Raw genomic sequence first — 57,671 nt, 5'->3', positions numbered from 1 at the left:
TTATACCCAATACAAAATTGTTCCTGATGGTCAACTCCATCATTTTGAAAATATTGATTTAGCTGATGAAGCAGCAGCCAGTATTGAAAACTCTTCTACCCTTTTATTTAAGTTTTACAAGCAACAGCAGATCATTTTGGAGGTCAAGCATGAGATCATGCCAAATGGCTATTTGAAATTAACGCAGCAAGGATATGATAAGGATCATAAACCTTTTGTGAATATTGAAATGTATCACAAACAGTTAAGCGTTTTACCCTACGCTTCTTCTGTAGCCGGCGTGGCCATTAGACCCACCAAAGAAGGCGTGATCAAACACAAAGCCCTTTCTGCGATGGAAGATCAAACCAATATGCAGCTGGATCAGATCCGTCAGCAAATTGAGTTACTTGCCCGACAAGCTCAAGAGATCCGAAAAAGAAAAGAGCTCAGCATGATGATCTATGAAGCAAAACTGAGTTTCAAACCACAGATCGGACATATCTATCATCTCTATGAAAAAAATGATGGACAACATATTCTGTCATTGGTAGCACCTCAAGAATGGGGCGGATCAGGTCCTTTTAAACAGTTTGTTTCATCGGTTCGTTTACTGGCAGATCATACATGGGTTGAGGTGAATTGATGATGATCCTTCATTTTTATGAGCGCTACTTGAAATGATTATATTTGAATCATGGTAATAGATCATATCAGTCGTGCAGCACTTTACTTTCATCTTCATCCAGGAATAGAAACTGCACTGCGTTATATTCAAACAACAGATTTCACACAACTGGAAAATGGTAAATATGAACTAGATGGAGAACAACTATTTGCCATTGTACAAGCATATGACACCAAAGATCCTGATACTGAAAAGCTAGAAGCGCATAAAAAATTTATCGATGTACAATATGTCGTGAGTGGACAAGAAAAAATGGGACATGCGTTACTCAGCACACAAGTCCCATCTCGCGAATATCAATCTGATGATGATTTCATGTTATTCGATGAAACACCAGACTTCTTTACGGTTGTTACAGCTGGTATGTTTACGATCTTTTATCCATCAGACCTTCATATGCCTTGCATCATTCATGAAAGATCCACACCAGTGAAAAAAGTCGTAGTAAAAGTAAGCGTTGACTATGTTAGAGATAAGCGGCAATCTCTTTAACTGATGCTCTTTTTCGATAATCAGGATTGAAGAATACATACTTGATCGTACCATCTGTACCGATCACATAAGTAGCAGGTACCGGTAAATTAGCGCCATTTTCTCCATTAGCTATACTGAAATCAATACCAAAATTTTTATACCGATCCTGCGTGGCTTGAGGCACAGAGAAATTCACTTTATAATCCTTCATGATCTGCATCTTCACATCACTGATGACTGGAAAAGATGCTTTTGTTTTTTCAATGGTCTTCTTCACATTGTCCTGTACTTCCGGTGAAACAGCTATCACCCTTGCTCCTTTATCTGTGATGGATGATAAAGAATCATTCATTTGACTCATTTGCTTATTACAATAGGGGCACCATTGTCCGCGATAAAACATCAACACAACATTTCCCTTTTTCAAAGCTTCCTGCAAAGAGAACTGCTGACCATTTTGATCTGTACCTATAAACATAGGCGCCTTATCCCCTACTTTCAGGCCTGTAGGTTCTGTTTGGGCAATGGCGGAACTTGCAATAAATAATAAAAGGATGCTGATCAGTTGTTTCATGATGGTTATTTTCCAGAAAAGACGAAGAGTCAAAGGATTACTTACAAGAAAAATCATCCACATTATCAGGATATCCCGTAAAGACTCCCACCCTTTGCAAACAAGCGATCGATTTTTTGCTCTGTCGCCGGATCTTTCACCACAGCAGGTGCATGGTGCGGCTTGATACGGGCATCCACTACCATCGGACCATCACATCCCCAATGTTTGTTGCGGATGAATGAAGCAATACCATGGATATCGTGTGATGGATTACTTCTTGTATAAGTAACCCACAGATAATTTCCTAAAGTAGCAGCAGTAAATGAAGTATCATCACAAAGTACGATCTGCACAATACCCGCTAACTCTGGAAGTTGATGCTGTAACTGTGCATTTAATTGTTCTATTTGCTTTACTGTATGATCTGCATCTATGTAAGAATCTGCTTGCAGACAAACCACTCCCGGCATCGCCAAACACGCCTGGCCAAAACCGCTCAAAGATGTAATAGCAGAGGGCAGTTCCTTCGCAAGTGTTCTTTGAATATCGCCATAGGCAGCAAATACAACTTTACTACCCGTGTTCAACCCTGTACCGGAATAATCAAGTGTATCAATGGTAGTATTTGTGTAGAAATGAATGTCACGGGTCAGATTGATCCTCTCAAAAATATATTCAAAGAATTCACGGACATGATGTGTTGTCAATTGTTGGGTATCATCTGCCGTAATGAATAAGAATTTCGCAAGACTCAACTGCCCTGTACCTAAAATATGATTAGCAATGGTCAATAATTCTGCGGGCTGTTTAGTGGGCAGATAAGGGGTATACCGTTCACTACCAATTGCCAACAATAATGGGTGCACGCCTGCCGCATCTACAGCATGTACTTCTTTTACACCAGGTATCTCCTGGGGTATGGCATCTCCCGTAATTTCATGGATCAACTGCCCAAAACTGGTATCTTCCTGAGGGGGTCTGCCTACAACAGTGAAAGGCCAGATCGCATTCTTCTTCGCATATACTTTGTGTACACGCATCAATGGAAAAGGATGTTGCAAACTATAATAGCCAAGATGATCTCCAAATGGACCTTCCGGCTTGTTTTCACTGGGGTAAACTTCTCCTGTGATCACAAAATCGGCGTCGGTGCTCAAACAAAATCCATCCTGGTAAGTATACCGAAAACGTCTTCCTCCCAATACCCCTGCAAATGTCATTTCGCTAATACCTTCCGGCAAAGGCATAACAGCAGCTACGGTATGCGAAGGAGGTCCACCTATGAAACAACTAACTTTTAGCGGTAGCCCTTTTTTATTTGCCTTTGTTTGATGCACCCCAATTCCTCTGTGTAATTGGTAATGTAATCCGATCTCTTTGTCTTTCTGATAATCATTCCCATTCAACTGGATACGATACATACCCAGATTGGCTTTCATGATACCTGGCTGATCAATATCTTCTGTATATACCTGAGGCAAGGTAACAAATGCTCCCCCATCCATTGGCCAATGATGAATCAAAGGAAGATCGCTGATCTTTATTTCCCGATACAAGACCGGCTTATTCCATGGATCTTTTAATGGCAATGCTTTGAGTGCGGCAAAACCTGTACGGATATTCTGCAAAGGCTGTTTGACGGCTTTGATCGGATCTCCCTTTAATTCGATCAGCTTCTGTACCTGCGCCAGTGTTTCGCGAAAAATGAATTTGCTTCTGTCCAGTGTTCCGAAAATATTTGAAGCCGCACGATACTGACTCCCTTTTACATTCTCAAATAGTAAGGCAGGTCCCCCCATTTCATATACTCGCAGGTGAATTGCCGCCATTTCCAGATAGGGATCCACTTCTTCTTTGACGCGCACCAGCTGACCATTCTTTTCCAGATCAACAAGGCATGATTCGAGTGATGAGTAAGACATAGCTTTAAAACATTGTTAGCTGCAAATGGTTGAGCAGAAGCAATACATCTGCAAAATAAGTCATTACCCATAAGTGTGTTGCAGAACTGCGTTTTATTTCCGACCTTAATACCATTCAAAACCCTAAACAACCAAACTATGTTACATCATTTTGCTGACCACGTCAACTGGGTATCTTTCTTTCTAAGTGCACTTGTTTATTTCCTGATCGGTGCTATTTGGTACAGTTTTCTATTTTCAAAGGCATGGATTCGTTTAAACAATATAGATGTGAATACCCCCGATGCCAAAAAAGGAGCCGGCGCCATTATGGGTATCAGCTTTATTTTTATGGCGATCTCATGTTTGGGTCTTACCATTTTCAGACAAATGATTCCGATGAATAATTATACAGATGCTTTTCATCTTGGAGTATTACTATCTGTAGGATTCAGTACACCAGCCATTAGTATTGGGTATTTGTATACTAAAAAACCATTTGCGTTATACCTGATTGATTGTGGATACCACATTGTAGGTCTTACCTCCGCCAGTATAGTAATGCATTACTTAGGTTAGTCTCAGTTACTCATGTTCTCTGCGGTTCAGGTTTGTTTTACCACAGAGAACATGAGCAACTGAGATAGCGCAGAGAATCAGATACAATTATCTTCAGTTCTGAGTACCTTTGCATCATGACAAAACTCAGTGTAAACATCAACAAATTTGCCACATTAAGGAATAGTCGCGGTGGTAATAATCCTGATGTGATCAAAGCTGCCATGGATGCAGAACGTTTCGGAGCAGATGGTGTAACTGTACATCCTCGTCCGGATGAAAGACATATCCGCTATGATGATACAAGAGCGATTCGAAAGATCATCACCACTGAATTTAATATTGAGGGCAATCCAACAGAACAAAAATTTGTTGATCTGGTATTAGAAACGAAACCGCATCAGGTCACTTTGGTACCGGATGCACTCGGACAACTTACCAGCGATCATGGATGGGATACGATTAAACATCGATCTTATTTGATGGATATCATCAGTGTATTTAAGAAAGCTAATATTCGTGTTTCCATTTTTGTAGATCCTGTGATCGATATGGTAGAGGGTGCAGCTCAAACAGGTACTGATCGCATTGAGCTGTATACAGAAGGTTACGCCAAAACTTTTGCCAGTGGCAATCATGAAGCAGCTGTTGCTCCTTATGTTGCTGCCGCAGAGCGAGCCAAGGCACTGGGATTGGGTATCAATGCCGGACATGATCTTGACCTCTCCAATCTCAAATATCTGAAACAACATATCCCTTACCTAGATGAAGTGAGCATTGGTCATGCATTGGTTTGTGATGCGATCTATCTAGGATATGAAAATACTGTACAGATGTATAAACGTCAGTTACGCTGATGATTCAGCACTTGATGAGTATAGATTTGTGGTTAAATTTCATCTTCAAACCCCATCATTTTGAAAAAACTAATCCTGCTCTTCACGACGATCATTTCACTGCAATGTGCTGCACAAAAAGTACAACCGCTTTATCCGATTCCGACAAAAGAGCAATTAGCCTGGCACGAAAAAGAGTTTTATCTGTTCATTCACTTTGGCCCCAACACTTTCACAGATAAAGAATGGGGAGAAGGGAATGAAGATCCTAATATTTTCAATCCAACTCAATTAGATTGCAGACAGTGGGCTCGTATTGCCAAAAAAGCGGGCGCAAAAGGGATCATACTCACCGCAAAACATCATGATGGCTTCTCATTATGGCCCAGTAAACAAAGCACACATACCGTTCGGGAAAGTAAATGGATGCAAGGCAAAGGAGACGTTGTAAAAGCATTATCAGCAGCTTGTAAGCAAGAAGGGATCGAAATGGGTGTGTATTTATCGCCATGGGACAGAAATCATCCTAAATATGGGACTCCTGAATACAATGATGTGTACATCGCTACGATGAAAGAGTTGTTCACGAATTATGGCCCCTTCTTTGAGTTATGGTGGGATGGCGCAAATGGTGAGGGACCTAATGGCAAAAAACAGATTTATGATTTTAAGCGATTTGAAAAAGCAGCTTTTTCTTTTCAACAACCTTTGATCATCTTTAGTGATATCGGTCCGAGTATACGCTGGTGTGGTAATGAAAAAGGATTTATCGGAAATACAAATTGGAATTTATTGGATACTGCAGGTTTTGCAAGAGGATTAGGTGCTCCGCATGTCGACACACTCAATCAGGGTAACTTCAATGGCAAACATTGGATACCTGCTGAAGCAGACGTGTCTATTCGCCCGGGTTGGTTTTATCATGCCAGTGAAGATGATAAAGTAAAATCTCCTGATGTACTTTTTGACCTGTATTTAAAATCAGTGGGTAATGGAGGGAACTTATTATTGAACGTTCCCCCTGATAGAAGAGGATTATTCCATCCCAATGATTCAGCAGCACTGATGGGTTTTGCAAAAAAAAGAGTTGATGCTTTCAGCAATAATCTTTTCAAAAAAGCATCGGTTTCAACCAACAATCAAAAAGAAACAGCGCTCAGACACTTGTTAGATGAAAATACTAATACGTATTGGTCAGCTGACAAAAATGATCAGGTCGTGATTCAGGTAAAGCTTCCGTATCAAGAAACATTGAATGCGATTGTATTGGAAGAAATGATCGCATACGGACAAAGGGTGATCCGTTTTTCCATTGAAGCAAAACAAGGGAAGCAATTTGTAAAAGTTTTTGATGGAACAACGATCGGCAGAAAAAAGATCACCACATTTCCAAAGCTGACAACTACTGAAATAAGAATCGTTATTCAAGAATCAAAAGCAGCACCGGTATTACGAGGATTATCTGCTTACTTGATCCAATAAAACGATTGACGATCACTCATCGGCAATAAGCCAAACCCTAACAATATAAATTAATTATCTTTACACCATGACAAGTTCCATCCCTGTAGTTGGCATTATCATGGGCAGTGACAGTGATTTAAAGATCATGCAAGCCGCTGCTGATATGCTCAGACATTTTGATATCCCATTTGAGTTAACCGTAGTTTCAGCACATCGTACACCTGAAAGAATGGTCACTTATGCTGAGACAGCGAGAACAAGAGGTTTACAAGTCATCATTGCCGGCGCCGGTGGCGCTGCACATTTACCGGGTATGGTTGCGGCTATTACCACATTGCCTGTGATTGGTGTCCCTATCAAATCATCCAATTCAATTGATGGATGGGATTCAGTATTATCGATCCTGCAGATGCCCAATGGCGTTCCTGTTGCTACAGTAGCCCTGAATGCTGCGAAAAATGCTGGTATACTGGCAGCTCAGATCATTGGAAGCCATCATCAAAAAACAGCGGAAAAATTAGCTGCTTACAAAAAGCAAATGAAAGATGAAGTAGGTGAGAAAATTGATGGTCTGAAAAATGAGTGGCCGAATCAATTTGACTGATTCTGTTATTTAAAATATAAACCCTTTCTTTTCTTAGACCTGATCAACAAAGCTTCAGGTCATAGTAGAAAAGAAAGGGTTTTTAGTTACCTAGAAAGGTTTGTTACATTTAATTTCCTCCGGGCATTTCCATTTTACAACCTTTTTTTTCCATCAATAAAAAGATCGTATCCATAAAAATACTTTCAATACCGCCATCTCTGTTTGATAGAAAGTAAACAAAAACATCCTCATCCGGCATGTAACGAAATGCGGCTTGAAAACCTTTCACACCCCCATTATGTCCACGCAGTTGAATACAATTAGGATCTTCCAGCATCCAACCTAAACCATAATGAACAAATGGTGGCTCTTGCTCAGGTCTGGATTCTTTTGTCCAGAGTCTTTGCAAACTTTGTTTTGCAATGAATTTTCCTGTAACAATTCCTTTGATCAATTGATGTAATTCCTGTACAGTAAGAAACAATCCTCCTGCTGAACTCCACTTCGAAGGATCATTGCCTTCGCCAACTTTCAGACTGCCATTTTCCAAATAATAACCGGTAGCCAATGTTTTTTTTGCATCATAATTGATTCCGACAGGCTTCAGTAAACGCTCTTTTACAATTTCCTGATAGGACTTACGATAATGCAATTCCAGTAATTTGCCTAATACAATGAATCCGGAATTTGAATAGTGCAACGTTTTTCCGGGTTCATCAGATACTGTTTTCATAGCATTCAACAGCTTCATGTGATCATCAATGGTCACTGTTTTTGTTTCACTGTAATCAGGACTTTCGAAAAAATCTCCCAGTCCGGATGTATTATTCAATAAATGTCGGATCGTAATTGCATCCGATCCTGCTGTCAATGTTCCGGCCGGTAAATACTTTCTGACGGGTTGATCTAAAAGAATTTTCTTTTGCTCAACCAGTTGCATGATCAAAACTGCTGTTAAGGATTTACCGATAGAACCCAAATTATAACGAACACCATCTCCATTTGCGATCTTTAGCTTTTCCTGAGCCTGGCCATTAGACCAGGACCATCCATTTTCCTTCCCCTGCACTATGAGGATTGTTCCGGAAAACTGATTGGCCTTTGCTTTGCTCGCTAAGACAGAGAGGTCGGTTGAAGTCAGGAGCTTTTTTGTGGTCTCAGTTTGTGCTTGCAACTGAAGAGAAATCAGTAAACAAGCGATCCATAAATGTTTCATATTGTTCGATTTTAGATAACGAAAATGAAACATAGATGTAGTTAGTCCAATCACATAGTCATGTGGTTAAGGACTAATGTATGCTATTAAACAAGGGCGGTAAAGAGCAAAAAAAGAGATGTCCGAAATATACATCAACGATCAATTGTCAAGACCGTGAATGCTGATGTCATGGATAATGATTGTTGTTTCAGCATATCGATCCAATCTGTTCCATAGCGTGCATACCAACCGGAGATATTATCAACACGCTCTTGTAAACTATCTTTTGGAAATAACTGATCCTTGATCTGTGTTAGTTGGCGTTGCTCTGTTTCAAATTTTCGTTTCTCGGCACGCAACATTTTTTTCTCTAACTCATGAATACGTTTCAATGCATTTGTTTGCAACGCTTGTACATGAGGAGATAATGTTTGATCGATCTCCGCAGCCATAGTTTCGATCTGAAGATAAAGTGCTTGTAACTTTTGTACTTCTTCGGTCAATACAATTTGTTTGTCCGTTCTGATTTTCACCATGTCATTGAACAACCGGTCGGTTTTCTGAAATATCCTGACCAGATCCAGACCTAGTTGGTGAATCTTTTTTTCTTGTTCTTCTGTAAGTATCAAAAAAGAGTTTCGTAACAATAACACAGGATAAGGTACTTCTATTGCGGCAAATACATCTTTTAGTTCCAGCCAATAAGCCAGCTCACCTCCGCCACCAATAAAAGCAATATTCGGCAGGATCGTTTCCTGAAATGCCCCACGCAGAATCACATTCGGACTAAAACGCTCAGGGTGTTGTGCTAATTCTTCGAGGATTTGATCTTGCGTGAATTGAAGTCCAAGAGCCGGCACAGTAAAATGCTCTTCATTTTTTTCAATTCGCTCTCTTTGATTATCGATCAGATAAAACAAATTGATCTCCCTCCCTCCTGCCTGAACTTTATAATTTTTTTCCAGCTCAGTGATGGTCCTACTTACAATTTTATGAGAGAAACCTTCCCACAATTCTTTTTTTATGACAGATGCAAAACATTGTTTTAGTTGAGGCTGATCAGGGATCAATACCACCAAACCAAATCTTCCGAATAACTGATTGACCAAATGTAAAGTTGCATCTTGTATCGATCTTCCTTCGGTATAGGCGCTTCTAAAAAGTTCAGAAAGCTCTTTTCCAAAAGGAAGCACACCTGTTTGACCTTCGATCGTACTCATCAACTTGATCAGCTCCTTATCAACCTTCATACGACCCACTGCACCGGTCTGGTTGGTTTTCCAGCTCAACGGGTGCCCATCAATATTGATATGACCCAATTCATCCAGATCTGCATCTTCACTGCCCATATAGTAAACAGGAACAAAATGAAGATCAGGCATTTCTTTTTTCAGTGTATCTGCCAACTCGATGGCATGTAATATCTTATAAATAAAATATAAGGGGCCGGTAAAAATATTGGGTTGATGAGCCGTTACAACGGTGAAGGTCTTTTCAGATTTTAAAGATTGGATTTGCTCTTGTACCAGCAACGAACTCTCGACCCCCGCATATTGTGCTTCTAAAGCTTTGACCAATTCAGCTCTGGGCGTATTAAATGATTTTCTGGAAATGATAGCATCTTTGATCCCCTGACGGTCTGGTGTGCGCGCGAAAAAAGGCCTTACAGAATCAGTTTGGGCTAAATAATCGGTCACGATCTTAGAAAAATATCCAGTGCTCTCGTATGGTATTCGACTACAATGATGCTTCATAATGGATCATAAAAGTACAACTTACCTGTTATTGCGTATGCCGCTGGTCAATTTTAGGATAGTTTATGGACCATACTACATGGCCTATGGTGATTTAAGGTTCATCACTCAAACCTTTCGGGCTTAAATGCAGTGATATCCATACTTAATGGAGACTCATTAATGATTTCACTGACCAGCTTACCTGTACCGGCTCCCAGGCTCAACCCAACCATAGCATGTCCTGTTGCCATCACTACATTATTCCATCGTTGCGTTCTGCCGATATAGGGCAGTCCGTCAGCAGAGCAAGGTCTGTATCCATACCATATCTGTTCGGGTGCAGGCATTGAAACATCAAACTTAGGATAGTAACGTTTTACAGCATCTAAAATCCCCTGTACACGCTGGTAACGTGGAGGTGTTTGTGTGGTTGTTATTTCCATAGTACCCCCAAAGCGAATCTTATTCCCATCCATTGGAGTTAATGCTACCCTGCCTTCAATCAGCACTGAAGGATAATTAAGTCGATGAGGCGAGTCTTCTAATGTTACAGAATAACCTCTACCCGGCATCAATGGGATCTTGAGTTGTAATAAAGCGGATAATTCCCGGCTCCATGATCCGGCTGCAACCACAATGGCATCCGCTTCAATAACCTGAGACTTTGTTTTCACTTGGGTCACTTGACGTTGGTGTTTTTCAAAGCCGATCACTTCTTCATTCAAGACAAAATGAACCCCTTTATTTTTTAAATCTGCAATGAGTTGCGACATTAGTTTATTGGGATATAAATGCGCATCACACTTGAACCAGACTGCGCCTTTGGCTTCTATTGCCGTTTGTGGTTCCAACGCCTGTAGTTCAGACGCATCCAGTAATACTGTATCGGTCAAACCCAGTTCATGCGCACGATGCATCACATGTTTTGCATGATCACCACCTTTATCTATCTGAAAAATTTCCAATAGCCCTTTGTGTTCATAGGCGAATTTGAATTGAGGAAGTCGGGTCCAGTCTTCATACATTTTCTGACTGAGTATAGCGATATCTCTTAAAGGTATTGCGGAACGTTCTACATGCTCAGGAGTAGCACTGCGCATAAATTTTAATCCCCAATCAATAAGGCTCAGGCTCAATCTGGGTTGAACATAAAACGGACTTTTACTGTTCCACATCCATTTGAGTCCTTGTTTTACAATGCCGGGTGTAGCCAAAGGCACAAAGTGGCTGGGACAAACATATCCGGCATTACCGTAGGAACAGTTTCCTGAAATATCTGTTTTATCGATCACGGTAACGTCATGCCCTGATTCAGACAGGTAATAGGCGCTACTTAATCCAACGATACCTCCGCCAATGATGACAACCTTCATAACTGAATTTTGAGTCACAAATGTCGTTCAAAACCCGTTCCTTTTTCATCTTTTTTTAAGGCTGTTCGTTTATGAGAAAGGAGTTTTAAATTTACAGATACGATTGCCATATGGAAACTTACGGAAAGATATTACTCATTGCAATGCCAGCCTTTTTACTACTTGTATTACTGGAAAAATGGTATGGTGTATACAAAGGAAAAGAAACCGTTCGCACTTTGGATATGGTGTCCAGTTTAAGTTCCGGCGTCACGAATGTGACCAAAGATGTATTGGGCTTAAGTTTAATTGTGATCAGCTATGAATGGATGGTCGACAAAATGGCAATCACAGCAGTATCATCAGGTTTTCTTACCTATCTGATCGCTTTTATTGCACTGGATTTTGCCGGGTATTGGATCCATCGCATTGCTCACGAATACAATGTTTTCTGGAATAACCATATCATACATCATAGTAGTGAAGATTTTAACCTGGCTTGCGCATTAAGACAAAGTATCTCTTCTATCATCAAGATCTTTACGGTATTTCTATTACCTGCAGCTGTACTGGGTGTACCTCCACAAGTAGTGGCGATCGTTGCACCCTTACATTTATTTGCTCAATTCTGGTACCATACCCAGCATATTGGCAGAATGGGTTTTCTGGAAAAGATCATAGTAACCCCTTCGCATCATCGCGTACACCATGCGATCAATAAGGAATACATGGATAAGAACTACGGACAGATATTCATCATTTGGGATAAACTGTTTGGTACTTATCAGGAAGAATTAGCGGATGTACCTGCTGTGTATGGCATCACAAGACCTGTTAGAACATGGAATCCGATCAAGATCAATTTTATGCATTTATGGCTATTGATCAAAGATGCCTGGAGAGCAAAAAACTGGAATGATAAGATCCGCATTTGGCTCATGCCTACCGGATGGAGACCTGCAGATGTAGCAGAAAAATACCCGGTCTATAAAATTGAAGATGTATATCACTTCAACAAGTATGATACCGGACATACAAAACCTATGGTGATCTGGTCTTGTATCCAACTAATGGTCACTCTCCTACTGATCAGTTATCTATTTGGAAATATTGCAGCCATTGGCAATCCTGACATGTTTGTGTATGGCGGTTTTATCTTCTTACATGTTTATGCATTCACAGAGTTGATGGATAGAAGCAAATACGCCTGGATCTGGGAAGGGCTTAAAACTGCGTTAGGACTATATATCATGGTCCCTAACAATGATTGGTTTGGATTGAGTCAGTATATGCCTTTCGCTGTTACAATCCTTTACGGGTACTTTATTGTTTCTTTTGCAGTGTGTTTATACTTTATCAAGGTAGAGAATCCTCGGTATCATGTACAAATGCAGCAAGCCTGATCATTGCTCTTATTCATCACTTAAGAAACATAGCACAACAAAAATTTTCATCTTAAGTACTTAGCGGAATCGGGATGGGATCTTTTTTCCGAGATAAGTTCCGGCAACTGCGGGTAATGAATATGCAAAATAAAACAGCAGCTCAAAGGGAATAAGATTATGACTGCCTTTGTATATGGTTGCTTCATACAAGGCTATCAATGGCAAGCATAGTATCGAAGAGATACCCGCCATCCAAATATTTGCATTGGAAAAATAGCCTACAATGATCCCTATTAAAAAGAACAATACACCGGTATAGATATTGAATCCATCATTAAGTGTTCCTGAATAATAGTACTCGGTACCAGGGACACGATCATTAGCAGTGAATAAAATCGCATAGAGCCATAAGACCAGTACACCTGAAATACTTAATGACAAATACAATATCCAGTGTGTCTTTTTTTGCATATCTCAATTTGAGAATAAGATCACTATTACTAATCGTTGATCACTTCTCCTTCAAGATCATAATCATAAGCCTTGGTGATCTTTACTTGTACAAAAGTACCCGGCAGTAATTTTTTTGAAGAATGCACCACTACTTCATTATCTACTTCAACACTATCAAATTCAGTACGACCTAAGTAACGTCCGGCTTCTTTTTTATCGATCAGTACTTTAAATATCTTTCCGATCTTCTCCTGGTTCTTTTCATAACTGATCTCTTGCTGTACTTCCATCACTTCCTGTGCTCGTTCAGCTTTTTCTTCTTCGGAGATATTATCTTCCAGATCATAGGCACTGGTATTCTCTTCATGGCTATAACTGAAGATCCCTACGCGATCAAAGCGATGTTCACGAAGAAAGTCTTTTAATTCTTCCACATCCTCTTCCGTTTCGCCCGGGAAACCGGCGATCAGTGTGGTTCTCAAACAGATGCCCGGCACTCTTTCTCTGATCTGCTGTATCAGCTCACTCATTTCTTCTCGGGTGATGTTTCTTCGCATGGCTTTCAGCATATTATTGCTTGCATGCTGCAAGGGCATATCCAGATACTTACAGATATTATCGCGCTCACGCATCACATCCAATACCTCCAAAGGAAATTTACTGGGGTATGCGTAGTGCAGACGAATCCATTCCAATCCTTTTACGTCAGCTAAGGCATTCAACAAACGAGGTAATTCTCTCTTCTTATAAATATCCAATCCATAATAGGTCAGTTCCTGCGCAATCAGCATGATCTCTTTCACTCCTTTCTTAACCAAACTCTCTGCTTCTGCCACCAACTCTTCAATGGGTTTGCTGACATGCTGTCCACGCATCAAAGGGATCGCACAAAAAGAACAAGTACGATTACAACCTTCACTGATCTTCATGTATGCATAATGCTGAGGGGTACTGAGCAATCTTTCGCCTAATAATTCAGATTTATAATCTGCTTCAAACTTTTTCAGGATCAAGGGCAACTCCATCGTACCAAACCAAGCATCTACTTCCGGCATTTCGGCTTCCAGATCACCACGGTATCGTTCACTCAAACATCCTGTAACATACACTTTATCGAGTTTCCCTCTGCGTTTGAGTTCTACCTGATCTAATATGGTATTGATGCTCTCCTCTTTGGCTTTATCGATAAAACCGCAGGTATTCACTACTACAATATTGTGATCCAGTTTTGTATTCTCATGCACCACATCAATATCATTGGCGCTTAATTGTCCACTAAGTACTTCACTATCCACCAGATTTTTGCTGCAACCGAGTGTAATGATATTAACCTTGTCCTTTTTAAGTGTTTTTGACTTCATAGCTGGCTGCAAAGGTAGGGATTAGAAAATGAAGCCATCAAGCATTACAAATTCCTGTGGATGCAATACACATCTAATAATGTACCCCTTTGTTCGATGGATTCCTGAATCGTAAAGCCCGTCTTTTGTAAAACAATTGCTGAAGCTATATTTTCAGGCTCTGTGATGGCAAAAAGCTGGTGTTGATCCGTTTGCTCAAAAAACCATTGAATGCCTTTGATTACCAGCTCTTTTGCCCAACCCCGTCCCTGTGCCCAAGGCATAAGTGCATAACCGATATGATAAGCATCCCGATCGGGCATCATCAGGATTGAGAATGTACCAACAAAAGAAGCGGTATTTTTTTCAGCTACATGATAGCGCCCAATGACAGAACCATCGCGATATAGTCGAATATTCTCGATAAGAAAGGCCCTGCATTCCTCTTCTGATTTAACCGGACGGATATACCGCATCACTTCTGGATGACTATTTAACGCAAAAAAATCAGCCTGATGGGCTTCCTCAAATCGACTGACTACCAATTGATTAGTATCGAACACATGCATTTTTTAATCTTTTTTTAAGTTTTAGCCCATTATCCGATGTAAAGGAAGCATTTTTGTAGGGCAATCTTTCTACGATATGAAGAATGTTTACCGGTTTTTCTCCAGACCCGGATTCCTATCCACCAATTATACCATGAAGTTTTTATTCATTGCATTTATTGGTGTGCACATTCCATTGATCGTACTGATCATGGCAATCACTTTTGATTGGACACCTTTAGAAGGGTGGAATATTATCATTGTTGCTTTATTGGCCACTTTGGTTGCTACCGGAGGTACATTGTATTTATTACGTGGATTGCTATGGCCTTTACATGAAGCCAAAAAAGCATTATCAGATTATACCGGAAAGAAAATAATCCCTTCTCTCCCTTTACATTATTCAGATGAGGCAGGACAATTACTGCAACAAGTACAGTTGACCATTGACTCAATGGATGGTTTATTAAAAGAAAGAAAAGATCTGCTGGCTTTATTATCGCATGATCTACGAACGCCATTTGCACAGATCAGCCAGATCGGGTCATTGATACAATCAGAAAAAAATCAGGATCACATTCAACAGTATGGAATGCTGATTCATAAAACAGCAACTGAACAACTACGTTTTATCCAAGATATGGTCATGATCCTCGAGGGAGGAAATGGTGAGCATCAATCGCATGTATATGAAAGTTTGAAGATCGATCAGGTGATTGGGATGGCCATCGATTCTCAACATGTATCGGCACTGTCGAAACAAATACAAATCGTTAAACATGAGATTGCGGATGTGGCTGTAAAATGTAATCGTCGGTTATTATCACAAGCGATTTCAAATATTATTGGAAACGCCATCAAATTTTCACACAGAGGCGGAGAAATCATTATAAAAGTCCATTTATTCAGCGGACATATTCATATCCTGATCGCTGATAAAGGCGTAGGATTTGAGTCTGGTAAGGCAGAACTCATTTTTCAAAAATTCACACCCGAAGGTCAGTCAGGTACAGAGGGTGAGATCTCAGCGGGAATAGGCCTCTATCTGACACGTAAGATCATACAAAACCATGGCGGAATGATCGCAGCATTTAGCGAAGGAAAAAATAAGGGCGCCGTATTCACCATCCAGCTACCAATTGCCAGTTGACCTTTATTTATGGATCTCGCTAGAGAAATGAAAACTGATATCAGGATTATTCGTGATCTCTGTATTCAAGAACCATTCACTTTGTGCCAGGTATACGGGATGTCCGTCTTTATCTTCAGCTGAATTTTGTTGTTTGAATCGCAGAAAATCTTCCAGCTTTTTCGCATCATTACTGGTCAGCCAGCAAGCTTTATAAAAAGGCAAGGTTCTGAACTCACAAGCAGCTCCGTACTCTTGTAACAAACGATACTGTATCACTTCAAACTGAAGCTCTCCTACGCAACCAATGATTTTTTTCGTACCACCATATTGTGTAAATAATTGCGCAACCCCTTCATCTGTCAACTGACTAATACCCTTTTCCAATTGCTTGGTCTTCATCGGGTCTTTATTCACCAATTCCTTAAATATCTCAGGAGAAAAAGTTGGAATACCGGTGAAATAGAAACTTTCGCCTTCAGTCAGTGTATCACCGATCTTGAAATTACCGGTATCGAATAAACCCACTACATCACCAGCATAAGCATCCTCGATCACATCTTTACTGCGAGCCATGAATGTATATGGATTGCTGAAACGCATGTCTTTGTCCAGACGAACATGATGATAGTATTTATTACGCTCAAATTTTCCGCTACATACACGCATAAAAGCAATACGGTCGCGGTGTTTAGGATCTAGGTTGGCATGTATCTTGAAGATAAAACCACTGAATTTATCTTCTCCCACTTCGATGGTACGTGAAGAAGTATTTCTGCTGCGTGGAACAGGTGCTATTCGGATAAATGTATCCAGCATTTCTTTGACACCGAAATTATTCACTGCACTACCAAAAAATACAGGGGCGATTTTAGCGGTCAGATAATCATCCACTTTTAGTTCTCCATAAACACCATCGATCAACTCCACATCTTCTCTTAATTGTGCAGCATCTTTTTCTCCTACTTTTTCATCCAATAAAGAAGAGGACAGATCATCGATCGCGATGGTATCATCATCATCCGCTTTTGTGCTGGCCGTAAATAAGCGCAGGTTTTTATCGTGCAGATTATACACGCCTTTGAACTCCTTACCACTATTGATCGGCCAGGTCATAGGATGAAGAGAGATGTGTAATTCTTTTTCAATTTCTTCCAGTAGATCAAAGCGGTTCTTACCATCGCGATCCATTTTATTGATAAAAACGATCACGGGTGTATCACGCATTCTACAAACTTCCATCAGTCTTCGGGTCTGGTCTTCCACCCCATTCACACTGTCTACTACCAGAATAACGCTATCTACCGCCGTCAGCGTTCGATAGGTATCTTCTGCGAAATCTTTGTGTCCAGGCGTATCCAGAAGATTGATCAATATGTCCTTATACTCAAATGACATCACAGAAGTAGCTACAGAGATACCTCTTTGTCGCTCGATCTCCATGAAATCAGAAGTCGCATGCTTCTTGATCTTATTGCTCTTAACAGCTCCTGCTGTTTGGATAGCGCCACCAAATAACAGTAATTTCTCTGTAAGCGTGGTCTTACCCGCATCGGGGTGGGAAATAATAGCGAAGGTCTTACGACGGTTGATCTCTTTTTCGTACTTCATGTTCTGTAGGTCCGCAAAAAAGGGATTTTCCCTTTCTTTCAGGGCGCAAAGGTACAATTTGTTAGATTATTACAAATTACAAGGTTCTCTTCCTTACTTCAGAAATCTTTAGTCCATAACGATCTAAGGGGATTTCAGAGGCAAAAAAGAGAACCTGATGCTTTGTTGTGTCTTTATAAAAGGGTACAGATCAACAGTTAATATTTCATGATTTTTGCTTCAGCCTTACCATCGGTAACTGTAACGATCCAATAGGTATCATAAACAGACTCATCCAGGTTGGGGTATTTATTTTCTTTTAGCAATAGGTTGACCAACATAGGCGTAGAATTGGAATGACCAGCTACCACAACAGTCTTGCCTTGCATTTTCAATAACTCCTCTGCAAAACCTCTTAAATTCCTGTGATCATAGATCTGGATTTCTTTACCACTTTTGGATGCTAAAGGCGTAACGGTAGATTTTGTACGTGTAAAATTGGTAGAATAAATAGCATCCGGTTGAAATGCTTTTAACACGTCTGGTATCCTTGCTGCACGCTTTACACCATCCGCACTCAAAGGTGGATCAGCCTGCATCATCGTAGAGCCTTGAGCAGTGGTATCTTTTTCAGCATGACGCATTAAAATAAAAGTACTGGTTTGTGCATCTGTTTCTACAGCTGTCAGTAATAGCAACGCTACCAGAAAACGGGTAATGATTTGTTTCATTTTGACGATTTTTCAAGACCAAGATAAGTGTATACCCTGTTTTGTCCATACCGTTAATCCATTTTATAAGGTATTCTTCACATCTTTTTCGATGACCGACCGTTAATTTTGATCGGATCTGATTGGTATCATTTTTGAAGTATTTATACAGAATTCAAAAAACAAGTGATTATGAAAAGAGTCTTTACACTGGCATTCCTGATTATCAGCTTTCAGGCTTTACAAGCACAAGGGTTAGGTGGATTACTAAACAAAGCCAAATCTGTTGTTGGTGGTAACCAAACGGGTTTGAGCAATGATGATATCGTATCCGGACTTAAAGAGGCACTGGTGACAGGCTCCACAAAAGGTGCAAGTCTTTTATCACAGACAGATGGTTTTTTTGCGAATGCCGCACTCAAAATATTATTACCACCGGAAGCGCAGAAAATTGAGAGAACACTTAGAAGTGTGGGCTTAGGCAAACAAGTAGATGATGCCATACTGAGTATGAACCGCGCCGCAGAGGATGCGTGTAAGAGTGCAGCACCTATTTTTTCAAATGCGATTAAACAAATGAGTTTTCAGGATGCAGTTGGTATTTTAAAAGGATCTGATACTGCTGCCACAGCATATTTAAAGGCTAAAACCACTTCACCGCTTACTGAAGCATTTCGTCCGGTGATAGAAAGCTCTTTACAAAAAGTAGACGCTACCAAACACTGGAATACATTGATCACAAGCTATAATAAACTACCACTGGTAAAAGACAAACTCAATCCCGATCTATCTGCTTACGTTACTGAACGTGCGCTGAGTGGTATTTTTTATCAGGTAGCTGTTGAAGAAAAAGAAATCAGAAAAAATCCGCTGGCAAGAACGAGTGATATTTTGAAGAAAGTATTTGGCGCTAAGTAGAATATTGATGTCAGATGTCAGATCTCAGATGCAAAGGGATGTATAAAAAAAACTCTGTGGCAAAACCACAGAGTTTTTTATTTCTGACTTTTTATTTTTGATTTACCACCTGCTTCTCTCTCATCAGGCAAACTGAATCTCATCCACAAATGGCATCTTTCTGAATCGCTTTCCGGTTGCAGCAAACAGGGCATTTGCTAATGCAGGTGCTACGGGAGGTAATCCTGGCTCACCCAATCCGGTTGGATTTTCTTCTGATGGCACAAATTGTACTACTACATCTAATGGCGTATTACGCATCCTTACAAAATTGTATGGACCAAAATTGGTTTGTACAGCAGCACCATTATTGAAAGTTAATTTGGTATACACCGCATGCCCCAATCCATCCACTACTGCGCCCTGTACCTGATTTTCGGCACCACTGACATTGACAACTTTACCACAATGTACCGCACAATATACTTTTGTGATACGAGGTTTACCCTTCAGCATTTGTATCTCCACCACTTGTGCAACATAACTGTTGAACGAAAACCAAGTAGAGAATCCTCTGTAAGTATTAGCAGGCGTTATACCCCAGTTACACATTTTAGCAACCAGTTCTATCACACTGATAAATTTATCAGGATCATACGCCAGTTTACCAACCGGTTGTTCTTTGGCTTTCTTCAACAATTCCAATCGAAATGCTACCGGATCTTTTTTCAGTTCTGTAGCTACTTCATCCATAAAACATTCATTGGCAAATGCCTGAACATTGTGCGTCGGTGCACGCCATGGACCTGTAGGAATATTTGTTGGTAAACTATGACTTTCGATCTTCAAATTTTTCACGGCACCGGCAGGATATGTATCCGGACTTCTGCCATTGCTCAGAGATGCGAATGATTGATGCCATGCTTCCAGATTACCATCTTTGATAGCAGCTTTAAAACGAAACATGCCACTTGGACGATAAAAATCATTCTGCATATCATCCTCACGTGTCCATTGTACTTGAACCGGACATTGCGCCGCCTGAGAGATCAATGCAGCTTCAACACCATTATCCGGACGCAGCTTTCTTCCGAAACCTCCGCCTTGTCTGGGTAAGCCTAATGACACATTTGCAACGGGGATATTCAATTCTTTGGCTACAGTGGTAACCAGGTTTTGTGGTACTTGTGTTGGGCCATACAATTCTGCTTTCCCGTCTCTTACATCTGCATAGAAATTCAACGGCTCCATTTGTGCGTGTGATAATACTGGTACTTCATACATCACATCCAACACTTTTGTAGCAGATGTCATAGCTGCTTCAACATCCCCATCATTTCGATTGGGTGTTGCCGCTGACTTGCTCAAAAGTTCGCGGAATGCTTTATCATGATCTGTTGTGCTTTCTAATTTGGAAGCATCTTCCCAAGTGATCTTTAAAGCTGTTCTCCCCTTCATGGCAGCCCATGTTGAAGTTGCTAAAACAGCGACACTATTTTTCACTTGAACAACTTTCTTGACACCATTTACTTTCAATGCAGCACTATCATCAAAGGATTGCAATTTCTTTCCGTGAGCCGGTGGTCTTGCCACCACTGCGAATAACATTCCTTCACGTCTTGTATCAATACCAAATAATGGTTTACCGGTAACGATCGCTTTTGCATCAACATCTTTGATCCTTGTTCCAATGATCTTGAAATCTTTTGGATCTTTTAAAGGAACATTGCTTGGTACCGGCATTCCTGCAGCTTTGGTAGCAAGCCCTCCATAAGAAAGTTTTTTACCGGTTGCTTTATGGATCACAAAACCATTTTCTGCAGAACAATCTGCTACTGCAACACCCCATGTATCTGCTGCTGCAGCAACCAACATCGCTTTTGCGGTAGCACCTGCTTGCCTGAGTGGCATGTATCTGCTTCTGATAGCACCACTGCCTCCTGTGGTTTGACTACCATACTTGGCATCTAATGGTGCGATCTCTACTTCAATTGTTTGCCAATCCACATTCATCTCTTCCGCGATCAACATGACCAATGATGTTTTCACACCCTGGCCAATTTCAGGATTGGGAGACATCAATGTGATCTTTCCGTCGGGAGAGATTTTGATATAGGCATTGGGAGAAAACGGAGTAGCCTCTGCATCTGCAGTCTCTGAATTACTCAAAGCAGAAAAACCAACCAGCATACCACCACCGGCGATCATGCTGACCCTTAAAAAATTTCTTCTGGATACTGATGGAATACTCATGACTTACCTCCTTTTGATGCAGCCAGGTGAATGGCTTTACGTATACGAACATTGGTACCACATCGACAGATATTGGTGATCGTTGTATCGATCTCTTCGTCTGATGGATGGGGATTTTTTTTCAGCAATGCTGCAGCGGCCATGATTTGTCCAGCCTGGCAATATCCACATTGCGCTACATCCATTTCGATCCAAGCTTTTTGTAAAGGATGATCTCCATTTTCACTCAATCCCTCAATGGTCACCACTTTACCTGGACCAACGGCAGAAATGGGTAACTGACAAGAACGAACAGGACTGCCATTGTAATGAATGGTACAGGCTCCACATTGTGCAACCCCACATCCATACTTGGTTCCAACCAGATTCAAATGATCTCGCAGCACCCATAAGAGCGGGGTATCTGCATCGACTTCAACAGACAATTGTTTGTTGTTGACGGAGAGCGTATACTTTGGCATTTCAAAAAATTTATTGCTTAAAACAATTGGTAAGCTAAGTATTATCTTAGAAATCCCGAAAAACAGGGAATTAAAATCGGTCAATCGCTTTTGTCAGCAACTGATTTTAATCTCGTATGAAAAATCAGGTATGGCGACTACCATCCACCACTTTGAATACATGTAAAATTTGTGGAAACAATGCATCCATTGTTTCGGCTACTCCTTTAACAGAACCGGGTAACGTGATCACAAGGCTGTCTTTCACAAACCCTGCCACGCCTCTTGATAACATTGCAAAAGGTGTTCGTTGCTGACCGTACTGCCTGGCCGTTTCCATGATTCCGGGAATAGGGCGATCAATCAAAGGTTCAATAGCTTCAGGTGTAACATCTCTGGGTGACAAACCAGTTCCTCCACTAAATAAGATCAACTGATATCTTTCGTCTGATAAGTCTTTGACCATTTGTTGTATACGATCATACTCATCCGGAATGATTTCATAGCGTGAAACATGAATACCCCATGACGCTAACTTCTGGATTGCTGTTTTTCCGGAAACATCTTCTTGCTTTCCTGCCGAAACAGTATCAGAACAAACAATAACAGCCGTGCGAATAGACGAACCATCAACAATAGATTTATCTGATTTGCCTCCTGTTTTTTGTTGAAGGCGAATATTGGATATCTCTACTCCTTTATCCAATGGTTTTAACATATCATACATGGTCAGCGCCGTTACGGATGCACCATGCATAGCCTCTACTTCTACCCCGGTTTTATAAATGGTATGCACTTCTACAGAGATCAGAATACTCATACCATTGACTTCATGACGAATCGCTGCAAACTCTATGGGAAGCGGATGACAATCCGGAATAACATCACTGGTTTTTTTAATTGCCAATAAACCTGCTGCACGTGAGAATTCAAATACATCTCCCTTGGGTACCTTTTTTTGAAGGATCGCATCAATGGTCTCTTGCTTTGATACTGTTACAGTAGCAGTTGCAATGGCTTGTCGCAGTGTATTTGATTTTGATGTGATATCTACCATAATTATTGATTCACTTTCCATTGATGTGTTTCATCTTCCAGTATTTCCGCGCCCCAAACCGGTAGCTCAGCTTTGATTCTTTCTACCAATACTGAACAGGCTTCTGTTGCTGCCTTTCGGTGAGCTGACGAAGTAAATACAAATAAACAGATCTCTCCCGCTAACACTTTGCCTAAGCTGTGATATACATGCATACAGGTAAGCGGGTATTCTGCAAAAACGGCTTCCCGGATCTCATGCATCTTTTGCAAAGCCATTTCTTCATACGCAGTATATTCGATCGCAACAACTTTCTTTCCGTTTATTTCATCTGCTCGTACTTGGCCCATAAAAATGCTATGCCCACCGATCTCCTTTTTGGTGCTATGCTTCTGAATACTATCCGCGATGAATCCGCTACTGATAGCACCCTGAACGAAAATATTTTTAGGTGTACGTTCTTTCATACTATTTCTTTTGAACAAATGTGATCCATGAGAGGATCCCACCCTGTAAACTATATACTTTTTTGGCATCCCCCCATAAAGTAGTCAACTCTTGTGCCGCCTGAAGGCTTCGTTTACCGGACTGACAAAATACAACAACTGTATCACTTTTAAGTTGCCCGATTGCGTCTTTCATAGTGGCAAGAGGAATGCGTAAATGACTAAATTCCTGCACGATGGGTAGTTCATGTAACTCTCGCACATCAACAATGTCAATATTACCCTGCCTTGTTAACTGATCAAATTCGGCTGCATCAATTTCCAAAGACTGTTTTGGAGATGAACAAAGCCATACATAATCCATTGCTTTGAAAGCTTTTTGATTCGCAGGTATCCATGAAGCTGTTTGCTCTTGTTTCGATATTTTGACTGTGAATGCTTGATGATCATTAAACTGATAAGTCAATAGCCGATTGACCAATAGCTCTCCAATACCTGTGATGAGTTTGATCACTTCAGCGGCCTGCATTGTACCGATGATACCAGGCAATACACCTAATACGCCTGCATCCGCACAATTTAAAACAGAACCGTCTTTTGGAGGTTCCGGGAAGATATCTCTGTAATTGGCAGAACGCTCCCCGCTTGATAAGAGATGATTAAATACAGCTACCTGACCTTCATATCGAGACACAGCTCCATACACCAATGTCTTTTGCAACAACACACAAGCATCATTGATCATGTACCTTGTAGCAAAATTATCGGTGCCATCCACGATGATATCAAAACGATCCATGATATCAAACGCATTTTGATTGGTCAAAGTAGTGGGAATAGATTCAATAGATATTTCCGGATTCAATTGACGTAATCGCGTTACAGCCACATCCGCTTTGTTCAAACCAATATCATCGACAGTAAATAGAATTTGTCGATGCAGATTACTCAATGATACCTGATCTCCATCTACAACCCCAATACAACCCACCCCTGCACCGGTAAGATATTGCAAAATTGGGCATCCAAGTCCACCTGCACCAATCACCAATACCCTTGATTCCTGCAAAAGTTTTTGCGCTCTTGTCCCAAAATCGGGTAAGATCATTTGTCTGTGATAGCGTTCATATGATGATCCTTTGTTCATATTATCCTCCGGAAAAAGGTGGCATAAATGCTACAACACTATTTTCTTCCAATTTTCGGTTGTGTGAAATAACTTCCTGATTGATCGCAATCACATATTTTGATTGTTTCAATAAAGGATATTGCTGATGAAGCATTGTTATCAAAGACTGAATATCCGTATGCCCTTCCAGCTCCAACTGCTTGGCTCCTATTATTTCAATCAATTGCCCAAAAAATAACACACTCGTTTTCATCTTTATGTATTTGATTACTCAACCCTACCAACAATGATTTTCGATAGTCCATGTACATATCTTCTACCGGTAGCGATGTCTACAGGAGATATGATGGCAATTCGTTGCGAAGCAGCGGACGCATTAATTCCATCTGCTTCTGTTATTACAATGAGTTGTTTTCCAACAGGACCATTGAATATTTCATTCCAGGAAAAAACAACTTTATATCCATCGGATGCGATACAAGTAAAATAATATTCACTCAAGGGCTTGGGATCATTGATGTCAAAAGATGATTTAGCTAGAATATCTTTCAATAAAACACCTTTTACATTTTTCAATACTGATTTTTTTACAACCAAATGGTTATACACAACCACACTATCCAATGAAATACTAGGATAAGCAACTGCATCATTCAAGGTGAATTTCAGTTTTGTCTTGACTTTGCCCTCAACTACAAAATAATCAGTAGGCTTAGCTTGATGCTGAGCCACTAAAAATTTTCCACTAAACAAGAGCATAAAGAGAATAGAATATTTCATACCTAAATTTAAGCTGCTGTAAATAATAATTTATACGATGCCACTGCTAATACGACCGCTAATATTTTCTGCATCATCGATTGTTTAAATTTCATCGCTCCGAAATAAGCGCCACCTAATCCACCTGCGAATGCAACGGCAACATATCCATACATATCAGCACTGAACTGAATACCATTGGTGAGTTGTCCCATCAATCCGGACGCGGAATTCACAAAAATAAATAAGGCGCTGATTGCTGCTGTTTGTTTTTGATCGGTCCATTTAAACAATAACAATAATGGAGAAAGAATAATCCCGCCTCCGATTCCGATCATACCGGATAAAAGTCCGATCACACCCCCCATAATGAGCGCTCCGCCAAAATGAAAAGGTCTTAACTCAACAGATGCAGATTTTGATGGAAGTAAAAATTTGATCACAGAAAAAAGCAACAGCACCCCCAGTATTTTTTTATATATCAATGCATCAATGGTTATCAATCCACCCAAGAATGCCATAGGAACGGAAGCCAATGCTAGCGGGAAAAAAACTTTCCATACAAAATGTTTACCCCGATAGAATTGCAGAAAAGCAGTCAATGAAACGAAAAGATTCAACAATAAAGCCGTTGGTTTCATGACTTCAGGTGTTACACTGAATAAAACCATCAATGCGAGGTATCCACTGGCGCCTCCATGTCCAACAGAAGCATAGAGAAATGCAACTATGAATAACAGTATAAAAAAAATATATCCTATATCCATTCAATCGATTTTAATTAGACAACAAATGAATTGTAACCAGATCACCTTCATTCAATTTTGTCACTTGCTCATCTATTTCAATCAAACAGTTGGCTTCCGCGAATGAACGCATACGATAGGATTCCTGTGCACCCAATGGGGTTGCATTGTTTCCATCATACCAGCCCTTTAAAAAATGGGTGAGCTGTGTGTTTTTCTGATACGTTTGGGCTATTGGTACTTGTTGTTTTTTCAAAACATGAGGCTTCCCTTTCAATCCGTGAATCACTGGTAAAACATACATATAAAAACAAGTAAGTACCGAAGAAGGATTTCCGGGCAACCCGAAAATCAGTTGATGCTCCTTCGTTCCAAAGAATAAAGGCTTACCGGGTCTTTGCTTGAGTTTATGAAATCTTGTTGTGATACCACAGTGTTGTGCAGATTGCAGTACAAAATCATAATCCCCTACACTTACCCCTCCTGTTAATAATACCAAATCACTTTGTTGTAATGCATCTGATAAAGCTTCATTGAGACGCTCGATCACATCCGGCACTTGAATGATCCGAATTTGATCAACTCCGCATTGACGCAAAGCCGCTGATAGAGAAAAGGAGTTGGCATCGTATACTTGTCCATATTTCAATGAATGTCCGGGTTTTTGCAATTCATTGCCGGTAATGATGATACTAACCGATGGTGATGGGTATACCATCACTTCCGTAATTCCGATACCTGCTAAAAAACCTATGGCTGCGGGTGTAAGTAATGTGCCAGCAGGCAAAGCCAGTTCTCCGGCTTTTATTTCAGAACCTTTCAATCGCACATTAGCTCCTTGTTGTAATTGCTCATCTGTGATATTCAACTGCCCATTCTCTACTTTTGTTTTTTCCTGCATCACAACAGTATCCGCACCTTCAGGCACTGCCGCTCCAGTAAAGATGCGCACAGCCGTTTCAGCAATCAATGATTGAGCATTCTGACTACCCGCTGCCATTTCTCCATGCACAGAGAGCGCTGTCAGTCTCTTCCAATCTTCAAAAGAAAATGCATAACCATCCATAGAAGATTGGGGATAGGCAGGGATATCAACCGTTGAAAAAATATCCGCAGCAATGAAAAACCCCAATGCCTCATGTAGCATCATGGGCTTAGCCGGTAAGGCGCTTATGTATTTTTGAATGATGCTCCGGGCTTCTGAAACACTGATCATAAACGTTCTGATATGAATGAATCATTTATCCACCAATAGTGATCATACTTCTATTTTGTATGTTCTCTGCTTGTAAATGCTGATAGTCTTGTGTGAATTGACCTCCCAACTGCGCCGCTTTTGCAGCTATGGATTGATGGATCAAAGGCAATACTTCTTCCCCATTTCTCAAAGCTGTCAAAAGATCTACTTCATCTTTTGAAAACAAACAATTTTTCATTTTACCATCTGCTGTCAATCGCATCCGATTACAATCGCCACAGAAATGTGCACTCATCGTACTGATCACCGCGAATGTACCTTGGTGACCCGGAATCATGAACTTTTTGGCTGTATCATGCTTCTCCGCTTGTAAGGGCTCTATTGTGTACTTCTCTGCAATCTTAGACAGTATTTCATCCAAAGTAAACACCTTATTACTTGTCCATCGATTGCCTTCAAAAGGCATGAACTCAATAAAGCGCACATGTACGGGCTGGTATTTTGTCCATTCAATAAAATCATGGATCTCATCATCATTCATTCCACGCAGTACCACCATGTTGACTTTTGTATGAAAGCCTTGATCGATCATCAACTGAATATTCTTCTGAACAATCTCAAATTGATCTCGTTTAGTAAGTAATTGGAATTTATCAGATTGTAGTGTATCCAGACTGATATTCACCGACCGAACATTACTTTCTTTTAACAACGTTGCGAATTCGTGTAATCGGGTACCATTTGTTGTAAGGGTCAGTGTTACCGGCAATTTCGCGAGTCTTGTAATGATCTCTTTTGCATCTTTTCTCACCAATGGTTCTCCACCTGTAAGCCTGATCTTATTAACACCTTGTGATACGAATATTTTTGCCAGTTGTTCTATTTCATCTGCCTGCATCAACTGAGCTGCAGAAGCAAAATCATATTCATCTTCCGGCATGCAATAAAAGCAGCGGAGATTGCAGTTATCAGTCAATGATATCCTTAAATAATTATGTACTCTTTGATGGCTGTCTACGATCATTTTTTATGATTTAATCAATCGCTCATAGTCTTCTTCTGTATCTACATCTATGTTTCCAAGTGGAAAGTTAATCAATCCAACCTGTTGGGGCTGTTGATTTATTAGTTGTCTTGCCCCTTTATCTCCGTTTAAGCCCAGCAAGGAATCAAACATGATTTTGTGAAACAAAACAGGTGTTCCGATGGTTTCCCCATATTGACAAGCAATGATGGGAAGTGCCGTCTCCAGCTGTTTTTCAATCATTTGCCGGAGCAAATCACTCGTGATAAATGGCTGATCACAAACTGTAATGATGACTTTTTCAATATCAGGATATCGATCTTTCAAATACTCAATACCAGTCTGTATAGAAGTGGCCATCCCAAGTTGTGCATTCAGGTTTTTGATAACCTCTACTTTTTCCGGAACATCAAAATAATCTTCTTTTTTTATCACAAGCAGTACAGGTCCCGACCCTAATTCAAGCGCTGTTGCAACGATCTTTTGTAGTAATGTTTGTCCATTAAAGATCAGTGCCTGCTTAGGCCTACCCAACCTTGCAGAAGCTCCCGCAGCCAAGATCAATACCGCTGTTGATGGATTTGCCATGGCTGGTTTTAAATAACAGTTGAGGAAGAAGATTCAATGATAAGATCAGCTCTACGATGGATCGCGTCTTGCTTCTCTTTTAATGAACGCGTATCGGATGCTGTTATTTTTGCTTGTATCTCTGCAATGATAGATACAGCTATCTCTTCGGCTGTTTCTGCTCCGATATGTAAACCGACAGGACCATGGATGGCATCTTTTTGTGCATCTGTTAATTGGATACCATTCGCTGCCAGGTCATCCATCATCATTTTCATTTTTTTTTGGGGCCCAAGTACACCGATATAGGTCAAGGGATGTTGTAACAACACTTTTAAAACCGACAGGTCATAATTATAATTGTGAGACATCAATACAAAAACAGTTCGGGGATCGATTTGTACACGATCCAATATTTGTTCTGCTTTGCTATGATAGACCTGACAAGTGGGCATTGGAAAACGCTCTCGGCTTGCATACATAGGTCTGCCGTCTAACACCACTGATTGCCAGCCTAACATCTCAGCCATTTTCACAACCGGAATCACGTCATTACCCGCGCCTATTACAACCAAAGAAACAGGAGGTTGTATCAGTTCTGTGAATACAATACACTCTTGCTCATCGATTTGATATTTTTTGAAGGAAGATCTGCGTTGTTGTATCACTTGCTTTGCTTCTTCATCGATCATTTCTTTCGATAATAATGGAAGCATTCCAAAGCTTTCATTTTTTTCGGAGAGCAAGTAGACAGAACCATATTGAGGGGCTTTCTTATCATTCATGGAGAAGAAAGTTACCAAGGAAGCATATTGTCTGGAAGCGGTTGCTTGTTGTAAGAGTTCGATGATAGCAGTACCGCGCTCACCTTGTAATGGTTCTATCAATACCTGGATCACACCCTGACATCCCAGCCCCATACCGAATTTAGCATCATCTTCGTCAGCAGTGTCATAAGTTACGAGCATGGCTTTGTCAGACAGAATCACATGCAGTGCTTTGCGAAAAGCATCTCCTTCCAGACATCCACCACTGATTGATCCGGTGATCGCTGCATCTTCTGTGATCAGCATACGAGCGCCCGGTCTTCTGTAAGATGAGCCTTCCACATGCACAACTGTTGCCAAAGCAGTTTTTTTTCCTGCAGCAGCAGCTTGTTGATATGCTTGTATGATTGCAATGATTTCGTGCATGTCCCTACTCCCTCAAAAACGACACTGCCAGATTATTTGCGTTGTGCTTTTACTATAGCGGGCGTAATAGTACCCGGTATTTTATGACCCCAACTGTTTTTTACAAAATTCAATACATCAGCGATCTGTTCATCACTGAGGTATTCCTGAGCCGGCATAGCTCCTACATATTTTTTTCCATTGACCGTTAGACTTCCGGTAGATCCTTTCAATATCACGTTGATCAGATCTTTAGCAGGTCTTTTCATATAATCTGCTTTAGCCAATGGTGGATTTACTTCAGGCATTCCATTTCCATCTTCCATGTGACAATTCTGACAGTAAAGTGTATAAACTTCTTTACCTCTCGTAATACTTTTTTGTACATCACTCTGAATAAAACTACTCGTACCAATAACGACTGCTACAATAGCAGTGGTAATCCATAACTTTTTCCTCATACCTGCAAATTATCAAAATAATACGGATCAAACTTTACTTAAGTCAAATGGTAATTTCCTGATACGCTTTCCTGTAAGATCATAAATCGCATTGGTCAAAGCAGGAGTAAATGGCGGAAGTCCTGGTTCTCCTACTCCACCTGCATCTTCATTATTATCCATGATATGTACTTCTATCGCAGGGATCTCATTGATCCTTGGCATACGATAAGTATTAAAATTTTTCTCAACGGTTAAACCATCTTTGAAATGTATTTCATGGATCGTAGCTGCACCCAATGCCATAATGATGGAACCTTCTACCTGTGCCCGAACTGTATCGGGATTCACATACCATCCGCAATCAATCACAGCCCAAACTTTATCGATCTTGATCTTTCCGGTTGCATCTTTAGATACTTTCACCACCTGTGCAACACTACTATTGAAACATTCAGTAATGGCTACGCCATAACCTTGTTTAGGTTTTTTGGTTTTCCATCCAGAGACCTGTTCTACTTTATCCAATAATTTTTGACAACGCTCATTTTTCAAATACTGTTTTCTGAATGCCAATGGATCTTTTCCAGCTGCCACCGCTAGCTCATCCATAAAACTCTCATATGCAAAACCATTGGTAGAAGCATACACTGAACGCCACCACATAATTGGAATCGGTGTTTCAAATGGTATATCTGAGAAACTGATGTTTTTAATGCTATCAAAATAACTTGGCTGAAAGCCTTCCAGCACACTGTCATTGGGAACATCTTTTTTGCTTCCCATCCAATGACCGATATTTTGTCCGCATAATCTGAATTTGATCGCACTGATCTCTCCATTATTGACAGCACCTTCAGCCCTATAACTTACTCCCGGACGGAATGGTCCTTGCGTCATATCATCTTCACGTGTCCAGATCACTTGTACAGGCGCTCCTATTTCTTTAGAGATCAAACATGCTTCATGTGTATAATCTAGAAATGCTTTACGACCAAATCCGCCACCAAGGAATGTCATATTCACCACGACATTTTCTTTTTTGACACCCATTTTTTCACTGATATCACCTTGCACCCAATCCGGAGCCTGAATAGGTCCCCAGATCTCGATCGCATCTCCCTTGTGATGTGCCACACAATTCAAAGGCTCCATACAAGCGTGTGCTTCATATGGTGTTTCATAGATCACATCTAATTTATTTTTCTGTTGTGCCAAAACAGGATCGGGATTACCTTGTTTTTTCGCAGACAGCCCTTCTTTGGATTGAAGTTCTGCTTTCATTTTTTTATAGATCTCTTCTGTGTTCACATACTCAAATCCTGAATCGTCCCATACTACTTTCAAAGCTTTTCTTCCTTGCATGGCTGCCCAGGTAGACTCTGCAACTACTGCCACCCCTTCGCGATCGGTATTGAATACTTTCATCGTGACCTTAAATACTTTTTTTACTCCTGGCACTTTTAAGGCAGCCGTGTCATCAAAAGATTTCACTTTACCTCTTAAGCGTGGATTTCTCTCTACCATCGCATATAGCATGCCTGGCAATGTTTTATCAATCCCGAAAACAGCTGTACCATTGGTTTTCAAAGGGGTATCCTGGCGTGGAAGTGGCTTACGAATGAGTGTATAGTCTTCCACTTTTTTAAGCTGTACATTTTTGGGTGCTTCCAATTTTGATGCATCCACTACCAACTCACCATAATGCATTTTCTTTCCTGACGGACGATGTACAACATGACCTCCTTGCGCAAAACATTCGGTAACCGGCACACCCCATTTAGCAGCAGCCGCTGTTATCAACATTTGACGTGCACTGGCACTGAGCTTCAACAAATTCTTGTATGTACCACGAACGGTTGAACTTCCGCCTGTGACCTGACTGCCGTATTTAACAGTATCTCCTTTACCGAAGATGATATTGACTTCATCCAAATTCACTTCTAATTCTTCTGCAATCATTTGAGGGATCGCCTGATAAGCACCTTGTCCCATTTCTGCACGATGGCTCACGATCGTCACTTTACCACTCGTATCTATATGTATCCATGAATTCAGCGAAACACCATAACTCTCGGCATCTTCACCTTTAATAATCGTTGACGCTTTTGATTCACCGGCAAAGTAAAAACCCAGGGTCAGCGCAGTGGCTGATAATCCGGTAGCTCTAATGAATTTTCTTCTTGAAATATCTTTTGGTTCCATAATCGGTCATTGTTGAGGTTGAATAATGTAGGTACTATCCTTTTGTTGCCATTTTCTTTGAAGCTTTTTTGATCGCTTCGCGTATTCTTGGATAAGTCCCGCATCGACAAATATGTCCTTGCATGGCAGCATCGATATCAGCATCTGTTGGAGAAGCTTTCTTTTGTAACAAAGCAACTGCCGCCATGATCTGTCCTGATTGACAATAACCGCACTGAGGCACCTGCTCTTCGATCCATGCAGCTTGAACCGGATGACTGTTATCATCTGAAAGACCTTCGATCGTAGTAATGGATTTATTGGCGACACCTATCACAGGAATGGAACAAGAACGTATGGGTTGCCCATCCATATGTACGGTACAAGCACCACACTGTGCCACCCCACAACCATATTTGGTTCCCTTTAGGCCAACAATATCACGGATGGCCCAAAGTAAGGGCATCTGCGGGTCAGCATCAATCGTGTATTCTTTCTTGTTTACTTTGAATGTAATCTTAGCCATAAAATAATTTTAATCGTTGATCATGGGTAGATTCCGGCAATCCACCTGAAAATCCCTTTAAATTAAAGCTTTTATTTGAAACTTTATACTCTTGTAAGCGATGATCAAAAATGAATGTTCCCAGCTGAATACATTTCCCATTCAACATGAAAATGGAGCATTCATCATTTTTAAGAAAATAAGATTTGTACAAAAAGAAATTTTGTAGCTGTTTCAGCAGATCCATATTGTATGCAAATCGATATCATCCCACACCAGTCCATTTGGCTAGACAATTTTGAGCGGTTAAAAGAGCAATTGCAAGATATCTTGTCTGTTGCTTCTGATAAGATCCTGCATGTAGGCAGTACATCGATACCCCGTCTTTGGGCCAAACCGATTTTGGATATCGATATTGTTATTGAGGATAGATCATTATTAACCGCATTGATCGCGAAGCTGGAAAAAGCAGGATATGAATACAGAGGAGACCAAGGAGTACCGGGAAGATTTGCATTCAGACAAAGATCAACACAGGTTCCTCTCACACAAGCAAAAAAGATCTGGCAGGCGCATCATTTGTATGCTTGTTTTGCAGATGCTTTAGCGCTAAAAAATCATATCCTGTTCAAAGAAGCACTGTTGAACAATCCAATACTGATCGATCAATACAATCAATTGAAGCGATCGTTGGTGGATGAGGCTAATATCACAAGGGAAGAGTACACCAAAAGAAAAACAACCTTTATTTTGAGCGTTTTATCTCAATCGGGATTGACCCAAGAAGAATTGAAGGAAATAGAAGCGGCTAACCGATAAAAAAATGCCGGATCAATATCCGGCATCTTTTCAAACATATTAAATCAGACATCTGCCATCAGATATCCTACATTTTCTTAAATATCTATTGCTTCGCCATAAGCTGCTGCAGTAGCTTCTTTCAAACCTTCACTCATGGTTGGGTGCGGGTGTACTGCATTCAGAATTTCGTGTGCAGTGGTTTCCAGCTTACGCGCTACTACTGCTTCAGCGATCATTTCAGTTACATTGTAACCGATCATATGACAACCTAAGAATTCACCATACTTTGCATCATAGATCACTTTCACAAAACCTTCAGTTGCACCGGCAGCACTAGCTTTACCGCTTGCGACAAATGGGAACTTACCTACTTTGATCTCATATCCTGCTTCTTTAGCAGCTTTCTCGGTATAACCTACGCTTGAAATTTCGGGAATACAGTAGGTACAGCCCGGGATATTATTGTAATCAATGGCTTCAGGTAAATGATGGTGTTTCTTCTCCAGATAAGCCATGTGCTCAGCAGCATTGATTCCTTCTTTAGCAGCAACGTGTGCAAGTGCTTGTCCTGGAGAACAGTCACCAATCGCATAAACACCCGCTAAAGACGTCTGCTGGTATTTGTCAACAATGATCTTTCCTTTTTCTGTTTTGACTCCGTTTTCTTCCAGACCGATATTTTCGATATTGGCGACTACTCCAACCGCACTCAATACTACATCAGCTTCGAGCGTTACAACAGAACCGTCTTGTTTTTTTACTTGCGCTTTCACACCTGCACCTGAAGTATCTACTGATTCAACAGAAGCATTGGTCATGATCTCGATACCTTGCTTTTTATATTGCTTCTCGAGTTCTTTAGAAATATCTTCATCTTCTACCGGAACAATACGAGGCATGAATTCAACGATGGTCACTTTAGTACCCATACTGTTGTACACATAAGCAAATTCAACACCGATCGCACCACTTCCTACAACGATCATGCTTTTCGGCTGTTCAGGCAATACCATGGCTTCACGGTATCCGATCACTTTTTTACCATCTTGTTTCAGGTTTGGCAATTCACGGCTACGACCACCTGTTGCGATCACGATATATTTAGCTTCAACGATCTGTTTGCTGCCATCAGCTGCGGTAACTTCAACTTTTCCTTTAGACTGCACTTTACCATAGCCCATGATGACATCAATCTTATTCTTCTTCATCAGGAACTGTACCCCTTTACTCATTTTGTCAGCTACACCACGACTACGCTTAATGACACCGCCGAAATCATGGGTACCGGTTGCATTGATACCATAGTTAGAAGCATGTTTCAGGTATTCATATACTTGTGCACTTTTCAACAATGCTTTGGTAGGAATACAGCCCCAGTTCAGACAGATACCACCCAGACTTTCTTTTTCAATGATTGCCACTTTAAAACCAAGCTGAGAAGCACGGATAGCAGCTGGATATCCACCCGGACCACTTCCGATAACGATTACGTCGTATGCCATAAGATTTTGATTGATTTAATGTTCCAATGACGATGTCATTGCGGATGCGAAAATACTGTAAAGTAGTGAAAAGTAGAAAGAGAAATGAGGGGTGATTAGTCAGTGTGAATAGTGAATAGTGAGTAGTGAGTCCTTAAGATCAATAAACCTATTGACTACTCACTATTCACTACTCACTATTCACTACTCACTGCCTTACCCCTCAAAGAATACCCTGATGGTCTGATAAAACCAGCTGGTATCAATAGAAGGTGTCTTTTGCAGCTGTTCATTGAAGCCTTGCAGACCGAAAAGTCCGGCCATATTGCCATTACGGAGTGCTATTTCCAGGTATCCTGCTGAATTGAACCATGCCAGCTTTTCTGTTTCCGGAACGGCCGTATAATTGGCACTAATGGTTTCAATGACCTCATTTCTTTTGAAAACGATCTTAAAGTTCCTGCCTTTTCGATGTTCATTGAATTCCGCTTCTGTGATATTGATCACTACATTCTCAAACTGATCAATGAACAAAATCTGTCCTTCGATCCAATCGGGTCCTACAGTTGGTCTTAAAGGGTATTTTTCGTCAATTTGATCAATGGGTTGACCCACACTATTCAGTTGTCCGGTTTTAGAGAAAGTATTGATAGCTACAGCAATAGCACTGGTAATTTGTAATAAATTTTTAGCGGCTCCTAAGGGTATTGCTATGATTTCTTTCGGTTTTTCGCCGGTAATCATGGTCAATAAGCCATTATCGGAACAGATGATGTATTGCTGGCGATGTTTGGCCATCAACACATATTTTAAAGGCGATTCAAATAAGTTAGCGATGATCAGATGAAAAGTGCCGGCCGGAAAATGAGCAAAGGCATTGGCACAGATATAGGCAGCCTGCGGAAAATTTGTTTGAGGCAGGTAATGAGTGATATCACAAATATTGGCAGTAGGATCCAGTTGCAGGAACTGTCCTTTGATAGCACCCACGAGAAAATCTCGCTGGCCTATATCAGTTGTCAACGTTAGTATGGGCATGCCGCATTAGTAACGTCAGGATACGTCTGTTATTTCACTAATTGTCCATTTTTGAAGAAAAACTTTCGGACCAGTTTATCTGCCAGCGAAGGAAAAAAGCGATTCATGAAAACGGTTCGTTTGCCGGTGAATGTAAGTACAATGGTTCTTTTTCTTTTTTCAATGGCCTTGATAATATGTATCGCACATTCTTCGGAACTCATCATTTTACCTTCATCCATAGGTGATTCGCCTTGTGATTGTCCGGCCTTATTCAATGCGGCGTTTCTAATATTCGAAGTTGTAAAGCCCGGACAAACCCATAATACATTGGTGCCGCTTTCCAGCAATTCTGTTCTGAGTGCTTCCATCCAGCCATTGACAGCAAATTTAGAAGCAGAGTACCCGCTTCTGCCCGGCAATCCCCGATAACCTGCGATCGATGAGATCCCTACAATGCTTCCTCTATTTTTTAGAATATGGGGTAAAGCGAACTTGGTACAATAAACAGTGCCCCAGAAATTGATATCCATCACTTTACGCAAAGTATCCAATTCAACTTCTTCAAAAAGAGAACGCATAGAGATACCTGCATTGTTGATAAGAATATCGATGGTACCAAATGATCGGATCGTAACATCTATGAATTGTCTGCAATCCTGCTCTTTACTGACATCAGCCGTATGGATCAATAATGGTGCCCCGGGATGCGCGGATTGAAGCTGATACAGTTTATCATAGTTTCTTCCACAGGTTGCAACTTTGGCACCTAAGGTCAAAAAAGCTTCTACCAATGCTTTACCGATTCCATCAGAACCACCGGTAACAACTACGACTTTGTTGAGGAATTGAGACATATTTGAAATCATTGAGTAACAAAAATACAGTTTCAACTAACTTATAAGGAATTGAATGTGAGTAAATACTCTAAAAAAGAAGCATAAAAATTTGGCTGGTTTTTTATTTCACCTATTTTTGCACTCCCAAAACGAAATACAGCGATGTATTTTCAGTTCTAAGGAAGGAGATTCCGTAGCTCAGTTGGTAGAGCAATACACTTTTAATGTATGGGTCCTGGGTTCGAGTCCCAGCGGGATCACAAAAGAAAAGGTTACGAATGATCGTAGCCTTTTTTTATTTCGATATTGATTCACGCTCTGTTCGGTTGAGCATCCCGATTTCAATCGGGAGTGTCCTGGGTTCGAGTCCCAGCGGGATCACAAAAGAAAAGGTTACGAGTTTCGTAGCCTTTTTTTATTAAAGTCCGATACCGTAATACTTATTTGAGAATGGTTACCGAACCTGAAAATATCCCGGGTATCAATTTGGGCTCAATGATATAATAATAAGTTGCTACCGCTACGGGTTTACCTTCATGCGTTCCATCCCAAGGTTTTTTATACCCTTCTGTAAAAAATACTCTCCTACCATATCGGTCGAACACACTTACTACTGCATCGGGATATTTATCCAGCTCCGGTATTACCCATGTATCATGAATTCCATCTCCATTGGGTGAAAACACATTGGGAATTGGAAAAGGTTTTAAGACCGTAATAAATACTTCATCAGAAGCAATACATCCATTTGTACTTGTGACCCTGAGTGTTAAGTTCTGATCAGCATTCCCTCGAAAAACAGGATTGCGCGTTGTTGCATTATTTAAAAAAGTAGCCGGTGTCCATTGATATGCTTGCACATTTCCAGTTACCTGCGGATTCAGTGTATAGGGTGTATTTTCAAAAATAAAAAGATCTTTTCCTGCATTGACCAATGGAATCGGTGCCACGTTCACTGTGAGTTCATCCGTCACCGCCAAACATGACCCATTACCGGTAGTTGTTGCAAATACTTTGAAACTACTCAAGGATTGATCTCTATTGGAAAGAACATAATTAGTATTGATGCCATTCACCATATCAAACGTACCCGTACCGGATGATGACCACTGAATACCACTTGCATTTCTGAACTGTGCCGTCACAACCATTAAAGAATCATTGGCACATACCACCCTATTATTACCGATATCTACAAACGGAGCATCTGTAATACGGATCAATAAAGATGAGTTAACAACCCTGCAAGATTTATTATTGGTAGATGAAAGTGTTAATGTAACAATACCATTGGCTGTATCCTGTGCACTGGGTATATAAGTGTTTGCGAGACTTGATATACGTGTACCAAATCTTCCACTACCCGAACTTGTCCAAACTCCAGTATTGGTGCCTCCTGACACAACACCATTCAGTTGTACCATAGCATTATTGGCACATACCGTTTGATCATTTCCGGCATTGACCACAGCAGGCTGATCTATTTCTATGCGGGTGAACGCCGTATCACTCACACATCCATTGATGATCACAAATGCCGCATACTGACCTGAATCCCTATAATTAACGGATGCGATCTGCGGATTTTGCTGAACAGAATTAAATCCATTACTACTAAACCACCTGAAGCTCGCATTCACTCCTGCTGTTGCCGTTAGTTGTAATGGATCATTCAAGCAAAGTGGACTGTTGGAGTTGATCTGAGGTTTGACCGGTTCCGGTATCACAGCAACATTCACTGATCGATCATTACTAACACACCCATCAACAGTTACGTTGACAGAATAAATACCTGCTTGATTTAATCGTACAGAATCAATCACCGGTGATGATGATCTGCTATCAAATCCATTCGGACCGGTCCAATGATAAGTTGCGCCCGGAATCAAACTAGCACCCAAATTCAATCGGCTGTTTTGACAGATAGGTGTAGGCACTGTGATGATTGGCGCTGTTGGTGTTGGTTTTACAGTTGTTGTGATACTGCTGTTCACTCCCGTACAACCCGCCACACTCACCGCTACACGATATTCTCCATTATTATTATTACTGATGGAAGAGAGTAATACAGTTCTGGTATTGGCGGTGAATCCATTCGGCCCCGACCAACTGTAAGAACCCGCAGTTACACTATCTGCTATCAATCGAACTGATCTTCCTTCGCATACGGGACCACTGGTTACAATATTCACAGGCCCCGGTAATGGGTTCACAATTGCAGTTGTGCTACTCGCAGGTCCTTTACATCCGTTTACGGAAACAATTGCTGTATAGGTTCCACCATTACGTAGCAACGCATTGTTAATAACAGGATTTTGATTGGATGAAACAAACCCGGACGGGCCAGTCCACGAATAAGTTGCACCGGTGATATTAGCAGCACTCAATTGTAAAGTATTGCCTTCGCATATGGCTCCGTTATTGGTTACCTGTGGTGCAGGAGGAATAGGATTTACTGTTATGCCAACCGTATTATTCGCACTTCGGCATCCATTGACAACAATATTCACAGAATAATTTCCGGTTGCGGAAAGAGGGACATTGGTAATTGCAGGACTCTGGGTATTACTGATAAATCCTCCCGGACCACTCCAGTTATAAGTTGCCCCCGAAACGAATGCAGCATTCAATATCAATGTCTCATTCTCACAAACTGCTGATATAGGATCAATAGCAGGTGCTGCGGGTGTTGGCTTTAATGTGGCATCGATACTATTGGCAACACTGGCACAGCCTGCTACAGATGCAATGACCTGATAAGCTCCAGTAGTTGTGTTGTTCATGTTTGATATGACCGCCACTCTACTATTCGCTACAAACCCATTAGGCCCCGTCCACATATAACTAGCCGATTGTAAATCCTGTGCAATCAATCTTAACTCTTCCGAAATACATACGGGTCCTGTACTGGAAACATCTACTTGAGCAGGTGGCAAATTCACCACTACATTGGTGACAGATGCAATGCTGGTACATCCGTCTACTGAAATCGATAAAGAATAATTACCTGCATTCACAGATTGTGCATTGGTAATCGAGGGCATTTGTTCAGCAGAACTAAATCCGTTAGGACCCGACCACGAATAAGTAGCACCGATCACAATTGGGGTATTCAGAGAGAAGGACTCTCCTATACAAATCGGTGATGAGTTGGAAACAACGGGTGCAGCCGGTTTTGTTTTTATGGTCTGAGTAACAGAACCGGGTAAACTCTGGCAACCATTTTCGATGACCCTTACAGTGTATACTCCTTGTTTATTGATATTGGCATTCGGGATTTCCGGTAATCGAATGTTAGAGACAAAGCCATCGGGACCTGTCCAGCTATAACTAGCTCCTACTCTTTCCGTAGTAGAAAGCCTGATGATTTCTCCTTCGCAAACAGCGGCACTAGAAGCGACCGGTGTAACAGGAATGGGTTTTACAGTAACAGTATAATTGAAAGGAGACCCTGTACATCCATTAGCGGTGGGGATGATTTGATAAACAACATTAACGGGCGTTGTGACAATACTTTGTAAAGTTTCGGTAATGGATGTTGTTCCTGATACACCTGAAACGACCGGATTAGTAATATTGGCAATAGCTGCCCTACTCCATACAAAAGTGCTACCAGTAATATTAGAACTAAAACTATAATTCTGAGCAACACCTGAGCAAATATCTCCCGTAGGAGAACTGTTGACGAAAGGTAGCGGGTTTACTGTTACCAAAACCGGTGATCGAGGGCCTACGCAATTATCAGCAGAAGTAGCCGCTACATAATAGGTTGTAGATGATGTTAAAATACCTGTGGTGAATGTAGGATCAGTTTTCAGTGAACTTCCTCCAGAAAGAGTTGCATACCAATTGTAAATACCTCCTGGAGCTGAAGCAATTAATGTGGCTGTATTTCCTGAACAAATGGTAACATTATTTACTGTTGGTGCAGCAGGTGCTGGATTAATATTTACCACCATAATATCAGTTGCAACTGTACATGGTGAAACGGGATTATTAGAAGTTAATTGTAGCGTTACTGAGGACTGTCCACTAGTGGGTGTAAATGTGGTTGACAATTGATTGGCATTTCCGAATGTACCTGTACCACTGATAATTGACCATGAGCCATTTGTTGCAGAACCTCCTACAGATCCATTTAGCGTTATTGGTTGTGTATCGCAGGTTACTAAATTCACACCTGCATTTGCAGTAGTGTTTTGTCTGATTTCAACAACAGCTGATTTTGTATCCCCTATACATCCTCCTGTACCAGTAATTGTATTTGTAATTGTATAAGTACCAGGTGAACTTGTTGCAAGATCTATTTCTCCTGAATTACTGTTCTTAAAAATCAAACCAGCGGTTGAAGCAAATGTACCTCCACTTGAATTAGCAGTAAAAACAGGTAGCGGATTGGATTGTTGTGCGCAAAAAGGTCCGTTGTAAGAAAAAGATGCATCAGCATTTCCTGTAATGATTCTAATATTTACACTACTTGAATAAACACAGGAACCTCCGGTAGTAAATGTAATGGTATAAAGCCCAACAGCACTTCCTGCTACGTTAATTTGACCAGTTGTAGCATCAATAAAAGAAAGACCAGCTGGTGAAGATGTAAAAGTACCTACGTTACCTCCGGGAATCGTGGGCGTTGGATTAATTCCGCCTGATGTACAGTATGTACCTGCAGAATAAATAAATGCTGGGTTTTGGATTGCAGTGACATTTACAGTAGCAGTAGTTCTTGGACTTGTACATCCAGCTGCAGAGGTAGCAGAAATAAAATAGCTAGTAGTTGTATTCAGTGTGGGCGTATTATAAGAAGACCCAGTTGCTAAAAGATCTCCTCCACTCGCTGCACTATACCACCTATAAGTATCACCTGTTGAACTCACAGATAATGAAGCAGTAGTTCCTCCACAAATAGCGGCACTATTTACAACTGGCGCAGCAGGTGTAGGATTTACTGTCACTGTTACTGCAGTCCTACCGGCACTTTTACAACCATTTACAGTTGTTTCAACATAGTAAATTGTGGTATTTGTTAATACTCCTGTATTAAAGGCTATACCGGTGCCTAGACTTGTTCCTCCCGAAGAGGCTGTCCACCATTCATATGTTCCACCTGGTGCTGTTGCTGTGAGTGTAGTACCATTACCACTGCATATAGATGCCCCTGCAATAGTAGGATTAGACGGTATGCTGTTTACCGTGACATTTACAGCTGTTCTTGGACCAGCACATGTTCCATTCATTGCCTGTACATAATAGGTTGTATTAGTGTTTAATGCTGGTGTAACGAAATTCGAAGATGAAGAAAGTAATGTACCCGATGAGGGTGTATTATACCACTGATAACTGCCAGATGATCCAGTTGCTGTCAGCGATGCTGTACTTCCAGCACAAATACTCACACTTGATGCAGTTGGTGCAGCAGGTATACTGTTTACAGTCACCGTTACCGCTGTTCTAGCACTCGTACAACCATTCACCGTTGTTTGAACATAATAAGTTCTATTGGTCGTAAGTATTGGTGTATTATAAGAAGTACCGGTTGCTAAAAGATTACCACCTGTAGCCGCATCATACCATTGATAGGTGCCGCCCGGTGCCGTTGCTGTTAAAGTTGCAGATGTACCACTACAAATCGTAACACCCAATGCTGTAGGAGCTGCCGGTGTAGGAGCCGCAACTACATTGGCCACTTGTTGCACTGCAGGACAGCCTAGTGTATTATCTGAAACAGACAAAGTATAAGATGCAGGAGTTGAGACTGTAATGGATGATGCAGCAGAACCTGTATTCCATGAATAGGTATAAGGAGGATTACCCCCGCTAACTGAACCCGTCAATGTTACACTTGCTCCGTTACAAATAGCGGGATTAACCGGTGTAACTGACACCAACATAGGAGGAACTGTATACACACGAATCGTATCACTGCGTAGGCCCGGACAGGCACCTGTACCACTCACTTCATAATCTATGTATTGAGGGGCGCCGGTTAATGGCGTTACTGTAACAGATGTAACGCCGGATGTTGCATTTAAATAGCTATTGTAAGCTCCAGATGCTCCAGGGAAAACAGACCTCCAGCTAACAGATGATGCAGATACACCAGACACACTCATGGTGCCTGAACAATTTTGTCGTAAAACCAAATCAGCAGATCCCTTAATGATACTAGAAGCTGATATTGTGTAATTGACACTATTATTTCCCGGTTTACAAAATGATATACAAACTGATGTTAATCCTGTAATACACGCTGGTGTGCCTATAGGAATCAGTGGACCACAATTGATGGAATAAAAACTTGCACCCGTTAATTGATCTGCGCTAAAATTTAATAAGTCAGAACCTGCATTGAGCGTAACATTGAATCGTATACATCTATCGTCTGCTCCACTGGTTCCCACACAAGCTGTTCCCGATCTTGATGCATTTAACGTCCAAGAAGTGTCTTTTGCTGCAGAAAAATTTACCGTGTAAATTGTTGAAGTACCGGTACCACATTGCGACCATACCTTCTGAACTTGCAAAAAAGCAATAGCAACAAAAAAGCAGACCAGTTTATATAAAACTGCACATCCCTGAGTAGAAAAATGAGACGAAACGCGCTTCATTAATATATTGGACTTTAGCAATTTCAATACTACTAAAGTACAATAAATACGTATAAACGACCTTTATCGGATGTCTATATTGTGCATATACGCTACGCGGAGAGCATTGATATTACGGTACTGATTACCAGCAGCAAGCTGTATAAATGTATTCAGATAGCCGAACTGTAGGTTATTGTTATTATCAAATGAATAATTCAACCCTAAGAACAATCGATTCTGATCAAAATAGTTGTTCACGATCTGCTTCCCAAAATTGATATGTAATTCATCATTCACAATAGCTGATAACTTCTTGGGAACCAACCCTTGCGCATGTAACGGGATTTGATAGAAGAAGTTATAACGCATCCTGAAATTGAAAGAATAAGTATCTGCAAGTTCCGTATTACTCAAGTATCTTCTGCGGTATCTCTCTTCCAAACGGATATACTGCATTAATCTTGTACGCTTATTCCTTGTAAACCACTGTATTTGTTGCCAAGGACGATGCTCCGGTTGCGATACCTTGATATTGTCATTCGCAGGAAAATTGTTCACAAAAGCATAACCCAAGGTCAACCGTACATTGTCATCCACAAAATAGGTCAGTCCAACCCTCGCAATACCTGTTGAAAAATTACCGACCACATCTTCACGGGTTCGGATTTGAAAATCGCCCCACAAACCCCATTTATTGCTTAATCGCGTCTGATTAAAGTAGGCCAGCCATGTTTGTGATGCATGCGAAGTATTCTTAGGTTGCGCCATTACCGTTGTCACCAATAATAATGCAACCAGGGATAATTGGATTTTCATTCTCATCGATAAAAAATTGAGGACTATTTTAATACTTCCAAAGCTTTAATAATAGCCTGATCAGTCTTATTCTGCACTTCATAATACCCTTGTGTTCTCCAGATCTGACGTGCCATCATCAGTTGTATGGTTTTCAAGAGCAATGATTTGTCTTTGGCAGATGCACCATTCAGTCGGATACTATCTTTAGCTGCAAACGCCACCAGTTGTTGCCATTCATTTTCACCCGGATTGAATTGTTTGTAGAGATCATCCGGTGTTTTATATGATTTGAACTTTTGGGTATCCTGTAAGTATAAACGATAGACAAAATTGTTCATGGTACTCTTGTAATACATGGCTGTCAAGGCTGTATCAAGCTTTGAGGTATCATAAGCAACAAACACATCCGGCGTTATCCCTCCACCGCCATACACCATCTTACCTCCCGGTGTTTTATACGATTTACCGGATGGTTTCACGGTATCTGCCTTTACCAGTTCCCCATTGTGCCAACGGTTCACCAATTCTTCTTCATATTTTGTCTTGCCCTTATCATAAGCTTTTTGAATACTTCTACCCAATGGTGTGAAGTACCTGGCGATGGTCAATCGTACGGCACTGCCATCAGACAACTGGAATTGTTGCTGCACCAATCCTTTACCAAAAGAACGTCTGCCAATGATCGTAGCTCTGTCCCAGTCTTGTAAAGCCCCACTTAATACTTCACTCGCTGAAGCAGAAGTTTCATCGACCAATACCACCAATTTCCCTTTTTCGAATAGTCCATCTCTTTTACAACGATATTCCATTTTCGGCATGTGTTCACCTTCTGTGTACACAATGAGTTTATCTCCATCTAAAAACTCATCGGCAATATCAGTCGCTTCTTTCAGCAATCCACCTCCATTACCACGCAGATCCAATACCAATTCCTTCATGCCTTGTGCCTGTAACTTTTCCAGCTGTTGCATGAACTCTTCATAAGTAGGTTCTCCAAAACGATTGATACGGATAAAACCAGTTTCTGGTGTGATCATGTAAGAAACATCCACTGTTGGTACCGGTATCACGCCTCTTTGTATGGTTACTTTTTTTTCTTCTTTACCTCTCAACAAGCTCACCATCACTTTTGATGCTGCAGGTCCACGTAATATCGCACGTACATCATCCGGTTTTATTTTTTTTCCTGCGATCACGATACTGTCGTCTACTTTGATCAATCGATCCCCCACCATAATGCCAGCTTTCTCAGAAGGACCACCCTTCATTACATTCATGACATGTACCGTATCATTCAATAACTGAAACTCAACACCAATCCCTTGAAAATTACCCATCAATTCTTCATTCACTTCCATCAGGTCTTTGGCGGGAATGTATACGGAATGGGGATCGAGACGGGAAAGCAATTCATCAGCAGTGATCTGTGTTATGCTATCCACTTTTACAGGATCTACATATTTATTCCTGATCAGTTCCACCAACTCTTGTAAAGCACTTCTTTTATTGATCGTTAAAAAACGACTTCCCTGAGTTTTATCCCTCAACTGATAACCAATGACCATACCCAAAACCATCACTACGGAGAACATCAGTGGCAACCAAACCTTTACTTTATTATTTCCCATACGGCAAATATCTGAAATTCAAGCCTAACTAAAGATGTTGTTCATGATAAACGGCTAACAGTTATTAGTATTGAAACATTCAACAAAACAGGTGGCATTTTCATTAAAATTTTCGTACTTCGTGGCTTGTTGACATTATCCGTCTTCAAAATTTGATTATGCCTGTAAGATTAATCGCCGATAGTGGTGCCACCAAGTGTGAATGGTGTGTATTGGAGAACGGAAAGAAAAAGAAAACCATCTATACACAAGGGATCAGCCCTTATTTTCTGTCCGGACCTCAGATCGTGGCCCTTTTAGAAAAGGAATTACTTCCCAAACTGAAGAAAATAACGGTTCAGGAGATCTATTTCTATGGAACCGGATTGGGCAATCCGAACAATATCAAGATCGTTAAATCTGTCTTTAAAAAACTATTCCCGAAAGCCAAAACAGAAGTACAAAATGATCTACTCGCAGCTGCAAGAGCACTGTGCGGTAAAACAAAAGGTATTGCCTGTATTTTGGGAACCGGCGCCAATTCCTGCTTCTATAATGGTAGAAAAATGGTGAAGAATAGTCCGGGTCTGGGCTATATTTTAGGTGACGAAGGCAGTGGTGCTTATCTGGGAAAAAAAGTTGTGCAATACTATTTGTACAACACCTATGACGAAGAACTCAAAGCACGATTTGAAAAACGATTCATGGTAACACCCATGGAGATCCTAGAAAACGTTTATAAAAAGCCCCTCGCAAACAGGTACCTGGCCTCTTTTGCCATATTTCTGGCTGAGAATCGTGGTCATTATATGATTGAAAACATCATTGAAGACGGGTTGAATGACTTTTTCTTCACTCACTTATACAAATACAGAGAAAGCTGGACGCATCCGATCCATTTTGTTGGAAGTATTGCATTTGGTTTCAAAGATGTATTAAAAGACCTTTGTAACACATACGAACTGGAACTGGGAAGGGTACTGAAAGCCCCGATGCAGGGCCTTATTGAATATCATCGCTAAAAAAGAACTATGGCTGAATTTATTAAAGTTACAGAACAGACTTCCACATACAGACATTTAGAAAAGATGTCAATTCAGGAATTGTTGACCAATATCAACAATGAAGATAAAATGGTACCACATGCGGTGGAAAAAGCCATTCCTCAGATCGAAAAATTAGTGGCCGCAATTTCTGATAAAATGCTGGCAGGCGGTCGTTTATTTTATATCGGCGCCGGAACCAGTGGAAGACTGGGTATTGTAGATGCCAGTGAATGTCCTCCGAGTTTTGGTGTTCCTTATGGACTCGTGATCGGACTCATTGCCGGCGGCGATAAAGCTATCACACAGGCTGTTGAATTTGCTGAAGACAGCACTGAACAAGGATGGGCAGATCTTCAAAAACATTTTATCAGTGATAAAGATGTCGTGGTTGGATTAGCAGCAAGTGGTACCACTCCTTATGTGATCAGTGCATTAAAAGAATGCCGCAAAAGAGGCATCATTACGGGAAGTATCAGTTGTAATCCCAATACCCCTGTTTCCAGAGAAGCGGATTTCCCGGTAGAAGTGGTTGTGGGGCCTGAATTCGTAACAGGTAGTACACGTATGAAAAGCGGAACCGCACAAAAGCTGGTGTTGAATATGATCTCAACTTCTGTAATGATCCAATTGGGTCGAGTAGAAGACAATAAAATGGTCAATATGCAACTCAGTAATGTGAAGCTGGTTGACAGAGGCGTAAAAATGGTGATGGATAAACTTAAGATCACTGAATACGAAGTAGCGAAAGACCTTTTACTGAAACACGGAAGCGTGAAGAAAGCTGTAGAAGCAGCAGGGCAATAAAACAGAGGAATAAAGAACAGAGAAATAAGAAATGAGAAAGTAAATTCATGCTTCCTTTCTTATTTCTTATTCCTTATTTCACATTTCGTATTTTCTCTCCATGCACAACATCGAACCATTCTATAACTGGCGTCATATTTATGTTTCGGAGGAAGACAGTCGTTCTCCTTTTTTCGGACGCACGTATAGTGAGTTTGAATTTTCTCAAACAGTTTACAATTATTATATCCATCCGCAGTGGGATGATTTTGGAAGCAAGACACTGTATCTGAAAATCATTTATGCGGATTATGAATTGAATTTTGCCATCATAGAGCTGATCGGTGAATGGAATGACGCCATTGAAAATGACATCATGGAACTGAAACGTGAAGTGATGGATCTTTTATACAAACAAGGCATCGTAAAATACATCCTCATCGCAGAAAATGTCCTGAACTTTCATAGTAGCGATAAAGAATACTACCAAGAATGGTATGAAGAATTGAGTGATGAAAATGGCTGGGCTGTTGCATTGAACATGAGTGACGCAGCACAATATGATTTCAAAAAGAAAAAGTTGAATTATTATATTGAGCTGGTCGATCTTCCCGAATGGCGCACGTATAAACCTTATCATCTTTTTAAAAAGATAGATGATATGTTAATGAAACGCCTTGATTGATCGCAGTGAAGCAACACTCAACTACAACCCTAAGTGATGTTTATTCAGTGTTTCTTTCGCAATCTCATATCCCGCATCTGCATGTCTGATCACTCCCATCCCCGGATCGTTACGCAATACTCTTGCAAGTCGCTGTGCCGCTGCATCCGTACCATCTGCTACGATCACCATACCAGCATGAATGCTATATCCCATCCCTACTCCACCGCCATGATGCAGACTCACCCAACTGGCACCACCGGCTGTATTCACCAATGCATTTAAGATCGGCCAGTCTGCTACTGCATCACTACCATCCAACATGGCTTCGGTTTCACGGTTAGGGGATGCAACAGATCCTGTATCTAAATGATCACGACCGATCACAATTGGCGCTTTTACTTTTCCGGTTCTAACCAATTCATTAAACGCCAACCCGGCCTTCTCTCTTTCACCTTGTCCCAACCAACAAATTCTTGCAGGCAATCCTTGAAAGGCGATTCTTTCTTTTGCCATTTTCATCCATCGTAGCATGGATTTATTTTCAGGAAACAAGTTCATGATCAATTCATCAGTAACAGCAATATCAGCAGGATCGCCACTAAGTGCTGCCCAACGAAAAGGACCTTTCCCTTCGCAGAATAACGGACGAATATAAGCGGGAACAAAACCGGGAAAGTCAAATGCATTGTTCAACCCATGTTCGGCGGCACGTGCGCGTAAGTTATTGCCATAATCAAAGGTGATGGCACCAGATTGCTGTAGCTGCAACATCAATTCAACATGTAGCTTCATGCTGTCATAAGCCAATGCGATATAGGCTTCGGGGTCTTTCTCACGTAATACATTGGCAGCTTCATTATTCAGTGTATGGGGAACATATCCAATCAGTGGATCATGTGCAGAAGTTTGATCGGTTAATACATCTACTTTTATTTTTCGCTCGATCAAACGTTCCAACAAGGCGATGGCATTGCATAACACTCCAATACTTAGTCGCTCTCCTTTCTCACGAGCCATCACTGCACGATCAATGGCCTCGTCAATATCATGAAATTTCACATCCAGATATCTTGTTTCAATACGCTTATCGATTCGCCACTCTTCTACTTCGGCGCAAAGTGCAACACCATCACACATGGTGATTGCCAAAGGCTGAGCGCCGCCCATTCCACCCAACCCCGCTGTAACACTCAAAGTACCCTTTAAAGAACCACCAAAATGTTTATCAGCAACCGCTGCGAAAGTTTCATACGTACCTTGGACTATTCCCTGCGAGCCAATATAGATCCAGGAACCTGCGGTCATCTGTCCATACATCATCAATCCCTTTTGTTCCAACTCAGTAAAATGCTTCCAGTTGGCCCAATTGGGAACCAGTTGAGAATTGGATAATAATACACGTGGTGCATCAGGATGTGTTTTCAGAATACCCACAGGTTTACCACTTTGTATCAAAAGCGTTTCATCATGCTCCAACTTTTTGAGTGAGGCAATGATCTTATCCAATGCTTCAATATTTCGCGCAGCTTTTCCTCTTCCACCGTATACGATCAGATCCTCGGGTCTTTCAGCAACCGCAGGATCAAGGTTGTTGAGTAACATACGTAAAGCCGCTTCCTGGATCCATCCTTTACAATTCAGTTGTGTACCAACAGGAGTTTTGTATTTGGCATAATCATAAGCAATCGTAGCAGACATATCGTTGTTTTTGGTTTTGTCAAAATACGCATTTTTATCTTTGATTGGGTGATCTATGATTTTTTGTTGTACGTATATATAAAAATCAAAAAATCATAGATCACCCAATCAAAGATTACATCACATATTTATGTGATGCGCTGTAATCTTCTGACAGCAAGGGTTTCATGTGTCTTACCGCTCAGAATATCATATTGACCATTTAACAAACATTACATTTTCGCTGCAACGATCTGCAAGTTGATTTGCTCAAGAAATAAAATAAGAACTATGAGCAAGTACATTTATGCAGTAGCATGTATCGGTCTGTTTTTCGCCGCATGCAGTAAGAAAGAAAATCCGACACCCGTATCCATTGAATATGTTCAGCTGAATAATGCAACGGTAACTACAGATCAGTCTGTAAACATTGATTTGGATAAAGATGGTACCGTTGATTTTCTGGTAACAAAAGAATTAAGAGAAACAGCTGCCGGACAAGACGATTTACTTGAATTCAGGGTCGTGAGTGGTCAGCAGCACAAGTTATTGGTTCAACAAGATGGCACTCCAGCTCGTAAAGAGCCGGGTGTGTGGATCAGAAAAGAAAATGAAGGTGCTTTCCAATGGGATGCGTCGCAACATGCAGTGGTGGTCACACGTGTACTTACGATCGATCTTGCAAATGCTTACTGGCAAGGAACCTGGAAAGACCAATACAACAAGTATTTGCCGGTTCAACTTATTAAAGAGGGTAAAACATACAATGGTTGGATCCAAATATCTTTCAGCCCTATTTTACCTTCTCGTATCATTGTGCATGATGCAGCATTCAACAAAGTAGCAGGAGAACCGATTCAAGCAGGTAACAAATAACTCATAGATCAAGAAATCAAAGAATCGAACTCATGAACGATTTCAGTATATTTGGATAAAACCAAATAATATGGGATTACCTGTGAATAACAAAAAAGGCGGCAAAGCCGGTGCTAGCGGACCAAAAAATGCAGCACAAGCTTCCAAATTCATCGCCAAACCGGGTGCTAAAGCGGTAGGTGTAACCAAGAAACCGATCAAAACGGGTGGATCGAGAGGAAGTTGATCTTTGATTTTTTGATCTTTGATTTCTTGATTTTATTTTCCAAATCAAGAAATCAAAGATCAAAGATCAAAAAATCAAATCCTCATAGGCTGCTCTGAGTTCATTCAGTGCATGGTTATCGCCGGCATTCTTCGCAGCCTCCATGCCCTTTTCATACCATTGAATAGCGGCTTCTCTTTCTTCCAGGGTTTCCAACAATTTCGCTAGATGATAATAGGATCCAACATATCCCGGATCATCTGTCAATACTGCTAAAAAAAGTGCTTTAGCTTCTTGCAACTGTTCCAGTTTGATATACTCTAATGCCAAAGCATGGCGCAAAAAGCTATCCTTCGGATTCTGCTCCAAAAAAGCCAATATTCGTGCAATGCGGTCCATAGGGCGAAGATAAGGCAGCCAATAGCTCATAGTTCATAGCATATAGTAAGAAAAGTTAATTGTCAACGATGTGCTATGAACTATAGGCAATTAGCTATAGCCCCCCAACAAATTTCTCCTGTTAAAAAAAATATCCGAACCTTTGCCGGAAACAAAACTGCCTTATATTTGTAATTAGTTGCATAAACAACTATCTAAACGAATTTCAGCAAAACAATATAGACTTATGAAAATTTTAGTTTGTGTTAGCAAGACACCGGACACTACTTCGAAAATTGCCTTTACGGATGGCAATACCAAATTCGATGAGAATGGTGTACAGTGGATCATCAATCCGTATGATGAGTGGTATTCTTTGGTGCGTGCCATTGAATTGAAGGAAAAAGATCCTGCTACCATCGTTCATCTGGTAACAGTGGGTGGAGCAGATGCTGAACCAATCATCCGTAAGGCATTGGCATTGGGTGGTGATGAAGCCATTCGTATCAATACTGACAACAGTGATAGTTCTTATATCGCAGCTCAAATTGCAGCTATTGCAAAAGAGGGATATGATCTGGTTTTCACCGGAAAAGAAACCATCGATTACAATGGTTCTTCGATCGGTGGTATGATCGCTGAAATGATCGATGCACCTTATATTTCTTTGGCTACCAAATTTGAATTAGCCGGAAGCACCGCTACCGTTACCCGTGAAATTGAAGGTGGAGAAGAAACTGCTGAAGTAGCATTGCCTGCTGTGGTAAGCTGTCAGAAAGGTGTGGCTGAGCAGCGCATTCCTAACATGAGAGGTATCATGGCCGCACGTACCAAACCATTGAAAGTGGTGGAGCCTGTGGCTGCTGATGTATTGACTTCTATCGTAAGTTTTGAAATGCCTCCTGCAAAAGCCGGCGTAAAACTGGTAAGTCCGGATAACGTGGCTGAGCTGGTGAAACTGTTGCACGAAGAAGCCAAAGCCATCTAATCTATCTTTTTTCAAACCATCAAACAAAAGACCATGTCTGTTTTAATATTTGTAGATCAATCAGAAGGCCATATCAAGAAAGCTTCTTACGAAGCATTGACCTATGGTGTAAAAGTTGCGGAGCAATTGGGTACGACTGCTGAAGCATTGGTATTGGGTAGCGTAAGCGATGACCTTGCTTCATTAGGAAAATATGGTGTGAAAAAAGTGCACCAGGTGAACAACGCTTCATTAAATCAACTGGATGCGCAAGTGTATGCCAAAGTAATTGCTGAAGCAGCCACACAATCAGGTGCAACCGTAGTGGTATTCTCGCACAACCAAACAGGTAAAGCAGTAGCGGCTCGTGTAGCTGTTCGTCTGAAAGCCGGTTTAGTTGCAGGTGCTTGCGCATTACCGGATACCAGCAATGGATTCGTTGTTCGCAAAACTGTGTTCTCCGGAAAAGCATTTGCCAATGTGAGCATCTCTTCTTCTGTAAAAGTGATCTCTTTGAATCCAAACAGTTATACCACCATCGCCGGTGAAGGAACTGCGGAAGTGAATCAATTATCAATCGCTGTTGATGCTCCAAAAGTGAAAGTAACAGCCGTAAATAAAGTAAGTGGTGAAGTGCCATTGACAGAAGCTGAGATCGTTGTGAGTGGTGGACGTGGATTGAAAGGCCCTGAGAACTGGGGTATTCTGTTAGACCTCGCCAAAGAACTGGGTGCTGCTACTGCTTGTAGTAGACCCGTAGGTGATGCACACTGGAGACCACACCATGAGCACGTTGGACAAACAGGTGTTCAGGTAGCACCGAATTTGTACATCGCCATCGGTATCTCCGGTGCCATTCAACACCTTGCCGGTGTGAACCGCAGTAAAGTGATCGTAGTGATCAACAAAGATCCGGAAGCTCCTTTCTTCAAAGCAGCGGATTATGGAATTGTAGGTGACGCTTTTGAAGTAGTGCCGAAGTTGACAGAAGAGATCAAGAAATTGAAAGCGAAATAATTTTCAATTCATGCATAGAAAAAGGATCGGTGAATGCCGATCCTTTTTTATTTATGCTTATCATTTTCGCCCGATCATATTCATCACAAACTCCCCACTCTCCCACCATCCACCGGCAAATTGATTCCATTGATGTACCCCGCTGCAGGTGAGCATAAGAAGGCAACCGCAGCTGCAAATTCTTCCTGCTCTCCCAATCTTCCAGCAGGAATCATGGAGATGGTTTTTTCGACAATCGCATCCACAGTGGTACCTGCATCCGATGCTTGTTTTCCGAATAAATAATCGAGTCGGTCTGTTTTGGTATAACCCGGTAATACATTGTTGACAGTGATCCCATATTGTCCGATCTCATTCGCCAATGTCTTTGCCCAATTCGCTACACCTGCACGAACAGTATTCGAAATACCCAATCCATTGATGGGTTGCTTCACGGCAGTAGAAAGGATATTGATGATGCGCCCGAATTTATTTGCTTTCATACCCGGCACTACCAATTGCGCTAAAGTATGTGCCGTCAATAAATGAGCCGTCACTCCTTTTTGCATGTCTTCCAAAGATGTATTCAGTAAAGGACCTGCTGCAGGACCACCCGTATTGTTCACGAGGATATCAATGCTTTTTCCTTTGGATAGAAAATCTGTGATCAATTGTTTGATGTGTTCAGGATCACCTGAGTCTGCTACAAAATAACCATGTTGTTGTCCGAGAGAAATATCTAAAGACTGTTTCACTGCTTTCAAATTCTCTTCATTGCGTGCCAGTAACCATACATTCGCTCCGAGCATCGCCAGTTCATGTGCTACAGCAGCACCGAGTCCTTGGGAAGCACCACATACAAGTGCGGTCTTATTGGTAAGATCCAGATTCATAGTTTCATTTTAAAGTGCACGATAATCTTCACGAACAGGATAAAAAACATCCAATAATTTACAATCAGTGATCGCCAATCCGGAGTGCCGAACATTTGAAGGGATAACGATCACTTGTCCGGGTTTAAACCGGATCGGTTCTCCATCTAATGTCAATTCAAACTCACCTTCCAATACATGTGCTACCTGCTCATGTGGATGTGAATGCTCCTTCAATGCAGCTCCCGCTTTCACATCAAGATAAGAGAAGGTCATGTTTTCTGTATGAATGAAACGGGCTGCATAACCCGGAACTATTTCTTTGGGAGTGATAGCAGCTAATTCAACTAAAGGCATAATTCAATGTTATTTTCTGCAAATTACTCAATCCTTCCCTGTTTCTTTGCAGTATGAAAAGTTCATTACCACTGTTCCGTAAAGTTGGCATTGCCGAAGGTGTTTCATTATTGGTCTTACTCGCGATTGCCATGCCATTGAAATACTTTGCTGGAATTCCCGAAGCTGTAAAATATACGGGTTGGGCTCATGGCTTATTGTTCATCGCCTATTGCTGGCTGGCTTATGTGGTAAAAGAAGAGAAACAATGGCCTTTTCAAATGTTGGTTTGGGCTTTTCTAGCGGCTTTTTTCCCATTTGGAACATTTCTTTTCGATAAAAAGATCAGATCCGGACAATGGAACTGATGACATGAATGATGGTTTGGCCAACAGACCATCCATCTTATCCTAATTTGGTTTATTTTCGTGGGGTCTATGAAAAAGATAGAATTGGAAATTGTGGCGCTTTCACACAGTATTACCCAAACGCATTCTTATGCAGTGGTATTAGGTGAAACCAATGGAATGAGAAGATTACCGATCGTGATCGGTGGTTTTGAAGCACAGGCGATCGCTGTGGCATTGGAAAATATGCAACCCAGCCGTCCCCTGACACATGATCTCATGAAAAACTTCATGAACGCATTCAATGTGGAATTACAGGAGATCATCATCAGTGATCTGCAGGAAGGTATTTTCTACTCAAAACTAGTCTGCTTCACTGAACATGATACGGTTGAAATAGATAGTAGAACCAGCGATGCATTGGCATTGGCCGTTCGTTTTGGTTGTCCGATCTATACCTATGAACATATTCTCGAGAACGCAGGTATCTTGATGGAAGATGGCGGATCCGGCAAAAAACAAAAAGCAGAAGCGGTAGGTGTTGAAGAAAGTGGCAGCGGCCGCGAAGACCTCAGCAATATGAGTCTCGAAGAATTGCAAACCTTACTCAATGATGTATTGGAACACGAAGACTACATCCGAGCGATTGCAATTAGAGATGAGATGAATAAGCGGAAGTGAGCTGATAGCTGCAAGCTACAAGCGGCAAGCTGCAAGTAGTTTTACTAATCAACCTGAAAACACTACTGACTACTCACTATTCACCATTGACAATTCACAATTCACACCTCCCCTATGGTCCTTTTCCCTAACGCTAAAATCAATCTGGGCCTTCGGGTGATTCGTAAGCGGGAAGATGGGTATCATGATATTGAAACAGTATTTTATCCGATACATGGATTGAGAGACGCTTTAGAGATCGTACGCGGCACAAATGATACTCCTGTTGATTTCAATATGACTGGACTACCAGTTCAAGGAGAGATCCATCAAAACCTTTGTGTCAAAGCCTACACTTTACTACAACAAGATTTTCCTTCCTTACCTGCCATTCAAATGCATTTGCATAAAACCATCCCCATGGGTGCAGGATTAGGCGGCGGCAGTGCAGATGGCGCCTTTACTTTACGATTACTGGATCAGCATTTTCAATTGGGATTGACACAAGATCAACTGATCCAATATGCATTGCAACTGGGAAGTGATTGTCCATTCTTTATTTTGAATCAACCCTGCTTTGCCACAGGACGAGGAGAGATCATGCAACCGTTATCATTGAATCTTAGTTCCTATCAATTCGTATTGGTGAATCCGGGAATTCATGTACCCACCGGATGGGCATTTGCGCAATTACAACCAACAGTACCCAATATCAGTTGCGAGCAGATCGTAATGCAAGATCCTTCAACATGGCGCGATCAGTTATTGAATGATTTTGAAGATGCTGTGATGACAGCTTATCCAACGATCCGTACGATCAAAAAACAATTGTATGAACATGGCGCAGTATATGCATCGATGACAGGCACCGGCAGTACTGTGTATGGGATGTTCAAAAAAGAAACCGACTTGCCAACCCTCTCCTTTGCGGATTCATTCTTTGTATACAAAGAGAAATTCGATAATTGATTATTCAAAAAACTAACGTTTGTTTTAAATAGAATCATAATAAAATGCGCTTTAATTGAACATTTTTTAAACAATGTTCATATTTATTGAACAACTATTTTCTCTTCTCCAATTTTATTGGTTAATTTAGTTCTGATTGCCTGCCATTCTATTTCCTGAACTTTAATTCGGTTGCACATGCTTGTTTCAAACAACAGCACGGGTTTGTATGACCCTAGCTTCGAACATGATGCCTGCGGCATTGGTTTCGTAGCAAATATCAAAGGCAGTAAATCACACCAGCACATTGCGGATGCTTTGACCGTACTGGAAAACATGGAACATCGCGGCGCTTGTGGTTGCGAAAGCAATACGGGTGATGGCGCCGGCATCATGATCCAGATCCCTCATGAATTCTTTTTTGATGAATGCATTCGTCAAGGCGTACACCTCCCGGCTTATGGTAAGTACGGTGTTGGATTTATTTTTTTTCCAAAAGAA

General features: G+C 41.0%; 56 protein-coding genes and 1 tRNA gene (2 of these 57 running past the window's edge). 22 read left to right on the top strand and 35 right to left on the bottom strand.

The features are described from left to right. Window positions 1–625, top strand: the 3' portion of a protein-coding gene (locus tag ABXG83_RS01920; protein WP_353549811.1) for a DUF2452 domain-containing protein. The gene continues 167 nt to the left of window position 1, outside the view; only the last 625 of its 792 coding nucleotides appear in the window; its start codon lies beyond the left edge, outside the window; the stop codon is at window positions 623–625. A 51-nt stretch (window positions 626–676) separates the two neighbouring features. Then, the gene (locus tag ABXG83_RS01915) at window positions 677–1,159 is read left to right on the top strand and encodes a YhcH/YjgK/YiaL family protein (protein WP_353549810.1); all 483 of its coding nucleotides are present in this window, start codon (window positions 677–679) and stop codon (window positions 1,157–1,159) included. Here ABXG83_RS01915 and ABXG83_RS01910 read toward each other — a convergent pair. Further along, window positions 1,134–1,715 (bottom strand): peroxiredoxin-like family protein, encoded by a 582-nt coding sequence (locus tag ABXG83_RS01910; protein ID WP_353549809.1) that lies wholly within the window; start codon window positions 1,713–1,715, stop codon window positions 1,134–1,136. The two genes, ABXG83_RS01915 and ABXG83_RS01910, sit on opposite strands and share 26 nt — an antisense overlap. Window positions 1,716–1,780: 65 nt before the next feature. Continuing rightward, a complete protein-coding gene (locus ABXG83_RS01905) occupies window positions 1,781–3,619 on the bottom strand; it encodes a UbiD family decarboxylase (protein WP_353549808.1) in 1,839 nt (612 codons plus the stop codon). A 138-nt stretch (window positions 3,620–3,757) separates the two neighbouring features. On the opposite strand from ABXG83_RS01905, the gene ABXG83_RS01900 reads away from it, so the two are divergent. The 4 genes from ABXG83_RS01900 to purE all read left to right on the top strand — a co-directional run bounded on the left by ABXG83_RS01900 (window position 3,758) and on the right by purE (window position 7,060). Further along, window positions 3,758–4,177: a DUF1761 domain-containing protein gene (locus tag ABXG83_RS01900; protein WP_353549807.1), complete on the top strand. Its 420-nt coding sequence runs from the start codon at window positions 3,758–3,760 to the stop codon at window positions 4,175–4,177. Window positions 4,178–4,293: 116 nt separating this feature from the next. Further along, the gene (locus ABXG83_RS01895; protein ID WP_353549806.1) at window positions 4,294–5,013 is read left to right on the top strand and encodes a pyridoxine 5'-phosphate synthase; all 720 of its coding nucleotides are present in this window, start codon (window positions 4,294–4,296) and stop codon (window positions 5,011–5,013) included. 60 nt (window positions 5,014–5,073) lie between these two features. Further along, window positions 5,074–6,474, top strand: a complete 1,401-nt coding sequence (locus ABXG83_RS01890) for an alpha-L-fucosidase (protein WP_353549805.1) — start codon at window positions 5,074–5,076, stop codon at window positions 6,472–6,474. Between the two features lie 67 nt (window positions 6,475–6,541). Then, window positions 6,542–7,060, top strand: coding sequence for a 5-(carboxyamino)imidazole ribonucleotide mutase (gene purE / locus ABXG83_RS01885; protein WP_353549804.1), 519 nt, complete (start codon window positions 6,542–6,544; stop codon window positions 7,058–7,060). A 109-nt stretch (window positions 7,061–7,169) separates the two neighbouring features. On the opposite strand, the gene ABXG83_RS01880 is transcribed toward purE, so the two are convergent. The 3 genes from ABXG83_RS01880 to ABXG83_RS01870 all read right to left on the bottom strand — a co-directional run bounded on the left by ABXG83_RS01880 (window position 7,170) and on the right by ABXG83_RS01870 (window position 11,349). Then, window positions 7,170–8,258, bottom strand: coding sequence for a serine hydrolase domain-containing protein (locus tag ABXG83_RS01880; RefSeq protein WP_353549803.1), 1,089 nt, complete (start codon window positions 8,256–8,258; stop codon window positions 7,170–7,172). Window positions 8,259–8,392: 134 nt separating this feature from the next. Next, on the bottom strand, window positions 8,393–9,994 hold the full coding sequence (bshC, locus tag ABXG83_RS01875; protein WP_353549802.1) for a bacillithiol biosynthesis cysteine-adding enzyme BshC: 1,602 nt from the start codon (window positions 9,992–9,994) through the stop codon (window positions 8,393–8,395). A 104-nt stretch (window positions 9,995–10,098) separates the two neighbouring features. Beyond that, complete coding sequence (locus ABXG83_RS01870; RefSeq protein WP_353549801.1) at window positions 10,099–11,349, bottom strand: FAD-dependent oxidoreductase; 1,251 nt, start codon at window positions 11,347–11,349, stop codon at window positions 10,099–10,101. A gap of 110 nt (window positions 11,350–11,459) precedes the next feature. Between ABXG83_RS01870 and ABXG83_RS01865 the strand changes: the two genes are divergently transcribed. Further along, on the top strand, window positions 11,460–12,731 hold the full coding sequence (locus tag ABXG83_RS01865; protein WP_353549800.1) for a sterol desaturase family protein: 1,272 nt from the start codon (window positions 11,460–11,462) through the stop codon (window positions 12,729–12,731). 60 nt (window positions 12,732–12,791) lie between these two features. Here ABXG83_RS01865 and ABXG83_RS01860 read toward each other — a convergent pair whose 3' ends face one another. The 3 genes from ABXG83_RS01860 to ABXG83_RS01850 are packed head-to-tail and all read right to left on the bottom strand — an operon-like array spanning window position 12,792 to window position 15,069. Continuing rightward, window positions 12,792–13,184 carry a hypothetical protein gene (locus tag ABXG83_RS01860; protein WP_353549799.1) on the bottom strand — a complete coding sequence of 131 codons (393 nt, stop codon included), beginning with the start codon at window positions 13,182–13,184 and terminating at the stop codon, window positions 12,792–12,794. Between the two features lie 29 nt (window positions 13,185–13,213). Then, window positions 13,214–14,527 carry a 30S ribosomal protein S12 methylthiotransferase RimO gene (gene rimO / locus ABXG83_RS01855; protein WP_353549798.1) on the bottom strand — a complete coding sequence of 438 codons (1,314 nt, stop codon included), beginning with the start codon at window positions 14,525–14,527 and terminating at the stop codon, window positions 13,214–13,216. 44 nt (window positions 14,528–14,571) lie between these two features. Then, complete coding sequence (locus ABXG83_RS01850; protein WP_353549797.1) at window positions 14,572–15,069, bottom strand: GNAT family N-acetyltransferase; 498 nt, start codon at window positions 15,067–15,069, stop codon at window positions 14,572–14,574. An 82-nt stretch (window positions 15,070–15,151) separates the two neighbouring features. Between ABXG83_RS01850 and ABXG83_RS01845 the strand changes: the two genes are divergently transcribed. Beyond that, the gene (locus ABXG83_RS01845; protein WP_353549796.1) at window positions 15,152–16,204 is read left to right on the top strand and encodes a HAMP domain-containing sensor histidine kinase; all 1,053 of its coding nucleotides are present in this window, start codon (window positions 15,152–15,154) and stop codon (window positions 16,202–16,204) included. A gap of 3 nt (window positions 16,205–16,207) precedes the next feature. Here ABXG83_RS01845 and ABXG83_RS01840 read toward each other — a convergent pair whose 3' ends face one another. Both ABXG83_RS01840 and ABXG83_RS01835 read right to left on the bottom strand, forming a co-directional pair. Then, on the bottom strand, window positions 16,208–17,794 hold the full coding sequence (locus ABXG83_RS01840; RefSeq protein ID WP_353549795.1) for a peptide chain release factor 3: 1,587 nt from the start codon (window positions 17,792–17,794) through the stop codon (window positions 16,208–16,210). A 197-nt stretch (window positions 17,795–17,991) separates the two neighbouring features. Then, window positions 17,992–18,504 carry a phosphoglycerate mutase family protein gene (locus ABXG83_RS01835; RefSeq protein WP_353549794.1) on the bottom strand — a complete coding sequence of 171 codons (513 nt, stop codon included), beginning with the start codon at window positions 18,502–18,504 and terminating at the stop codon, window positions 17,992–17,994. Between the two features lie 171 nt (window positions 18,505–18,675). Here ABXG83_RS01835 and ABXG83_RS01830 point away from each other — a divergent pair, with 171 nt between their 5' ends. Further along, the gene (locus tag ABXG83_RS01830; protein WP_353549793.1) at window positions 18,676–19,401 is read left to right on the top strand and encodes a DUF4197 domain-containing protein; all 726 of its coding nucleotides are present in this window, start codon (window positions 18,676–18,678) and stop codon (window positions 19,399–19,401) included. Between the two features lie 123 nt (window positions 19,402–19,524). Here ABXG83_RS01830 and ABXG83_RS01825 read toward each other — a convergent pair whose 3' ends face one another. The 15 genes from ABXG83_RS01825 to ABXG83_RS01755 all read right to left on the bottom strand — a co-directional run bounded on the left by ABXG83_RS01825 (window position 19,525) and on the right by ABXG83_RS01755 (window position 33,300). After that, window positions 19,525–21,633 carry a molybdopterin cofactor-binding domain-containing protein gene (locus tag ABXG83_RS01825; RefSeq protein WP_353549792.1) on the bottom strand — a complete coding sequence of 703 codons (2,109 nt, stop codon included), beginning with the start codon at window positions 21,631–21,633 and terminating at the stop codon, window positions 19,525–19,527. Beyond that, window positions 21,630–22,094 carry a (2Fe-2S)-binding protein gene (locus ABXG83_RS01820; RefSeq protein ID WP_353549791.1) on the bottom strand — a complete coding sequence of 155 codons (465 nt, stop codon included), beginning with the start codon at window positions 22,092–22,094 and terminating at the stop codon, window positions 21,630–21,632. Before ABXG83_RS01820 ends, ABXG83_RS01825 begins: the two co-directional genes overlap by 4 nt. Before the next feature lie 124 nt (window positions 22,095–22,218). Further along, window positions 22,219–23,130: a bifunctional molybdenum cofactor biosynthesis protein MoaC/MoaB gene (gene moaCB / locus ABXG83_RS01815; RefSeq protein ID WP_353549790.1), complete on the bottom strand. Its 912-nt coding sequence runs from the start codon at window positions 23,128–23,130 to the stop codon at window positions 22,219–22,221. Between the two features lie 2 nt (window positions 23,131–23,132). Continuing rightward, window positions 23,133–23,576 carry a molybdenum cofactor biosynthesis protein MoaE gene (locus ABXG83_RS01810; RefSeq protein ID WP_353549789.1) on the bottom strand — a complete coding sequence of 148 codons (444 nt, stop codon included), beginning with the start codon at window positions 23,574–23,576 and terminating at the stop codon, window positions 23,133–23,135. 1 nt (window position 23,577) lies between these two features. Further along, on the bottom strand, window positions 23,578–24,702 hold the full coding sequence (locus ABXG83_RS01805) for a HesA/MoeB/ThiF family protein (RefSeq protein ID WP_353549788.1): 1,125 nt from the start codon (window positions 24,700–24,702) through the stop codon (window positions 23,578–23,580). Window position 24,703: 1 nt separating this feature from the next. Next, complete coding sequence (locus ABXG83_RS01800; protein ID WP_353549787.1) at window positions 24,704–24,937, bottom strand: MoaD/ThiS family protein; 234 nt, start codon at window positions 24,935–24,937, stop codon at window positions 24,704–24,706. Between the two features lie 14 nt (window positions 24,938–24,951). After that, window positions 24,952–25,464: a molybdopterin-binding protein gene (locus ABXG83_RS01795; protein WP_353549786.1), complete on the bottom strand. Its 513-nt coding sequence runs from the start codon at window positions 25,462–25,464 to the stop codon at window positions 24,952–24,954. An 8-nt stretch (window positions 25,465–25,472) separates the two neighbouring features. Further along, on the bottom strand, window positions 25,473–26,210 hold the full coding sequence (locus tag ABXG83_RS01790; RefSeq protein ID WP_353549785.1) for a sulfite exporter TauE/SafE family protein: 738 nt from the start codon (window positions 26,208–26,210) through the stop codon (window positions 25,473–25,475). A 10-nt stretch (window positions 26,211–26,220) separates the two neighbouring features. Then, window positions 26,221–27,405, bottom strand: coding sequence for a gephyrin-like molybdotransferase Glp (glp, locus tag ABXG83_RS01785; protein ID WP_353549784.1), 1,185 nt, complete (start codon window positions 27,403–27,405; stop codon window positions 26,221–26,223). 25 nt (window positions 27,406–27,430) lie between these two features. Next, on the bottom strand, window positions 27,431–28,411 hold the full coding sequence (gene moaA / locus ABXG83_RS01780; protein ID WP_353549783.1) for a GTP 3',8-cyclase MoaA: 981 nt from the start codon (window positions 28,409–28,411) through the stop codon (window positions 27,431–27,433). 3 nt (window positions 28,412–28,414) lie between these two features. Beyond that, window positions 28,415–28,999: a nucleotidyltransferase family protein gene (locus ABXG83_RS01775; RefSeq protein WP_353549782.1), complete on the bottom strand. Its 585-nt coding sequence runs from the start codon at window positions 28,997–28,999 to the stop codon at window positions 28,415–28,417. 8 nt (window positions 29,000–29,007) lie between these two features. After that, window positions 29,008–30,171: an XdhC family protein gene (locus tag ABXG83_RS01770; RefSeq protein WP_353549781.1), complete on the bottom strand. Its 1,164-nt coding sequence runs from the start codon at window positions 30,169–30,171 to the stop codon at window positions 29,008–29,010. Window positions 30,172–30,203: 32 nt separating this feature from the next. Beyond that, window positions 30,204–30,611 (bottom strand): cytochrome c, encoded by a 408-nt coding sequence (locus tag ABXG83_RS01765; RefSeq protein ID WP_353549780.1) that lies wholly within the window; start codon window positions 30,609–30,611, stop codon window positions 30,204–30,206. 27 nt (window positions 30,612–30,638) lie between these two features. Beyond that, window positions 30,639–32,795 carry a molybdopterin cofactor-binding domain-containing protein gene (locus ABXG83_RS01760; RefSeq protein WP_353549779.1) on the bottom strand — a complete coding sequence of 719 codons (2,157 nt, stop codon included), beginning with the start codon at window positions 32,793–32,795 and terminating at the stop codon, window positions 30,639–30,641. A 34-nt stretch (window positions 32,796–32,829) separates the two neighbouring features. Beyond that, on the bottom strand, window positions 32,830–33,300 hold the full coding sequence (locus tag ABXG83_RS01755) for a (2Fe-2S)-binding protein (RefSeq protein ID WP_353549778.1): 471 nt from the start codon (window positions 33,298–33,300) through the stop codon (window positions 32,830–32,832). Window positions 33,301–33,531: 231 nt separating this feature from the next. On the opposite strand from ABXG83_RS01755, the gene ABXG83_RS01750 reads away from it, so the two are divergent. Next, window positions 33,532–34,098, top strand: a complete 567-nt coding sequence (locus ABXG83_RS01750) for a GrpB family protein (RefSeq protein ID WP_353549777.1) — start codon at window positions 33,532–33,534, stop codon at window positions 34,096–34,098. A gap of 77 nt (window positions 34,099–34,175) precedes the next feature. Here ABXG83_RS01750 and lpdA read toward each other — a convergent pair whose 3' ends face one another. The 3 genes from lpdA to ABXG83_RS01735 form a co-directional block, all read right to left on the bottom strand. After that, on the bottom strand, window positions 34,176–35,582 hold the full coding sequence (gene lpdA / locus ABXG83_RS01745; RefSeq protein ID WP_353549776.1) for a dihydrolipoyl dehydrogenase: 1,407 nt from the start codon (window positions 35,580–35,582) through the stop codon (window positions 34,176–34,178). Between the two features lie 195 nt (window positions 35,583–35,777). Next, window positions 35,778–36,599 (bottom strand): SAM-dependent chlorinase/fluorinase, encoded by an 822-nt coding sequence (locus ABXG83_RS01740; RefSeq protein ID WP_353549775.1) that lies wholly within the window; start codon window positions 36,597–36,599, stop codon window positions 35,778–35,780. Between the two features lie 29 nt (window positions 36,600–36,628). Next, window positions 36,629–37,435, bottom strand: a complete 807-nt coding sequence (locus ABXG83_RS01735) for an SDR family oxidoreductase (RefSeq protein ID WP_353549774.1) — start codon at window positions 37,433–37,435, stop codon at window positions 36,629–36,631. A 169-nt stretch (window positions 37,436–37,604) separates the two neighbouring features. Here ABXG83_RS01735 and ABXG83_RS01730 point away from each other — a divergent pair. Then, window positions 37,605–37,677, top strand: a tRNA-Lys gene (locus ABXG83_RS01730). Between the two features lie 180 nt (window positions 37,678–37,857). On the opposite strand, the gene ABXG83_RS01725 is transcribed toward ABXG83_RS01730, so the two are convergent. The 3 genes from ABXG83_RS01725 to ABXG83_RS01715 form a co-directional block, all read right to left on the bottom strand. Beyond that, window positions 37,858–43,941 (bottom strand): gliding motility-associated C-terminal domain-containing protein, encoded by a 6,084-nt coding sequence (locus tag ABXG83_RS01725; RefSeq protein WP_353549773.1) that lies wholly within the window; start codon window positions 43,939–43,941, stop codon window positions 37,858–37,860. Window positions 43,942–44,088: 147 nt separating this feature from the next. Further along, window positions 44,089–44,829 carry a DUF2490 domain-containing protein gene (locus tag ABXG83_RS01720; RefSeq protein WP_353549772.1) on the bottom strand — a complete coding sequence of 247 codons (741 nt, stop codon included), beginning with the start codon at window positions 44,827–44,829 and terminating at the stop codon, window positions 44,089–44,091. Between the two features lie 17 nt (window positions 44,830–44,846). Next, window positions 44,847–46,433, bottom strand: coding sequence for a S41 family peptidase (locus ABXG83_RS01715; RefSeq protein ID WP_353549771.1), 1,587 nt, complete (start codon window positions 46,431–46,433; stop codon window positions 44,847–44,849). Between the two features lie 158 nt (window positions 46,434–46,591). On the opposite strand from ABXG83_RS01715, the gene ABXG83_RS01710 reads away from it, so the two are divergent. The 3 genes from ABXG83_RS01710 (at window position 46,592) to ABXG83_RS01700 (ending at window position 48,926) form a co-directional block, all read left to right on the top strand. Next, window positions 46,592–47,434, top strand: a complete 843-nt coding sequence (locus tag ABXG83_RS01710) for an N-acetylglucosamine kinase (protein ID WP_353549770.1) — start codon at window positions 46,592–46,594, stop codon at window positions 47,432–47,434. Window positions 47,435–47,443: 9 nt separating this feature from the next. After that, window positions 47,444–48,262 carry an N-acetylmuramic acid 6-phosphate etherase gene (murQ, locus tag ABXG83_RS01705; protein ID WP_353549769.1) on the top strand — a complete coding sequence of 273 codons (819 nt, stop codon included), beginning with the start codon at window positions 47,444–47,446 and terminating at the stop codon, window positions 48,260–48,262. 100 nt (window positions 48,263–48,362) lie between these two features. Next, window positions 48,363–48,926 (top strand): hypothetical protein, encoded by a 564-nt coding sequence (locus tag ABXG83_RS01700; RefSeq protein WP_353549768.1) that lies wholly within the window; start codon window positions 48,363–48,365, stop codon window positions 48,924–48,926. A gap of 21 nt (window positions 48,927–48,947) precedes the next feature. Here the strand turns inward: ABXG83_RS01700 and hutU are convergent, their stop codons facing one another. Then, window positions 48,948–50,606, bottom strand: coding sequence for a urocanate hydratase (hutU, locus tag ABXG83_RS01695; RefSeq protein WP_353549767.1), 1,659 nt, complete (start codon window positions 50,604–50,606; stop codon window positions 48,948–48,950). 270 nt (window positions 50,607–50,876) lie between these two features. Here hutU and ABXG83_RS01690 point away from each other — a divergent pair, with 270 nt between their 5' ends. Both ABXG83_RS01690 and ABXG83_RS01685 read left to right on the top strand, forming a co-directional pair. Next, window positions 50,877–51,461: a hypothetical protein gene (locus ABXG83_RS01690; protein ID WP_353549766.1), complete on the top strand. Its 585-nt coding sequence runs from the start codon at window positions 50,877–50,879 to the stop codon at window positions 51,459–51,461. A gap of 70 nt (window positions 51,462–51,531) precedes the next feature. Continuing rightward, entirely contained in the window at window positions 51,532–51,687 is a 156-nt protein-coding gene (locus tag ABXG83_RS01685) for a hypothetical protein (protein ID WP_250685288.1), read from the top strand. 66 nt (window positions 51,688–51,753) lie between these two features. Here the strand turns inward: ABXG83_RS01685 and ABXG83_RS01680 are convergent, their stop codons facing one another. Beyond that, entirely contained in the window at window positions 51,754–52,065 is a 312-nt protein-coding gene (locus tag ABXG83_RS01680) for a hypothetical protein (protein ID WP_353549765.1), read from the bottom strand. 226 nt (window positions 52,066–52,291) lie between these two features. On the opposite strand from ABXG83_RS01680, the gene ABXG83_RS01675 reads away from it, so the two are divergent. Further along, on the top strand, window positions 52,292–53,032 hold the full coding sequence (locus ABXG83_RS01675; protein WP_353549764.1) for an electron transfer flavoprotein subunit beta/FixA family protein: 741 nt from the start codon (window positions 52,292–52,294) through the stop codon (window positions 53,030–53,032). A 33-nt stretch (window positions 53,033–53,065) separates the two neighbouring features. Then, on the top strand, window positions 53,066–54,028 hold the full coding sequence (locus tag ABXG83_RS01670; RefSeq protein ID WP_353549763.1) for an electron transfer flavoprotein subunit alpha/FixB family protein: 963 nt from the start codon (window positions 53,066–53,068) through the stop codon (window positions 54,026–54,028). Window positions 54,029–54,111: 83 nt separating this feature from the next. On the opposite strand, the gene ABXG83_RS01665 is transcribed toward ABXG83_RS01670, so the two are convergent. Then, window positions 54,112–54,900 (bottom strand): SDR family oxidoreductase, encoded by a 789-nt coding sequence (locus ABXG83_RS01665; RefSeq protein WP_353549762.1) that lies wholly within the window; start codon window positions 54,898–54,900, stop codon window positions 54,112–54,114. 9 nt (window positions 54,901–54,909) lie between these two features. Next, window positions 54,910–55,236, bottom strand: a complete 327-nt coding sequence (locus ABXG83_RS01660) for a cupin domain-containing protein (protein WP_353549761.1) — start codon at window positions 55,234–55,236, stop codon at window positions 54,910–54,912. Window positions 55,237–55,289: 53 nt separating this feature from the next. Between ABXG83_RS01660 and ABXG83_RS01655 the strand changes: the two genes are divergently transcribed. The 4 genes from ABXG83_RS01655 to gltB all read left to right on the top strand — a co-directional run. Continuing rightward, the gene (locus tag ABXG83_RS01655) at window positions 55,290–55,583 is read left to right on the top strand and encodes a DUF3817 domain-containing protein (RefSeq protein WP_353549760.1); all 294 of its coding nucleotides are present in this window, start codon (window positions 55,290–55,292) and stop codon (window positions 55,581–55,583) included. A gap of 69 nt (window positions 55,584–55,652) precedes the next feature. Beyond that, a complete protein-coding gene (locus tag ABXG83_RS01650; RefSeq protein WP_353549759.1) occupies window positions 55,653–56,243 on the top strand; it encodes a bifunctional nuclease family protein in 591 nt (196 codons plus the stop codon). A 114-nt stretch (window positions 56,244–56,357) separates the two neighbouring features. After that, on the top strand, window positions 56,358–57,191 hold the full coding sequence (gene ispE / locus ABXG83_RS01645) for a 4-(cytidine 5'-diphospho)-2-C-methyl-D-erythritol kinase (RefSeq protein WP_353549758.1): 834 nt from the start codon (window positions 56,358–56,360) through the stop codon (window positions 57,189–57,191). Window positions 57,192–57,368: 177 nt separating this feature from the next. Next, window positions 57,369–57,671 carry the 5' portion of a glutamate synthase large subunit gene (gene gltB, locus ABXG83_RS01640; RefSeq protein WP_353549757.1) on the top strand. 4,221 nt of this gene lie beyond the right edge of the window, so 303 of the gene's 4,524 nt are visible here — the first part of the coding sequence; the start codon lies at window positions 57,369–57,371; its stop codon lies off the right edge, out of view.

It is taken from the genome of Sediminibacterium sp. KACHI17 (genome assembly GCF_040362915.1).
Lineage (GTDB): Bacteria > Bacteroidota > Bacteroidia > Chitinophagales > Chitinophagaceae > Sediminibacterium.
Note: the sequence above shows the minus strand (reverse complement) of the source record. Positions and strands in the feature narration are given on the sequence as shown.

What these genes read in the sequence shown, in the direction of transcription:
- ABXG83_RS01810 (WP_353549789.1), bottom strand. Translation starts at nt 23,576, where the DNA reads ATGAAAGAACGTACACCTAAAAATATTTTCGTTCAGGGTGCTATCAGT.
- ABXG83_RS01915 (WP_353549810.1), top strand. Translation starts at nt 677, where the DNA reads ATGGTAATAGATCATATCAGTCGTGCAGCACTTTACTTTCATCTTCAT.
- lpdA (WP_353549776.1), bottom strand. Translation starts at nt 35,582, where the DNA reads ATGGCATACGACGTAATCGTTATCGGAAGTGGTCCGGGTGGATATCCA.
- rimO (WP_353549798.1), bottom strand. Translation starts at nt 14,527, where the DNA reads ATGAAGTCAAAAACACTTAAAAAGGACAAGGTTAATATCATTACACTC.
- glp (WP_353549784.1), bottom strand. Translation starts at nt 27,405, where the DNA reads ATGATCAGTGTTTCAGAAGCCCGGAGCATCATTCAAAAATACATAAGC.
- ABXG83_RS01775 (WP_353549782.1), bottom strand. Translation starts at nt 28,999, where the DNA reads ATGGCAAATCCATCAACAGCGGTATTGATCTTGGCTGCGGGAGCTTCT.
- ABXG83_RS01870 (WP_353549801.1), bottom strand. Translation starts at nt 11,349, where the DNA reads ATGAAGGTTGTCATCATTGGCGGAGGTATCGTTGGATTAAGTAGCGCC.
- moaCB (WP_353549790.1), bottom strand. Translation starts at nt 23,130, where the DNA reads ATGGTAGATATCACATCAAAATCAAATACACTGCGACAAGCCATTGCA.
- ABXG83_RS01860 (WP_353549799.1), bottom strand. Translation starts at nt 13,184, where the DNA reads ATGCAAAAAAAGACACACTGGATATTGTATTTGTCATTAAGTATTTCA.
- ABXG83_RS01655 (WP_353549760.1), top strand. Translation starts at nt 55,290, where the DNA reads ATGAAAAGTTCATTACCACTGTTCCGTAAAGTTGGCATTGCCGAAGGT.
- bshC (WP_353549802.1), bottom strand. Translation starts at nt 9,994, where the DNA reads ATGAAGCATCATTGTAGTCGAATACCATACGAGAGCACTGGATATTTT.
- ABXG83_RS01740 (WP_353549775.1), bottom strand. Translation starts at nt 36,599, where the DNA reads ATGCCCATACTAACGTTGACAACTGATATAGGCCAGCGAGATTTTCTC.
- ispE (WP_353549758.1), top strand. Translation starts at nt 56,358, where the DNA reads ATGGTCCTTTTCCCTAACGCTAAAATCAATCTGGGCCTTCGGGTGATT.
- ABXG83_RS01750 (WP_353549777.1), top strand. Translation starts at nt 33,532, where the DNA reads ATGCAAATCGATATCATCCCACACCAGTCCATTTGGCTAGACAATTTT.
- ABXG83_RS01720 (WP_353549772.1), bottom strand. Translation starts at nt 44,829, where the DNA reads ATGAGAATGAAAATCCAATTATCCCTGGTTGCATTATTATTGGTGACA.
- moaA (WP_353549783.1), bottom strand. Translation starts at nt 28,411, where the DNA reads ATGATCGTAGACAGCCATCAAAGAGTACATAATTATTTAAGGATATCA.
- ABXG83_RS01895 (WP_353549806.1), top strand. Translation starts at nt 4,294, where the DNA reads ATGACAAAACTCAGTGTAAACATCAACAAATTTGCCACATTAAGGAAT.
- purE (WP_353549804.1), top strand. Translation starts at nt 6,542, where the DNA reads ATGACAAGTTCCATCCCTGTAGTTGGCATTATCATGGGCAGTGACAGT.
- ABXG83_RS01675 (WP_353549764.1), top strand. Translation starts at nt 52,292, where the DNA reads ATGAAAATTTTAGTTTGTGTTAGCAAGACACCGGACACTACTTCGAAA.
- ABXG83_RS01755 (WP_353549778.1), bottom strand. Translation starts at nt 33,300, where the DNA reads ATGGCTAAGATTACATTCAAAGTAAACAAGAAAGAATACACGATTGAT.
- ABXG83_RS01700 (WP_353549768.1), top strand. Translation starts at nt 48,363, where the DNA reads ATGCACAACATCGAACCATTCTATAACTGGCGTCATATTTATGTTTCG.
- ABXG83_RS01680 (WP_353549765.1), bottom strand. Translation starts at nt 52,065, where the DNA reads ATGGACCGCATTGCACGAATATTGGCTTTTTTGGAGCAGAATCCGAAG.
- murQ (WP_353549769.1), top strand. Translation starts at nt 47,444, where the DNA reads ATGGCTGAATTTATTAAAGTTACAGAACAGACTTCCACATACAGACAT.
- ABXG83_RS01660 (WP_353549761.1), bottom strand. Translation starts at nt 55,236, where the DNA reads ATGCCTTTAGTTGAATTAGCTGCTATCACTCCCAAAGAAATAGTTCCG.
- hutU (WP_353549767.1), bottom strand. Translation starts at nt 50,606, where the DNA reads ATGTCTGCTACGATTGCTTATGATTATGCCAAATACAAAACTCCTGTT.
- ABXG83_RS01670 (WP_353549763.1), top strand. Translation starts at nt 53,066, where the DNA reads ATGTCTGTTTTAATATTTGTAGATCAATCAGAAGGCCATATCAAGAAA.
- ABXG83_RS01770 (WP_353549781.1), bottom strand. Translation starts at nt 30,171, where the DNA reads ATGCACGAAATCATTGCAATCATACAAGCATATCAACAAGCTGCTGCT.
- ABXG83_RS01840 (WP_353549795.1), bottom strand. Translation starts at nt 17,794, where the DNA reads ATGAAGTACGAAAAAGAGATCAACCGTCGTAAGACCTTCGCTATTATT.
- ABXG83_RS01845 (WP_353549796.1), top strand. Translation starts at nt 15,152, where the DNA reads ATGAAGAATGTTTACCGGTTTTTCTCCAGACCCGGATTCCTATCCACC.
- ABXG83_RS01865 (WP_353549800.1), top strand. Translation starts at nt 11,460, where the DNA reads ATGGAAACTTACGGAAAGATATTACTCATTGCAATGCCAGCCTTTTTA.
- ABXG83_RS01905 (WP_353549808.1), bottom strand. Translation starts at nt 3,619, where the DNA reads ATGTCTTACTCATCACTCGAATCATGCCTTGTTGATCTGGAAAAGAAT.
- ABXG83_RS01715 (WP_353549771.1), bottom strand. Translation starts at nt 46,433, where the DNA reads ATGGGAAATAATAAAGTAAAGGTTTGGTTGCCACTGATGTTCTCCGTA.
- ABXG83_RS01825 (WP_353549792.1), bottom strand. Translation starts at nt 21,633, where the DNA reads ATGAGTATTCCATCAGTATCCAGAAGAAATTTTTTAAGGGTCAGCATG.
- ABXG83_RS01830 (WP_353549793.1), top strand. Translation starts at nt 18,676, where the DNA reads ATGAAAAGAGTCTTTACACTGGCATTCCTGATTATCAGCTTTCAGGCT.
- ABXG83_RS01800 (WP_353549787.1), bottom strand. Translation starts at nt 24,937, where the DNA reads ATGAAAACGAGTGTGTTATTTTTTGGGCAATTGATTGAAATAATAGGA.
- ABXG83_RS01665 (WP_353549762.1), bottom strand. Translation starts at nt 54,900, where the DNA reads ATGAATCTGGATCTTACCAATAAGACCGCACTTGTATGTGGTGCTTCC.
- ABXG83_RS01910 (WP_353549809.1), bottom strand. Translation starts at nt 1,715, where the DNA reads ATGAAACAACTGATCAGCATCCTTTTATTATTTATTGCAAGTTCCGCC.
- ABXG83_RS01795 (WP_353549786.1), bottom strand. Translation starts at nt 25,464, where the DNA reads ATGAAATATTCTATTCTCTTTATGCTCTTGTTTAGTGGAAAATTTTTA.
- ABXG83_RS01900 (WP_353549807.1), top strand. Translation starts at nt 3,758, where the DNA reads ATGTTACATCATTTTGCTGACCACGTCAACTGGGTATCTTTCTTTCTA.
- ABXG83_RS01765 (WP_353549780.1), bottom strand. Translation starts at nt 30,611, where the DNA reads ATGAGGAAAAAGTTATGGATTACCACTGCTATTGTAGCAGTCGTTATT.
- ABXG83_RS01735 (WP_353549774.1), bottom strand. Translation starts at nt 37,435, where the DNA reads ATGTCTCAATTCCTCAACAAAGTCGTAGTTGTTACCGGTGGTTCTGAT.
- ABXG83_RS01685 (WP_250685288.1), top strand. Translation starts at nt 51,532, where the DNA reads ATGGGATTACCTGTGAATAACAAAAAAGGCGGCAAAGCCGGTGCTAGC.
- ABXG83_RS01805 (WP_353549788.1), bottom strand. Translation starts at nt 24,702, where the DNA reads ATGAACAAAGGATCATCATATGAACGCTATCACAGACAAATGATCTTA.
- ABXG83_RS01760 (WP_353549779.1), bottom strand. Translation starts at nt 32,795, where the DNA reads ATGGAACCAAAAGATATTTCAAGAAGAAAATTCATTAGAGCTACCGGA.
- ABXG83_RS01835 (WP_353549794.1), bottom strand. Translation starts at nt 18,504, where the DNA reads ATGAAACAAATCATTACCCGTTTTCTGGTAGCGTTGCTATTACTGACA.
- ABXG83_RS01690 (WP_353549766.1), top strand. Translation starts at nt 50,877, where the DNA reads ATGAGCAAGTACATTTATGCAGTAGCATGTATCGGTCTGTTTTTCGCC.
- ABXG83_RS01790 (WP_353549785.1), bottom strand. Translation starts at nt 26,210, where the DNA reads ATGGATATAGGATATATTTTTTTTATACTGTTATTCATAGTTGCATTT.
- ABXG83_RS01650 (WP_353549759.1), top strand. Translation starts at nt 55,653, where the DNA reads ATGAAAAAGATAGAATTGGAAATTGTGGCGCTTTCACACAGTATTACC.
- ABXG83_RS01880 (WP_353549803.1), bottom strand. Translation starts at nt 8,258, where the DNA reads ATGAAACATTTATGGATCGCTTGTTTACTGATTTCTCTTCAGTTGCAA.
- ABXG83_RS01710 (WP_353549770.1), top strand. Translation starts at nt 46,592, where the DNA reads ATGCCTGTAAGATTAATCGCCGATAGTGGTGCCACCAAGTGTGAATGG.
- ABXG83_RS01820 (WP_353549791.1), bottom strand. Translation starts at nt 22,094, where the DNA reads ATGCCAAAGTATACGCTCTCCGTCAACAACAAACAATTGTCTGTTGAA.